We start from the raw sequence: 57,671 nt of genomic DNA on the forward strand, positions 1-57,671 counted from the left end.
ATGGCTTGAAAAAGCACTAAAATCCTCACTCCTTAAATAGGAAGTGAGGATTTTTTTTGTCTAATTTTCAGGGGCTACAGCGTTTTTATATCTAATTGACCAATCAAACTATAATGAAAAAGCACCTATTGTTTATAGAGGTAGAAGACGACTACCCCTTTATATAGTCAGCCATTCAAGCCCTAACGTCTAAGATTGTCTACATGCCTTAGAACCCGCAATCGAAGGATACAAGGTACACAGATCAAGGCACTCCTACCTTCATACAGTAAAGCAATGAATGTATCGATTTTCTGAAAACACCTCCGGCATGGTTATAGTCTATTTCGCTCTGCTAATGATAGGAGAGCTATTATTTGATAACTCTACATGGGTAAAAGCAACCCACATAGGGGGTTTGCTACATGCTGCTTATCAATTTGGGGTCACCCGCCAAATGGTATTAGAAAGGTCATCGGCAACGATGAGTGCCCCTTTTGGATCCACTGTCACGCCTACTGGTCGACCAAAGGTCTTACCATTTTCGCCCTGGAATCCAGTGACAAAGTTAACTGGGTCTCCGGCTGGCTTACCGTTGCTAAATGGGACGAACACTACGTCATAACCCGCTGGGTCTGAACGGTTCCAGCTGCCATGCTCACCGATGAATGCGCCTTCGCTGAACTTGCCGCCCATGGTTGTCGTTGAGAACGCTATGCCCAAAGGAGCTTTGTGCGACCCAAGGCTGTAGTCTGGAGCAATCGCGGCGGCTACCATATCAGGTTGCTCTGGCTTGACCCGCGGATCGACATTTTGTCCCCAATAGCTGTAGGGCCAACCATAAAACTTACCCTCTTGAACTGAGGTCAAGTAATCAGGTACCAGTCGTGGACCGAGCTCATCACGTTCGTTGATCACGGCCCATAACTGGCTAGTGCCAGGCAAGATAGCTAACGCCGTTGGATTGCGCAGACCGGTTGCATAAGGTCGGTGAGCACCGCTTTTGGCATCGATCTCCCAGACCATGGCGCGATCCGCCTCTACATCCAGTCCGTTTTCAGTAATATTGCTGTTGGAACCAATGCCCACGTACAGGAATTGCCCATCCGGACTGGCCGTCATCGCCTTGGTCCAGTGATGATTGACCATGCTAGGCAGGTCGGTGAGTTTGCGTGGCGGTCCACTAGCGGTGGTCTGTCCGGGCTGATAATCGAATTGCACTACCGCATCTTGATTGGCAACGTACAGTTGGTCTTCGATTAGTGCAAGACCATAAGGCGCATTCAGATTCTCGGCGAATACAGTACGTGTCTCGTAAGTGCCGTCGTCATTACTGTCGCGCAGAAGAGTCAGACGGTTACCTCCTTTGACGGATGTAGTACCTTTAGCCTTGAAATAAGTAGCAATAATGTCTTTAGGACGTAGCTTGGGTGCACCACCGCCCTTGCCCTCAGCAATCAGTATGTCACCATTAGGCAAGACTAGCGTCTGCCGTGGAATCTGAAGGTCAGTGGCAATAGCTGTGATTTCATAACCTGACGGCACTATAGGGCGGTTATCTCCCCAACCTGCTGGCTCAGCGATTTTCAAAGTGGGTAATAGGCCCCGTTGAGATTCGGGCAAGGTTGGATTGGCACCTAACTGTTCTGCATCGTTTACATTATTTTCGCCACATGCGCTTAAGAGAGCAGCGACTAAAAAAGATATCGATAAGATATTGAGTGATTTCATCTTGTACCTCCAATGCGCCAGCTTGTGAGGCCAATCCAGGTTGCAATGCAGGCCAGAATGACAGTGATAACAGATAGAATAAGCCCAGTCGGCATACTGGCCCAGACATCCTTTGCATGGATAAATGAGTTGAGGATACCTAGTACAAAAGTGACCAGTAGCAACAGAAAATAAGCCATTGGTGTACCCATGCGCTTATCAGCGCGAACTAGAGATAAAATTGAGCCTAGCATGGCCAAACCATTAAATACCAGCGCACCTATAAGCATCCAAGAAGCGAAGTTCTTCCATTGAAGCTCGTAGCTGGACCAATAGGCGTAATCGTTAAGTAAGACCCCGATAAACAGAGGCACCATTCCGGCCAAAAAAAACGCATGCAGCGGGTGCAGCGCGGTGCCGGAGTGTCGGGCAACAGCACTAGTCATGGCAGTTTCCTTGTTGATAGTAAATGAGGATTCGATCGACCGTACTAATTGTACTGGCCCGAACTACGCGTGATAGAATTTAAATTACATGAAATCAAAGCATGGCTTGAAACATACCAAAGCCAAGAGAGTTCTTCAATCTTTTTTTGGTTATTTAATGAACATAAGCTGGTTATTATTTCTTAAATGAGCATTAGCTACAGTCTTTTTTGAATCACAGAACCTGAAGTCCACAATTAGCGCACTCCATCGACAACCTCTAAATACTAACTTCACAATTAGGGTTTATATTTATAAACATAAGTAAACTTTACTGTTGCCGCTAAACTTCATAGCTAAAATATTCTAAGTTAACATCTAATAAATTGACAGCAGGGGTCAGGTTGTAATAGCATGAGGTATCCCCTTTATTAATCTTGCATATCAACTAGTAACATCATTCAGGAGAAATCTCATGCAGTGGACCAAACCAGCTTTTCAAGACATCCGTATCGGTTTTGAAGTTACTATGTATTTCGAAGCCCGTTAAAATTTACTAAACTTACATCCATTAAAAAGTCTTAGTGATCTAGGGCTTTTTAATGAATGTACTGATTTATTTATACTTATGTTTTGGATTCTTCTGCTGATATTATTTTTTCGTCCCAGAGTTGCAATTGCCATAACTATCACGGTATTCGGCTAGGAACCATACAGGAAAAGCCCTGCACCCAATCTTCAATAGCCATATCAGAAAATACCATAGATTCGATTTCATTCAATATAATAGCTGACATTAGTCAGTAATTATTCGAATTTAAGTCTTTAGCGCTAGCACGTCAATTGAGAAATGCTGACATCATCAATGTGGCCCTGATAGACAGTCAGCTTGACCATGTGGCGGGGTTATCAACTCTGTGTGAAGGTTGTTCGATTCTTGTTTGGCGCACTAACATGGTCTGTCAAGATCTAACGACAAGAGTCCCTTTCTTAATATGTTGAAGCACTGGAATGACGGTTTGCAAAACCTATTAGCCAAGTATGTCAATTACCTCAGCCAAAAATTCAATAGATAGCTTTATAAGGCACGCTAATCAATTTAGAATTTCTTTACAAAGATGAAGCTATATCACGCTTTTTGTACTTGATATGATAAATTAGCCCTTTGTTTTATGAGCTCTATCCATTTGGCTTCTCGTATTTTTTGATTTAATTGATGACAAGTCGTAATTAATATTAGAAGAATACATAGTACTATTAGAGTTGACTATCACTACAGTGCATTCTAATCAACGACATAGGTTGCGCAATATTTATATCGTTAGTATCATTTCAGTTTTGAAATGACTCAATTATAACTAGGAAAAACCTTATGGCAAAATTAGAATCAAACATCGAGTTAGAAGCGGCAGCATTCCGTCGTTTACTAGCTCATTTAGACGAGCGTAAAGATGTACAAAACATCGAGCTGATGAACCTTGCCGACTTTTGTCGTAACTGTTTATCCAAATGGTATAAGGCGGCTGGTGAAGAACGTGGGATTGAAATCGAATACGAGGATGCGCGCGAGCTTGTTTATGGTATGCCTTATGCCGAGTGGAAAGAGAAGTATCAACAGAAAGCAACGCCAGAGCAGTTAGCGCGCTTTAACGAGATTGAAGCTGCTAAGAATAAAATGGATTAAAACTGATAGTGATGGCTCAAATAAAATAAGCCATCTCTAGAGAGTAATATCAAAAAATCTAACATTGCCGCTAGATTAGCGGCTTTCTATAGATTTGAGTATGCTACTAAAACCTATAGTTCCTTGTTTCTGCATTTGACGGTCAAACAGGCGACCGACTAATGGCAGTGGTACAATCAATCGTCCCTCAGATACCCAAGTCACGTGTGTGGTGCCATCGCCCAAGTCTTTTAAATCAATGATACCTTTATCATGCTGCATTTTGATGGGTTTAGATTTTTCGATTTGGTATTGCATATGAGTAGGACGCTCAAACGCTGTAATCCGCTCCCAGAACTTAACGGGTCCCGTTTGAATGCTACGTAAAGCCCCAACGCCATTGCGCTCCTCATTACCTTCAGCTACTAATTTAGCAACCCCCACCGCTTTAAATGAGCCATAACTGGCATGGTCACTCAGTGCTTCAAATACCTCATCAATCGGTTTTTTGACAATGCGCTCTACTTTTATTTTAAACATAATATGATCTCGTTAAGACTAAAGTTATTTAGCTTACTGCTATTTTAGAAATAAATATAGCCGTCACATTGTGAAAAATTATTACCGTGAAGAGCCTCTTCCTTTTGAAGGACGCCTGCCATTGGTAGTAGGTTTGCCATTGCCTCCGGACTTACCATTACCCCCTGACGGCTTACCACGACCAGTAGGACGTCCATCCCTACCTTTAGAACCTGCTGGTTTTCTAGCATCATCCTTAGCGTATTTGTTACGCCCCTTTGCTGCACCTGCTGATTTTGTAGATGGTTTTGACTTTGACGAAGCATCAGCACGAGGTTTCTTTCGTGGTGTATTGCGAGATTTCTTGCTCGAATGATTGTCTTGCGAAGAGGAATCTTCTACAGATTTAAGTAACACAGACAGCTCTTTTGGGGTTAAGTCTCGCCAGTCACCAACGGGAAGACCCTTGAGACTTACATTCATAATCCGCGTACGTTCAAGCTTGACGACTTCGTAGCCAAAGTGCTCACACATACGGCGAATTTGACGATTCAAGCCTTGAACGAGCGTGATGTTAAATACATTAGGAGCTACTTTAGTCACTGGGCATTTTTTGGTCATCTTGCCAAGCATCGGTACACCGCCCGCCAAACCTTCGATAACACTATCCGTTAACAGCTTGTTTACTGTAACTAGATATTCTTTTTCATGGTTATTACCAGCACGTAGCACCTTATTGACCAAATCACCATTATTAGTCAAAAAGATCAAACCTTGAGAATCTTTGTCCAAACGGCCAATCGGAAAAATACGTAAACTATGTCGCACAAAATCGACAATATTATTTTTCTCAGAGCTTTCCGTGGTGCTCACAATGCCCACTGGCTTGTTCAACGCAATAAAAATAAAATCATCAGGCTCTCTTGGCTCAATAAGCTGCCCGTTGACTTTTACCGCATCTCCAGCAACCACTTGATCGCCTACCGACGCACGTTTGCCATTGATGTATACATTACCTTGTTCAATAAAGCGGTCAGCGTCTCGCCTAGAGCAAATACCACTTTCGCTGATGTATTTATTTAAACGAGTCGAGGAAGCGTTGAACATAAAGCACCGTTTTACCTGATAAGAAGCGTTTTTTGCTAAGAAAAAAGCCTAAATTGAATGAATCAACAATAACGAAATAGCTCACATTATATAGGAAATCGACTGACCCTTTGAGGGGAGATGGGTAAAAACCTAGAAATGTATAGCGTCATGTAATTTTGGATGATGTCTAAAGAACTTATTTATGAGGTTGTGAGTTTAAAAAGCCTCACCATTCATCATACGAGCAGTGAGGCTTTTTTCTAGTTTTTTATTTTCAAATCTATTCTTTTGACGTTAGATCACTTTATTAACTTATCTTTCACACTACTCAGCATCATCTAACAGTTTATTAAGCTCGTCTACCATTGGGTCGTCAATGATACTGCCTTCTACATAGCTGATTATCTCATCTACAGTCGTCAGATCCATTTCACGAATGCCTAAACTGGCTAGTTGCGCATTAATCGATTCTAAGCTGTCATTATCTTCAGCGTCATCTAATAAATCCTCTTCAAATCTACCTCTGACAAACCAATACATTTTTTCTAGTACGGTTTCTTTTTTGGTCAAAGTAGAATAACCGTCGCCATAAATGAATAGGTTGAAATGATAAGGTATTTCTACATCATTGATAAAAAATGTACGTTGGCACTCTAATGTATAGGCTTGAATCTCTTCACTCTCAGCGCTTTCATCACTTTTGTTGTCTTCATCATATTCAATCGCCTCTTCTATCAACTCACCTAATATTTGATAGTCGCCGACTTTGATTTTGTGATTATAAATGATAGCAGAGTCTGCGATTGCATCAAAAATAATGGCACTGACATCTAAGGTATGATTATCGATATCATAGAATGCTTTTAACGCTGGCAAAAACTCGGTCAGCTCTTCTTCTGGCACTTGAATGAGAAACTGCTGCTCGTATATTTTAATCATATCTTCAGGAGCATAGGTATTAGCAGTATTGGTCTCGTTTCTACCTGTTGGCTGCAAAGGTAAAAAATTATACGGGTTATGTTTGGTCATTCAGAACTGCCTTTTTGCTTAAGTTAAATTTATTAAATGTCTGTGTTGCTCGATCTCTAAGAGCCTTTGAACGTGCTACTATTGTTCAATACCGTAAGACTTTGGGATTTATGAGTGTATTGTCTCTTATTCAGGCAATTTTAGATAGACAGTTATAAATATACAAGTTCAATCACTCTGGTTTAGACAGGTAGTCAGAATAATACAGACTAAAAAGACGATACCAGCCAGCAGCGGCTTGGTATCGCCTTCAAATTTTCACTCTTCTTCAGAGCTACTTACATACCAATTATCAACTTACTTGTTGCCACCCTGACGTCGCATGATGTTCATCTTGATGTGCAAATAAAGGGTGAGCTTTGGCTTCATGTAAACTCAGTACAGGGGTCACACAGACATCTGTTGCTGAAAATACACGTTGCCAATACTCAAGCGTTTGACTGGCAAATTTTTCCGCGATTGTGTTGGTCGCGGCTTCACTCTCGGGTCTATTGGGCATGATACCAAGTTGCCAGTGTATTTCTTTAAGCGACGGTAGCTCCAATACCTCACATAGCCCTTGCCAAAATTTCAACTCCAATGCACCAACCGCCATATGCCGCTTATCAGCGGTTTGATACAATCGATAGCATGGTAATGCACCCCCCAAAAAGTCATGCTGCGGCAGTAGAGTATCGTTTAAGCCATTTCCTGAAAGGCTATTAATCAGTTTGCCTGTGACCTTTGGCATGACCATATGATTGTAAAGGCTATGCGTCATGCTAATAGCAATGTGTCGTCCCCTACCCGTACGCTGCGCGGCAAATACGGCAGCCAACAGTGCTATCACGGCTGTGTCACTACCACCTGCCAAATCCGCAAACTGGATATTGGGCATGGCCTGCTCACCCTGCGCTGTTTTTAGCTGATCAAGCACACCACTCATAGCCATAAAGTTGATATCATGACCGGCCTTATCAGACCAGTCATGATTCACTTGAGAGCTATCTTTTGACTCAGCACTTTCTAAGTAGACACCTTCTGTTGAGTGGCCATCTGCTAAGCCATAACCAGTAATAGATACCATTACTAGCTTTGGGTTGATGGTATGCAAGGTCTTAGCATCTAGTCCCATTTCCGCCAATACACCTGGGCGAAAGCTATCTAGCATCACATCAGCTTCTTCAAGATGTGCTTTTATAGCTTCAATCGCTTTGGGATCATGAAAGTCATGCTTTTCGGTCGTCTTACCGTGGTTTAGAGCTACGAAGAGCTCACCAAACACCCGAGCAGGATCACCTTGTTTGGGCTCGATTTTAAGGACGTCCGCACCCAAATCTGCAAGCAAACGCGTGGCAAAAGGCCCAGGTAGGTTACGAGTCAGATCGATCACTCGTAACCCTTGTAGACAGTCCGCCATTTGATCATGATTTGATACATGCATGTCAGTCATCGGAGAACGCCTCGCCTTTGGCTGCCATATCTAGCAAAATCTGAGCAGGCTCAAAACGTTCACCATATTTCGCAGCCAGCTCACGGCTACGCTCAACAAACGCACTCACGCCCATTCCATTGATAAACTGTAGCGTACCACCGTGCTGCGGTGCAAAACCCCAACCAAAGATAGACCCTATATTGGTATCGGCCACTGAGCGCACTACGTTTTCCTCATAGCATTTAGCAGATTCATTGGCTTGAATAAACATCAGGCGATCAACCAAATCTTGCTGCGAGGGTTGCTCTGATTTTGGCGGATATAAATTTACCAATTCAGGCCATAGATGCTTATCACCCTCTATTGGATAGTCGTAGAAGCCCTTGCCATTTTTCTTACCTTCGCGCCCATGCTCATTAACCAATGTTTTTAGTATGTCATAAGAAGGTCGCACTACAATTGGCTTACCTTCGGCTGCCATATCCGCTTGCTGCTGTTCGCTGACATGCAATGCGAGGCTCAACGACACTTCATCTTGCAATGCTAAGGGCGGCATTGGCATACCTGTTTTCATACCGGCAACTTCGATGCTACGCGGATGCACCCCCTCTCCTAGCATTGCGATACCCTCTGAAACATAAGTGCCAAATACCCGCGAGGTATAAAAGCCATGACTGTCATTGACGACGATAGGCGTTTTACCTATTTGCACAACATAGTCGAAAGCTTTGGCCAATGTTGCATCGTCGGTTTGCTCGCCCATGATAATCTCAACGAGCGGCATCTTGTCTACTGGGGAGAAAAAATGCAGACCAATAAACTGGTTTGGTCGCGTGCTGGCTTTTGCCAATCCTGTAATTGGTAGTGTTGAGGTGTTAGATGCATAGACGGCCGTGTTTGAAATCACCGCTTCACTTTGCTGGGTACACTTGGCTTTGATTTCTCGGTTTTCAAACACCGCTTCGATAACAAGATCGCAATCTGCCAAATCATCGTAAGAAACTGTTGGCGTGATGCGTTCTAAGAGAGTTTGTTTTTTCTCTTCGGTAGCACGCTGTCGGCTAATGGCTTTATCCAAAATACTAGCAGAATACGCTTTGCCTTTTTCTGCATTAGCAATCTCTGTGTCCAATAGCACGACCTCTATCCCTGCCTTGGCAGTGACATAAGCAATACCAGCGCCCATCATGCCAGCCCCTAAAATACCGACCTTTTTAATTTGGGTTCGCTCAAACCCTTGAGGGCGAGACTGACCTTTTTTGATACTATTCAGCTGCGTCCATAAGGTGTTAATCATGTTTTTAGATTCAGTGGACAGTACGCAAGCGGCAAAATAACGCGACTCAATTTCAAGCCCTGTATCAATATCCACTAGGCATCCTTCAAACACACAAGACATAATATGAGTGATCGCTGGATAGTTGCCATGTGATTTTTGATTGGCCATGGCTGGTGCGATAGAAAATATAGGCACTACCTTTGGATGCTTGCTATCGCCGCCAGGAATTTTAAAGCCTTTCTTATCCCATCGCTGCTGCGCACTTGGATTATTTTGGATCCAGTCTTTAGCTTGCTTCAGCATGTCTGCTCGATCAGTGGCTATTGCATCAATAAGTCCAATGTCTTTTGCGGCAGATGGTCGTAATTCTTTGCCTTGCGTCATCAGCTCCAGTGCCACTTGAATACCGACCAATCGCGGTAAACGCTGAGTACCTCCGCCACCAGGTAATAAGCCCAGTTTCACCTCAGGCAAACCAAGCTTGGTCTTGGGCGTGTCAATGGTAATACGATAATGACAGGCAAGTGCCAGCTCTAAACCACCACCCAGTGCGGTTCCTGTCATAGCAGCAACCACAGGTTTACCTGAAATCTCAAGCTTACGCAAACTACCTTTTAATTCTTCAGTCAGTGCAAATGCTTGCTCGGCTGTCTTTATCTGGTTCAATTGATCGATATCTGCGCCAACCACGAAGGTTTCTTTAGCCGATGTGATAATTAAGCCTGTAGCTGAATCATCATTGATAAAACTATCCACCATCGTGGCAAACGACTCCGTAAAGCCGTCACCGATGACATTCATTTTGCGTTTGCTTTGGTCAATCGTGACCGTGACGATACCATCGTTGTCATACTGGGCAGAGAAGTTTTCTAGTACATTAATGGCTGTTACGCTATCTGCTGTCTGGTTATTTGTTATCATTTTTATCCCTTAAATGATTCTTTATCTATTATTTCTTAATCTAATTGGTTTTCAGTCTATTTTAGAAAAAAATTAAACACGCTCGATAATAGTGGCAATTCCCATACCACCGCCTACACATAGCGTAATCATCGCGGTCTGTAGATCGCGTCGTTCTAGCTCATCAAGGACGGTCGTCATGAGCATCGCGCCAGTTGCTCCAAGCGGATGACCCATGGATATCGCACCACCGTTGACGTTGACGATATCAAACGAGATGCCAAAATCATCAGCAGTATTCATCGGCACAGCAGCGAAGGCTTCGTTGATTTCCCAAAGGTCTATGTCAGAGGCTTGCATGCCTGCTTTATCGAGGGCTTTTTGGCAAGCTGGCGTTGGACCTGTCAGCATAATGGCAGGCTCTGAGCCAATGACTGAGGCCATTGTGATCTTGGCGCGTGGTTTTAACCCTGCTTTTTGACCAGCCGCCGCGCTGCCAACCAAACAGATAGCTGCCCCATCAACGATGCCTGAAGAGTTACCCGCATGGTGTACGTGGTTTACGGTTTCAATCGTGGTATATCTGTCTAATATCACACTATCAAAGCCCATTTTGCCCGGCATAATAAAAGAAGGTTTTAGCCCAGCTAAGGTCTCGACATTGGTATTAGGACGGATAGTTTCATCTTTATCCAATAGCATCATGCCATTGATATCGGTGACAGGGACGACCGATTTATCATAATAGCCCTTCTCCCACGCCTGTGCAGCGCGGCGATGCGACTCGGTAGCAAAGGCATCGACATCACTACGACTAAAGCCTTTGAGCGTCGCGATGGTATCCGCGCCCACGCCTTGCGGTACGAAATGCGTGGCTTCATTGACCCGTGGATCCATGTACCAAGCACCACCATCAGATCCCATCGGCACACGGCTCATAGACTCCACACCGCCTGCCACTACCATGTCTTCCATACCTGACATGACTTTGGCAGCAGCTAAATTAATAGACTCTAGACCAGAGGCACAAAATCGAGATAAGGTAAGACCTGCCACACTTTGCGCCCAGCCAGCGTCAATAACGGCAATACGGGCAATATCAGAGCCTTGCTCACCCACTGGCGTCACACAGCCAAGTACCACATCATCGACCAAACTGGTATCCAAGTTGTGGCGCTGTTGCATTTCTTTTAGTAAAGTTCGCGTCAGCCAAATCGGTGATGCCTGATACAAAGAGCCATCTTTTTTGCCTTTGCCACGTGGCGTGCGAATGGCATCATAAATGTAAGCGGTCTCAGTCATAAAAAATCCTTTTTTTATTTTTTAAATAAACAATAGTTATTGTAGTCTTATAATATAAGCGTCTACATAAAGCGTGAAGCCAGCTCTTTCATAATCTCATTGGTGCCGCCATAGATTTTTTGCACGCGCGCATCGGCATATAAACGTGCGATAGGATACTCTGTCATATAGCCATAGCCACCAAACAGCTGCACGCATTCGTCGATGACTTCGCACTGTTTTTCGGTGACCCAATATTTGATTAATGAGGCATGCGGTACAGACAGTTTGCCATCTAACATCGCATCGACTGCTGCATCACACATGGTACTGGCAGCGAGATAATCGGCATAGCATTCCGCCATCTTAAAGCGCGTGTTTTGAAACTTCCAAATAGGTTTACCAAAGGCTTCACGGCCTTTTACGTAATCTAAAGTTAAATTGATCGCCAGCTTCATCGAGCCAACCCCAGATAATGCAATGATTAAGCGCTCACGCGGCAGCTCCTGCATCATCTGGATAAAACCCATACCTTCTACCGTGCCGAGCAGGTTAGTTTGTGGCACACGTACATTGCTAAAGAACAACTCTGAGGTATCCTGCGAGGTCAGACCAATCTTATCTAGGTTACGTCCACGCTCAAACCCTTCTACTTTGTCCGTTTCTACGATAATAAGTGAGACACCTTGCGCGCCTTTTTCACGGTCTGTTTTGCACGCTAATAGGATAAGATTGGCATGCTGACCATTAGTAATAAAGGTCTTAGAGCCATTGATAATATAATCATCACCGTCTTTTACTGCATAGGTTTTGATGTTTTGTAGGTCGGAGCCAGTGCCAGGCTCGGTCATGGCGATAGCGCCGATATATTCGCCCGTTGCCATTTTTGGTAGCCACGCTTGTTTTTGCTCTTCAGTACCGTGGTCTAAAATATAAGGCGCGACAATGCCCGAATGCACCATACCGCCAAATCCCGATTGATTGGCCTCAGTCTGTGCGTAGATGAGCGCCGCTTCGTGACCGAAATCGCCGCCGCCGCCGCCATATTCAGCTGGTATCGCTGCACACAAGAACCCCATCTCGCCCGCCTCTTCCCACGCAGCGCGATCAATCATGCCATTCTTGCGCCACTGCTCATCTTTAGGATCCCAAGATTGAAACATTTTTAAGGCGCTGTCGTGCACCATCTGATGCTCTTCGGTCATCCAGTTTGGGGTGAACTTTTCGATACTCATGATGTCTATCCTTGACAAGGTGGAGTGAATAACAACTATATAGTCAAGTCTATATAAATCCGCTACATCGTCATCCTCGCTCAGCATACTAATGTATAACTTGCACTCGGTTTCCTTGTATCGAAATTATATTGAACTGACTATATCTAAGCCATTTTGTAAATTATGGTAATTTATATTACCATTATATATATACGATAAATTCTTTGTATTTATTAATATATGAGTCTTATACTAGGCTACGAAAAACCACTTCGCAATCAATTAAATAAAAATGGTAATTTACATTACTTGTTAATTTAATCATGTTAAATTATCGAGTAAATTATTTAACTGGTAGGACGTATCAAATAGCCAATACTTTAAGAAGCGATAAATATGGAAACCTTTAATCAGTCAGATAGCCTCACGCAAACTCGATCTCTAGCGCCCCTATCCGATATGCGGCCCGCAACTTTGGATAAAATTGAACAGGCCGTTCGTAAAGTCTTTGCAGGATTTGACGCTAATGAGGTGACGATGGCGCAGATTGCAAAGTCTGCCAACGTCTCTTTGCAAACGCTCTACAAGTATTTCGGAGACAAGCAAACGCTGTTTTATACCATTATGGATATTGTGCTAGGCAGATTAGCCGCTCGAATTATGGATCATCTGCAAGGGATTGATAGCGTACAAGATCGTCTACGTAAGACGTTGTGGGTCTGCTTTGATTTTGTAGACTCGCATCCAGATGCGGTGATGGTGCTGTCTTCTGTCTCGGCCTCGCGTATACGTAATATCGCGATCTATGAAAACAAAGAGCTAATTGGCGCGTTTTTGGCGGTATTAGAAGATGGGCAAAATCGTGGGGTGCTTAATGACACCGTTCCACTGCACATACTGTTCGATGTGTTTATGGGGTTTATCAGTCGACTTGGTTTAATGCATACCATTCGCCAAACAGAAACACCGTTAAATGCAGAGTTTGATGCGCTATTTGTGATTTTATGGCGCGCCATCTCTAAACCTGAAGCTTAAAGCTTAAAGCTTAAAATGAATTTTATAAAACTGATATTTAGCAGTGTTTGATTCTTAAAAGATAACCTAACGTAAAAAACCCCACGATAAAGTGAGGCTTTTTTATATTTTTTTTCAGTCAATATGATTATTCAATCAATGTAATTAACAGCTCGTGCTGCTTATACACTCAAAGCTTTTTAGATACTGCTAGACTTTGGCAATCCATACTCTGCATGATCGACCACATGGTTGTTTTGTTCAATAGTCAGTCGATAGCCTTTGATAATACCGTCGTATGGCAAACTGCCCTCATACTGCTGATAATGCTCGCAAATGCTGTCTTGAATCACTGATTTACGTGCAGCATCGTCTAATTTGGCAAAACCGCTAGGCAGATGTACTTGCGCAAAACGTGAAGCCGCGCCACGAGACATCCAATTGTCAGCACTCGTAAATGTGAAATTTACTTCCGCTCGTAAGCTATATCTGGGTAACGTATCAGAATAATTTGCCAAGTCATATTTAATCTGCGCAATATCTTCTGCGAATGGCTGATACGGTATCTCAAGCACGGCAAACAGTTTTGCCAAAAACTCATCAGCGGTAAAGTGTTTGTCCATATAGCTACCATCAAGCCCAAGGAATTTGCTCGACAGTACATGGCGCAGGCGGTCATAGGCAGGTATGGTATGTTTAAGAGGATAGCCCATTTGCTTGACGATATCTTGCGGGCGCAGCTCAAGCGACTCTATTTGATTGATAATATATTGCGCTAGAGAATGGCGTGGGTGATAACGACGGGTATATTTAGATGGGTTAGCAATGTGGCTCATGATATTGAACACCTTAGACTCCTGTTACTCCGACGAAAAAGTATGATATACGCCCAAATAGGCAAAAAATCAGGCACAAATGAGGTTGTCGGAGTACAGGCTCATGCGCTTTACCAGAGTTGTTTTATATCGTGCTGGAAGTTGCAAGGTTTGTCACGCCGCCATGAGACTATTGTCATGGTCGGCGATAACAAAACTGTTAAACCCACGATAGTTCGTTCAACGATGATAGCACATCAGATGACAAAAAATAAATACCGATATTTGTGACCGTTTGTGAATAATTTTTTTTCACTTTGATCATTCAATCTTAGACGTTTCGATGTACCATTTATTCATGTGCTAACACGAGGTTCAACATCGAAATATTAAGGTTGAAGTATTAAAAGTTATGCTTGATAGCCTAACGATTGACATCAACGACTATTCGACCACGAACCTTGCCATCCAATAACTCGCTTGCTGTCGGAATGACTTCGCTTAGACCAATCTCTCTGGTGATTGCATCCAATTGCGTCATATCCAAACTTGTACTCAAACGCTGCCATGCTTCTACACGCTCATCATAAGGTCGTGTCACACTATTGATACCAAGCAAACTGACACCGCGTAAAATAAATGGCGCAACAGTAGCAGGGAAATCCATGCCTTGAGCCAGTCCACAAGTAGCGACTAAACCATCTTCATACGTACTGGCACAAACGTTGGCCAGCGTATGACTACCAACAGAATCAATTGCGGCAGCCCATTTCTCCTTACCAAGTGCACGTCCCGGACTATTCAACTCTGCTCGGTCAATGATCGTCGTTGCACCAAGGCTTTTTAAGTATTCTGCTTCCTCTAGGCGACCCGTAGAAGCCGTGACAGAGTAGCCTTGGTTTGCTAAAAGTGCGATGGCAAAGCTACCAACACCGCCATTAGCACCCGTCACCAATACTTCGCCACGCTCTGGTGTCAGTCCATTACGCTCTAACGCGATCAAGCAAAGCATCGCAGTATATCCTGCCGTACCTATTGCCATTGCTTGACGTTCAGTCATCGATTCAGGGAGCAGGATAAGCCAGTCACCGTTTAATCGCGCTTTTTGTGACAGACCGCCCCAATACTTCTCACCCACACTCCAACCATTTAACAACACCTTGTCGCCAGCTTTGTAGCGAGGATGGCTGCTTGTTTCGACAGTGCCCGCTAAATCAATCCCTGGAACCATGGGGAATGTGCGTACCACAGGACTACGACCCGTGATAGCCAGTCCATCTTTATAATTGAGCGTGCTATATGCCACACGAACTGTGACATCGCCTTCTGGCAATTGTGTATCCTGTATCTCTGTCAGATTAGACTGATAAACATCATCATTTTTTTCAATTAATATTGCATTGAACATAGTAGCTCCTATTTAGACCAATCGTCTATAAATGAGTAAAAAATAATTTAGACCAGTCGTCTAAAAATATAGATAAAAAATTACTTCTGTATTCCTGCTACAAAACCTCGGAAAAAAGTATCTAATGGACCGACATCTTGCACCAACTTAGCACGCAGAACCGCACCTTCCCAACCGATCCAAAAAAAAGCAGCCAGCTCATCACAATCACTATTAGGATGTATTTGTCCTTGTTGTATTGCAAGACGCAAGCAAGCCGCTAAACGCTTTTGCCAATCAAGCAGTATGTTTTCTAACTCACAACGAAAACTCTCAGGCAACACGACAATCTCTTGACCTAAGTTGCCTACTAAGCAGCCGCGTCGAAATTCATGCTTGATCATTCCCGACTTAGCATCTTCAACAAAGTCACTAATACGCTGCATGGGAGATACTTGCTCATTCAAAAAACAATGATCTAGCTTGCGAGCGAAATACAACGCGTATTGCCGCAATACCTCCTGTCCAAATGCTTCTTTGTTTTTGAAGTAATTATAGAAAGAACCCTTAGGCACATTGATACGTTTGAGTATGGCATCGATACCAGTGGTCGCAAAACCTTGCTCTGTCAGCATCTCCATCCCAGATCTCAAAAGAGCTTCACGGGTATCCGTAAACTCGCGTTCAACATTGGGTGGACGCCCTCGACGGGCTTTTGGCTTAGTAATCGTCATGCACAAATATTATGACCGATCGTCTTTAATGTCAATCAATTATTTTTAGCGGTCTATTTATCCATCAGTCGCGACAGTTTTTTGACTGCCCTTGCTATTAGTCTTCACCATGATATGTTGCCTCATCCATCCAAACGATGGGATCTTCGCACAGATGAGTTACGTGATACCAAATATCACTACTACGAGCGATACGGTGATGACCGCCTGCAAAATAATCGACGTCCCAGCTATCAGGTAGATTCACTAAGGTTCGTCTAGCCACTGCCACATCAAGACTTTCATCATCGACTTCTACCATCACCCGCACCATCTCGGTATTGGTCGTGGGAAAAGACAGCTTCATATCAGCCACTACTGGGATACGGTCAGCCAATACCTCATTTGGATAGATACAAGGCGCAATCAATAGCGCGTGCAAGTTATATTTATGGGCAAAATGATTGGCAAACCAGCCGCCAAGCGAATGCCCTGCCAACACCACACGCGGATACCGTGCGATTTTCTCACGAATCAAAGCATCATAAATCTCAAATATTTCTGCAAAACTCTCTCGATAATTGACCGTTTGGCAATATTTAGGCTCACGTGTGATACAGGTATATTTACTGGTCTCATTGCTTAAATCAAGGCCATGAAAAAACAATAAAAACGTATCTTTATTTTCGATAGGACACATCATAAGGTTCTCCTTTTTTAATCATTATTTAGGTTTACTCTTGGTAATTTAGTTTATAAATTAAACTGGTTTTTGGGTGGCAACCTGCGCTTGGTACAAGCTTAAAAGCTCCTCACAAGCCTGCATTGAGATATTTTTTGCAAAACCTTCGTTAAACCAAAAATCATAAACCGCTTGAACAACGGCTTTTACCGCTTTCGCATTTTCTGGCTTTTGTTCTATTAGTTTCATCGCAATGTCTTGTGCTTGTATATCCGACTCACTATAGGGCGCGCTCCAGCCCACGCCATAACGATAAAGCACATCATTGATTGCCAATATGAATATAGCATTGGACACCCCAAATGAACCGATAAGCCTGTCAAGCATTGCACAGCGCTCTTCATAAATACTGATCTCTATCGGCATATCAGCCCGCTCAGACAGACAATCACAACTCACCATGTGCGAGGGTTGACTAAAATCATCCCATAGCAATGGATAAGTTCCGCGAATCCCGCCTTTTTCCACTACATTAAATTGCCAGATCACATAATGAGTATCTGGCCCCTTATAAGGCACATGTACGAACCACTGCATCATCACATCACTGTCATACATGATATGAGTACTACCAATTCGCACACCCTGCTTAGGCAGTACATCCTGATATACGCTATTTATATCATCACTATAGAACTTTACTTTACGTAAGTTTTCATCACTGGTATCGCCTAACTTCGCTCGTGCTTCGTTTATATTTCGATAGGGTTTAAAGGGTGCTACCCATCTGAGCGGCTCATCCGTATTGTTCACAAAGTAAATATCATCTTCATAACTGTCTATAGAAACCGTTTCGAGGTAAAACAATGGCTGTTTTCGTATTCGGCCTTTCTCATCATTTGCCAGTGCCGTTATACCAGATAGCTTTGAGCCATCCGACCACTTAAAGTTATCTAACCGTTTTTGCTCAAACTGATACGTTAATGTCGTCATATTTATATCCTTATTATTTTGATTTCGGTTTGCATGTCGCTTTATTTTTATTGTCTGGTCTGAGTGCTGATTTCAAGCCAGCCGAGTCTATTCGCCATTGTTTAAATGACGTCATTATCTATAAAGTTGAGTAAATTAATCGACTTGGTAAGGTAGTAATTTTTAATTCTGATAGACTTTTTAGCCACAGTTTTTCGCTGTTACATTGCTAATATTTTTGCAACGCCAACGAGCTTTTTTCTGCTAGGTTTTTTATTTATTAATAAATATAATTTTTTGGGTTTGTACAGGCGTAGAAGTTTAGGACTAAACGTAAATAACACTACTAGAAAGACTTCGCTAAAATAGCGTTTCAAAAACTTAGTTAAGAAGTGAAGCGTTGCGCTCCGAGGGTTAACTGGTTTTTATCTCATGTCATTTTGCCTGACCTAATAACTATAGTATAAGCTCACATAAAAATAAAGCTGTTTAAAACCTTCTACGACAACTGGTGTCGCTTTTCTTTAAATGAATTGTAGTTTAGTCATTAGCAAGTATCCCAACGCATTAAATATGATTAACGATAGTTTCATATTACTCAAGTATCCTCAATAAACGTCCAATTAACAATCCTTATCAAAAAACACCTTTCACGATTGATGTTAGCTTGCTATCTTGCCTCGCAAACCTTGTATTCTAATTAAGCCTGCCCCACTTTGACCTATCACACGTAGTATTCGCATCTGTATTGGATTTTATGACACATAACCTTGAGGCCAGCTCAAACGCTCGCCGAACTCAGTATTTTCAAGTATTTTTGATGGGCGTTAGTGCCTTTATTATGAACACCACAGAATTTGTCCCTGTGGCCCTGTTGAGCGATATTGCCCAAGACTTCTCTATTACGGCGGCAGAGACTGGCTGGATGTTGACACTCTATGCTTGGATTGTCGCAGCAATGTCATTGCCACTAATGCTATTGACCAGTCGATTTGAGCGCAAGCGCTTGCTCTTGGGGCTTTTTGCCGTATTTATTGCCAGTCACGTACTTTCCGTATTTGCATGGAGCTTTGATGTGCTGCTCATTAGTCGAGTGGGGATTGCTTTATCGCATGCGATATTTTGGTCGATCACAGCTGCTATCGCGATACGCGTCGCACCTGAAGGCAAAAAAGCCATGGCGCTTAGCGTACTGGCGACGGGTACGTCGTTAGCAATGGTACTGGGTGTACCACTGGGCCGTTTAGTCGGACAATGGTTTGGTTGGCGGGCTACATTTGGCGGTATTGGCGTCATTGCCTTAATTGTATTTATTCTACAAGCGAGACTCTTACCAACGCTACCTAGTATGTTTGAAGGGTCTTTTAGAAAGATTCCAGAACTCCTCAAAAATCCCTTATTGGTCTGTCTGTACCTGCTTATCTTATTGGTCTTTACAGCGCACTATACGGCTTATTCTTATATAGAACCATTCATGCGCCAAGTCGGTAATATCAGTGAAAACGCTGCAACTTTTGTACTGTTATTATTCGGTGCAGCTGGAATTGTAGGCAGTGTTATTTTCAGTCGGTGGGGCGATCGGTTCAATACCAGATTGATGCTAATATCGACCATACTGATGCTCGTGTCTATGCTTGCGCTGTTGCTAGCAGTGACCTCTGTATGGGCGCTCAGCTTTATCGCCTTACTGTGGGGCGCGGCACTCATGCTACTTATTATCTCAATGCAGGCCAAAGTCATCATGGTCGATGTCAATGCGCAAGACATGCTGATGTCGATGTTCTCAGGTATTATTAATTTAGGAATTGGTACGGGTGCGCTATTTGGTGGTTATGCCGTCACGCACATTTCACTATCTAGCGTAGGGTACACAGGTGCGGCTATCGCAGTTGTGGCATTATTCTTAATGCTATTTATGATCAAACGTTTTCCTGAATTGAGTAAGCGACTTGGCTAGCTAATAAGCCTATATTGAAGGATAGCCAAAAAATAGCAGTCGGGAAGGAATCGTCAGAGAACAATAAGCAGAATGCCAGCCATATAAATGGGCTGGCATTTTCTTTATGCGTGAATACAACACTGTAGCCTATGAATCATAACGATGATTGCTTAGATACTCATTGAACGAACGTTCAGCTACAGTTATACTAATTTTATTGGACATAAGTATGCTTAGGCTATAAGTATATTTAATAAAGGACTGATAGGGATTAAGCACAAAAGGATGGGTGTGAAATGGATACTATTCAAAACAAGGAAGTCATTGCCTACGATTTAAATTTAGTGACGATATATATTGCGAATTTTCAACTTGTTGGAGATTCGTGATGCCTGATGGAATGACTCAACAAGACAGTCCAGATCAAAGAAATCATGATAACACTGCGCCTCTTAAGCTAGGCAGATTACATTACGCTTGGATCGTTGCTGCAACAGGCTCTGTAGCAATGTTCTGCGGACTAGGATTGGGACGATTCGCATTTGGCATGTTACTGCCATCCATGTCATCCTCTTTAGGATTAAATTATACTCAAAGCGGAATCTTGGGATTCACTAACCTAATAGGATATCTCGTTGCGGTGCTTTTAAGCCATTTTATGCTGCCTCGGTTGGGTACTCGAACGACTGCGACGGCAAGCCTTCTCTTGATTACAGTCTCTATGCTTGGTATGGCTTTTACCACCAGTTTTCCAATACTTTGCGCACTCTATGTGCTGACGGGTATTGGTAGCGGCGGCGTAGTCTTACCAATGATGAGCGTCATGTCGCATTGGTTTTTTCCTTCACACCGCGGGCTTGCTCTAGGACTGGTCATGGCTGGGCCTGGATTTGGTATCATTTTATCGGGCTTTGTCGTACCCAAACTCTTACCTATCTCTACTCTACTGTCTTGGCAGACAGGTTGGCTAATTTTTGCCGTGATTAATATTGCGGTGGCTTGGCTTACTTTCGCTTTGATTCGCAATCATCCAGACGATGTCAGCCAAAGCCCTTTTGGGCGCGCACCTACCTTACCTGTTAAAAATAAGAAAAAGCTAGAACGTAGCAATATTAAGCTGCTCGTACATTTAGGTGTCATCTTTGCTATTTATGGTGCTACTTATATGGTTTACGTTACCTTCATCGTGACCAGCATGGTTGGCTCGTATCAATTAAGTGAAGCAGCTGCTGGTAGTGTTTGGGCATGGATTGGACTGCTTAGCATGTTTTCAGGGATGTTATTTGGCTGGATTTCTGACCATATTGGTAGACGCCTTGGTCTGGCGCTGGCTTTTTTCTTTCTAGCCATCGCTTATCTGCTAGTCGGACTGACTGATTGGAGTTTGGGACTATATTTGTCCATTATCTTGTTTGGTTTAGTAGTGTGGAGTGTGCCTGTCATTATGGCAGCTTCTGCAGGCGATTATTTCGGTCCTGCGGCGGCGGCAAGTGCACTCGCAGCGCTGACTTTTGCTTTTTCAGGTGGACAGGCTCTCGGGCCAGTGGCAGCAGGCTATCTCGCAGAAGTCACTGGTGACTTTAGTATTAGTTATATGATATCTGGTATCGCAGCTTTTGTAGCGCTTGGACTTGCCTTATTATTGCGTCCACAAAAACAAGCTTAATTCCAGTCTCTATAGTATTGATACTCCTAACTATACTTTGCTCTTGCTGCCAGTGACATCTGTATACGCATTTGGCCTGATTATCTTATTATGGAGTGCTGAGTTTATACTATATATAATTGGGCAGTTACTTGGGTTAAACAAGCAATATCAATAGATAAGTCTTATACTTTTTAATAAAAACAACTTAATAAAAATCAGTTGCTTACAGCATAATTACATAGAAGGAAACAAAATATTATGTGAGCGAGACAGTATGATTTTTTAATACTTACTCTCCCTTTTTTATGCTCTAAAAACTTGTTTAAATAAGGCAATATTCTTGCAATTTTGCAATCAAAACGATTGCTAGCTTTCTAAAAAGTGGTTACACTCGATTGACAAACTATTACATTGATGACAAGGAAGTCGCTATGCCTCGTAATACCTCACGTTCTAAAATTAGCCATACCACTCTTAAAACTTTTACCAAAAGCATGCTTGCTATCAGCCTATCTATCGCTGGTATTTCTCACGCAAATGCTTATGACAGTGTCACCTTTTTCGGTGACAGCCTGACCGATGGGGGCTATTTTAGTCAAGTTGTACCAGGTCCTGCTCAGTTTACCACCAACCCTGACAACACCTGGGCAACCTCATTCGCTGAGCAGCTAGGTACCACAGCTGTTCCCGTTGTCTATCTTGGAAATCAAACTGGTAACAACTACGCTATCGGCGGTGCAAGAGCAGGCGAAGAAGCGCTTTTCCCTGGTGGTATTCCTATTGCTTCTGCCAATAGCCAAGTTGATAGTTATCTCGCTAATAACACAGTAGACCCTAACGGACTCTATGTCGTATGGGCAGGGGCAAATGACCTGCTTGCTGCAGGTGAAGCTGAAAATCCTGCTAGTGCCCAAGCGACCATACTAGGTGCAGTAGCTAGCCAAACCGAAACGATTAAAGCACTAAAGGACAATGGTGCCAAATATATCTTGGTACCTAATATCCCTGATGTCGGTCTAACCCCTAGATTCACTCCAGACCCTGGTCTTGAAGGTCAAGATCTTATAGATGCGTTGACAGCCCAAGCATCTGCAACTGGTGCAGCCAGTCTCTACAATCAGTTTATGCTTAGTGGCGTCGCAGGTACTGGGGCAAATATCATACCGCTCGATGTGTTTAGCTTATCAAAAGCGATAATTTCGTCACCTACTCAGTATGGTTTTACTAATGTCACCGATGAGGCTTGTGGAGATGCCAGCTCTCTCACTTGCGGCCGTGATACTCTTGTAGAAACAAATGCCAACGAAACCTACTTTTTCGCTGATGGCATTCACCCGACCGGTCAAGCGCATCAAATGATCGCCGACTATGCAAATGCTGTTGTCACTGCGCCTAGCTTAATCGGTGTACTGCCTCATATTGCAACGACAACCGGACTTGCAACCAATGAGCGCTTACAGTCACACATCAATCAAATTCAAAGCAGTGAGCAAAAACCTGCTCGTACACTATGGGCCGTCGGTGAAGTGGCCAATCAAGAAATTGCAGGGTTTGATGGTGATAATAATACTCAAGTATTGCTTGGTGTGGATTTTGCTCATCCTAACTCAGCAAATGCAGTGACAGGCTTATACGGCAACATCACTCAGAAAGACTTTGAAAACTCAGACGTTGGCACAGGTTTGAGTGATATTGATCTGGGAGAAGTTGGTTTTGGTGTCTATCACAGCAACAAATTTGGTGGTTTACAGATCAATGGTGCTGCAGGATTTGGCAACATGGATGTCGATGTCACACGTGCTGTGACACTAGGCAGTAACCAACAGCAGTTTAAGTCAAATGCTGATGGCAAGCGCTTTTATGCCAACTTGCAGGCAGGCTATCCGATGCAAGTGAGCAATATTGCTGTCACGCCTTATATCGGTGCAACAGCGAGCCGCGTAAAAATTGACGGACTCAAAGAAAAAGAGATGTCTGGCATTGCTATGCAGTTCGATGAGCAGAAATACTCTACGACATATGGCAAGCTTGGTCTCAAAGCCAATCATAGCTTGATGGAGAACCTTAACTTATTTGGTGATATTCATTACCAAAAGCAGCTGAGTGATAATCGCGAAGCAGTAACCGCACGTTTGAATACGCTACCAAATATCAGCTTTGAGACGCCTATGGTCGAAACTGATGATGATAACGTTGCTATGACACTTGGCCTATCTAGAAGCTTTGGTCTATTGAATGCCAACGCTGGTGTCACACATTCACAAGGTAATGACGATGACTCAACCAGCCTATTTGTTGGACTTAATGGTGCATTCTAAATAAGTATTTAATATAGAGTAATGGTATAGGTGATAATTAATCGCCTATACCATTCTAAATTCAAAAAAACCTCATAGCCTATTACAGCTTTTGCTCTATAAGTTTTCTACTGCACAACTTCTCAACGACAAAACCTAATATCAGAAACTCTCTAAAAATCCACTTTACCGCGCAAAGCCTTTGTCTTACCGCGCTGGGTCTTTTTATCCACCCGTTTACGTTTGGCATTTCTGCTTGGCTTGGTAGGCCTTCTCGTTTTATTCACGTGAGTGGCTTTGGCAATAAAACTTTGCAAACGTTCAAGCGCATCTATTTTATTGCGCTCTTGCGTTCGAAACTGCTGCGCCTTGATAATTAGCACGCCTTCCTTGGTTATTCGGCTATCTTTGCTATTTAGCAGTCGCTGCTTGTACTCATCGCTCAGACTTGAGTTGTTGATATTAAAACGCAGGTGAATGGCAGAAGATACTTTGTTGACATTCTGCCCACCTGCGCCTTGCGCTCGTATGGCGCTGATCTCTACCTCATTATCATTGAGGCTAATATTATTATTAATGAAAATCATAGTTTGCTTTTATCGAATATGAATAGATATGGTTTATGATAAAGCATTATATAGTCAATCCTATATAAATTAGGTACGGTGTCAGTCTCGCTTAGTATACTGCTTGTAATACTTCTACTCGGCTTTCTAGGGCGTGTCCTCGTTTTAAAAATGGTGATAAAAATGAGATAAATCGCAGTCAAACAAGGAAAATAGCGCAGATAATATCGAGATATTAGTCAGCTATTTGACGCCATTTGGCAAGATTTAGCCATTTTTAACCCATTTAGATAACTATCGATTGAATTGAGGACACGCCCTAGTATCCAAATTATATTGAACCGACTGCTTATATTTAACTGAATATGGATTGGTCTGCTACTTTGCCAACAGTTGACGACTGCGCTCAATCACTGGCGCATCTACCATCTCGCCATCTATTTTGAATACTGCCTGCCCGCTCCGCTTATATTCTTCAATCACACGCTGTGCAAATAACAAGGCCTCATCTGTTGGTTGCAATGTTTGTTGGACAACTGCCACTTGCTTGGGATGGATACATAGCATTCCTGACATCCCCATTTGTGACCATAGCTGTACTCGCTCGCTCAGTCCAACTTCATTGTTGAAGTCAGGATAAATGGTATCGATGGGTGGCGATAATTGGTGCACTTTTGACGTCAGGATTAGTTGATAGCGAATTTGATTGGCGATGATATCTGCGGCAGGCGTTCCTACTTGTACTTGCAAATCATTGCACAGATCTAAAAATCCATAACTAAACGCGGCTAGCCCGACTGCTTTTGCCATACTATCGATTTGATATAATCCAATCGCACTCTCAATCAGTGCAATCACAGGTAAATTGGTAAGCTGATGCACGCTTTCTATATCATCTATTTGCTCGGCTTTAGCCAATAACACGCCAGCCAAATTAGGCATCTTCTGACAAAGCACGATGTCTTTGAAAAATTCTTCGCTACCTGCCTTATTAATACGCACCCAAATTGGCTGATAATCTGCACTATCATAATATTGTTGTAATGCTTCGCGTGCGGATGCTTTATCCTCTGGCGCAACGGCATCCTCTAAATCCACAATAACCGCATCTGCACCACTAGCAAAGGCTTTCGCTACTCTATCGATGCGAGTCGCTGGCACAAACAGCCATGTTTTATTTTGAGAAATCGTATTTATTTTATTGTGGATAATTGAATCCATGCGTGACTCCATCATATTGTCCAAGTAGCTATTAGCATATTTATTATGCCACTATACAGCTGATGCTCATTTAAAATTAGCAATTTATTCGATAGTGCAAAACCAAGATTACTTAGACACTCCATCAAAAACCCAAATCAAAAAAACCGCATGAAATAATTATTCATGCGGTTCTTGAGTCTCATGCAGTTTTAAACAATTACTTTCTTATCTAACCTATGTCTTATAGTCGATTCAATTTAAAAGTAGTACAAGGCAACCGAGTGTAGATGTATATGTAATACTTCAAGCGAGGTTAACGCTGTAATACTTTTTATAGTGGAATGACTATATAGATTATCTAATTAAGCTAGCATGCCACCATCGACAACGATAGTCGCGCCTGTGGTATAGCTTGAGGCATCCGACACTAGATACAATACCGTACCAGCCATTTCATCAGGTTCAGCCACACGTCCTAGCGGAATTGAGTGTAGCGCCATTTTTAAGACTTTATCATTGGTCGTCAATGCAGAGGCAAACTTAGTATCCGTCAAACCTGGCAATAGCGCATTAACACGGATGTTAAGTGGGCCACATTCTTTAGCAAATGCTTTGGTCATGCTAATGACTGCCGCTTTGGTAATTGAGTAGATACCTTGCTTATCGCCTGCTACTAAGCCGTTAACCGATGCGGTATTCAAGATGACACCGCCACCCTGCTCTTTCATCATTTTGCCAGCGGCCGTCGACATAAAGAAGTAACCACGGATATTAACTTCAACCGTTTTATCAAAGGCGGCTAAATCCGTATCCAAGATATGGCCATAGTAAGGGTTGGCTGCAGCGTTATTGACTAAGATATCGATTTGACCAAACTCACTTTTGATATGCTCAAAAATTGCGTCAATTTGCTCCATGTCTCCTACGTGACAAGCAAAAGCACTAGCCTTATGACCGTCAGCTTTGATGCTATCAGCGACTGCTTGGCAAGCATCGATTTTGCGGCTAGATACGATAACGTGTGCGCCTCTTGATGCCAATAGACGGGCAATAGACTCACCAATACCACGGCTAGCACCAGTTACTAGAGCAACCTTACCGGTTAAATCAAATAAATCTTTCATCATTATTCCTTATATTTTTATAAACTTTATATTTTCGATAATTTTTGAGCGCTAAATTCATGTATCTAAAATCAGATAACTGAACGCAGATAATCGCTGTCATAACTAACAGCGATTATCGAGCACTAATGAACTGAACAAAGAGCGCTCAACTATTACGGTTACGCTAGCATACCACCATCTAAGGTGAAGGCATGACCATTCATAAAGCTGCTTTCATCACTGGCAAGCCACGCAATAGCACTAGAGATTTCACTGACGTTTCCTAGGCGGCGCAGTGGACTGGCCTTTATCGTTGCTTGCTGCGTACGCTCATCCATGGTTGCCATAGTATTGCGAACCATTGGCGTATCAATGAAGCTTGGGCATACAGCGTTAAAACGAATATTGGCGCGAGCATACTCATGGGCGGCAGACTTGGTCAGACCCATGACCCCATGTTTAGCCGCACTATAGGCTGAAATCATAGGCGCTGAACGCAAACCTGCAATAGAGGCGACGTTGATCACATGACCACCGCCATTAGGTATCATACAATTTACCGCAGCACGCATACAGTGCCAAACGCCTTTTAAATTCACGGCGATATTACGATCAAAGTCGTCATCGCTTAGCTCGTGCATTGGCGAAGGCTTGTGATCGATACCAGCATTGTTTACCACAACATCTAGGCCACCAAGCGTTTCTACTGCAAAATCAAACAACGCACGCACTTCATCACCACTGGTCACGTCCACTTTTTTGAAGACGATACTGTTGCCAGCATCTTGACCTTGTTTGGCAACCGCTTCGCCCATTTCTTCTGCCATATCACCAATGACGACTTTTGCGCCGCGACTGGCTAGCAACAACGCACTTGCTGCACCGATGCCTGATGCACCGCCCGTGATCAAAATTCGTTTGCCAGCTACATCTGATGCAATTCCATTTGTATTCAGTGTCATGATCTATCCCTCTACCTTAAGTACTAGTTTGCCGAAATTTTCACCGTTAAAGAGCATCATCAAAGTATCAGGGAACGTCTCGATACCTTCAACGATATGGTCTTTTACTTTCATATCACCTGACTGAATCCAGCCAGCAATCTCTTTCATAGCGATTGGATATTCTTTGATATTATCGAATACTACGATGCCTTCCATGCGAGCACGATTGACCAATAATGATAAATAGTTCGATGGGCCTTTTACTGCTGTGGTGTTGTTATATTGGCTGATAGCCCCGCAAATAACGATACGCGCATGTAGATTAATCTGGGTAAGCACGTCATTTAAGATATCACCGCCTACGTTGTCAAAGTACACATCGACGCCGTCTGGACAGGTTTTCTTTAGGGCTTTTTTCACATCTTCGTTTTTGTAATCAATCGTCGCATCAAACCCAAGCTCATCGACCAAGAACTTGCATTTCTCAGCACCGCCCGCGATACCAACGACACGGCAGCCTTTAATTTTGGCAATCTGACCAACCAAGCTACCAACCGCACCAGCAGCTCCTGATACCACTACCGTTTCGCCTGCTTTTGGCTGACCCGTTTTTAGGAGACCGAAATACCCTGTCATCCCTGGCATACCGAGTACGCCTAAGTAATAAGACAGCGGCGCTAGATTTGGATCAACTTTATGTAGACCTGTGCCATCACTGACGGCATAGGATTGCACGCCATCGTGACCTGCGACATAGTCACCTACTGCAAATTTCTCATGCTTACTTTCAATCACTTCACCCACAGTACCGGCGCGCATAACTTCACCAATTTGTACTGGCGCGATATAAGATTTGGCATCGTTCAACCAACCACGCATCGCCGGATCGATAGAGATGTATTCAACCTTAATCAGTAGCTGACCATCGGTAATCGTCGGTATTTCTGTCTCGGTATAATCCCAAGTTTCAGCGCTTGGCTCGCCTACTGGTCTTGCTTTTAGGCGCCATTGTTTGTTTATCGTTGTCATGTCTCTTTCCTTAGAGTTGTCCTTAGAACCAGTCCGCTTGCATATCAGTGCAAACCGAGTTGGTGTTGGTTAATAATTCGATGTCGCGTTTAACTAATGGTAGTTCCCAATCGATGAAGTATTTGGCCGCTTGTATCTTGCCTTTGTAGAAGTTCTGCTGCTCGACATCTTGCGTCGTACTTAGTAGCTGCTCGGCTTTACTGGCTTGGCGAATCCAAATCCAGCTCAGTACAATTGAGGCAAAAATATTCATTAGTGCTTGAGCATTACCAGTCAATGTCAGCGCTTCTTCTGTCTGCAGTACTTTGCCCAAATGCACGAGCACTTCATGCAACTGACCCATATAAGGCATCAGCTTGCCTGCAAGTTGTGCGCTCTCGGGCGTAGTGATTCTTTCTAAATCTTGTGTAATTTCACGTTTTAGGATTTGAATGCCTAACCCACCTTTTTGCCATAACTTGCGGAATGACAAATCTAGCGCCTGCACACCATTTGTGCCTTCATGGATAGGATTGAGACGATTGTCACGCCAAAACTGCTCAGCCTGATATTCACGCGTATAGCCTGCGCCGCCTAGAACTTGAATACCTAAGTCATTGGCTTTTGGGCCATATTCAGATGGCCATGCTTTTAGCACTGGGGTTAGCAAATCTAATAGTTCGGTTAGCTCGTTTTTTAATGTTTCGTCTTCACAAGTATTGATACGGTCAATTAGGTTTGAGCCGTATAAGCACAATGAGATGCCACCTTCAGAATAGGCTTTTTGTGCCAATAGCATGCGCTTTACGTCACCATGCTGAATAATAGCCGTTGCATCATCTTCAGGCTTATTATTTGGCGCAATGCGACCTTGTGTACGGTCTTTGGCATAATCTAGCGAATACTGATAGCCGCGATAACCAATCATAGAAGCACCAAAACCAACTGCGATACGTGCCTCATTCATCATCTTGAACATATAACGCAAGCCAAAATGCTCTTCGCCGATCAAATAACCATGACAATCGCCTTCATCGCCGAAGCTCAATGCCGTAGAAGTCGCACCTCTATAACCAAGCTTATGAATCAGTCCAGTCAGATGTACATCATTACGCTCGCCTACAGACATATCATCGTTCAAGCGATACTTAGGTACGGCAAATAAAGAGATACCTTTGACGCCACCTGGGCCACCTGGCACTTTGGCCAATACCAAATGCACGATATTGTCAGACAGCTCATGATCACCTGCTGAGATATAAATCTTGCTGCCTTTGACACGGTACGAGCCGTCATCTTGTTTTACAGCAATAGTTTTGATATCAGCAAGCGATGAACCTGCATGCGGCTCAGTCAGTGCCATGGTGCCAGTAAATTCACCTGTCAGCATGCGCGGCATAAAGGCTGCTTTGATATCGTCACTAGCAAAATGCGAGATGACGTTGATTGCCGCAGTGGTCAAAAATGGATAGGCAGTCGTTGATGGATTGGCTGCCATAAAGTAGCCTGCCACAGCAGTCATAACCGTCTCAGGTAACTGCATGCCGCCGTCTTCAAAACTATAACGACCTGCGATAAAGCCAGACTCACGGAACGCATCAAAAGCGACTTTCACATCGTTTATCATGCTGACTTTTTTACCATCGAACTGCGGCTCGTTCTTATCTGCAATATGGTTGTGTGGTAAAAATAAATCTGTCGCAATCTTATTTGCCGTCTCTAATACAGCATCAAATGTCTCGCGGCTATGTTCTGAGAACTTTGCGTGCTCGGTGAGTGATTCTGTGCCTAGTACATCATACAATTGAAAAGGTAATTCAAAATCGTTTAGGAGGGTATCTGCGGCCATAGTATTCTCATTAACTGATTAAATGTGGTTATCAATTGATATTAGTCTAATTTGATACTTGTCCGTATTGTCATTTATGACATAATTATGGTCAAATAAGACACAAACAGAGTATCTAACTGGTTAAAATCAACCAAGTAATGGCTATTTTGGTCAGTACAGCAAAGGAAACGTGTGACTTATGCCCTATTTCAAACCTTTTAAAATGATTATTCTTGGCTTCGATGGTGTGCTCGGTAGTGTACTATCTGGCGCATTGGACTTGTTTTCATTCACGGGGGTCAGTTGGCAGCGCTTTTCAAATGAGTCTGTAGAGCCACGATTCAATGTGCAAATCGCAAGCTTGGGTGGCGGTGATATCAGGTGCAGTAATCGGTTAATCATGCAAGCCCACTGTGATATTCGAGATGTGACAGAGTGCGATTTATTGCTTGTGCCAACCATTGGCGACTCTATTGATAAGGTATTGACGCAAAACAGTGAGCTGCTGCCACACTTAGTACGGCTTGCAAATACCAAGGCCGATATAGCAAGCAACTGTAGCGGTGCATTTTTTTTGGCAAAGGCAGGATTATTGGATCATAAGATAGCCACCACGCACTGGGGCTATGCCAATAAGTTTAAGGCAGATTTTCCATTGGTGGACCTACAAGAGAATCAGTTTGTGACCCATTCAAGAAGCGAGTCAACAAACCAGTCAGGCAATATATTTTGTGCAGCTGGTGGCAGCGCCTTTTATGATTTGGGGCTATTATTGATTGAGCGATACTGCGGACGAGAGATCTCTACACAAGTGGCAAAAACCCAAATTATTGATAGCAAAAGAGGCAGTCAGAATAGCTATACCAATGTGACCTTGCACAAGCCGCATTCTGATCATTTGATTAAACAAGTCCAAGAGTATATCGAAGAGAACTTTCAACATTCTTTGCAGGTCAGCAGTTTAGCCGCTATGGTAAATATTACCCCGCGCACTTTAAATAGGCGCTTTCAGTCCTGTGTGGCAATGCGACCGATTGAGTATATTCAGGCCGTTAGAATTGAACAAGCCAAACGCTTACTTGAGTTGGGCGATGTATCAATAAAGTCGCTTGCCGATCAAGTAGGTTATGATGATATCTCCTCCTTCACGCGTCTATTTAAACGTGCGACTGAACTGACACCAAAAGAGTATCAAGATAAGTTTTCGCGGTTGGCTATTTAAAAAGGACAGTGATTAACGTTTAAGCAGTCTGCCACAAGCCTTCTACTTGGATAGCATCAGCTTCAATAGTTGGGTAATCGTTAAATACCAACTGATAGCCGCCATTTGTATTAGGTATGAGCTGGCAAGTTGCTCCCAGCGGAAAACTGTATTTTTTGCCGATATGACCAAAAGGCATACCACTATATATCGGTAATCCTGTTAGTTCATGTAGTTGGCGAATGACTGTGGCGACATCATAACGTTTGTCATAGCTATCCTCACCTGCACCAGACAATGCCCCAAATACAATCGCTTGCTGATTTTTAAAGACACCTGCGAGATATAAGTCATATAACATGCGCTCAATACGATACGCCTGCTCGCCAACATCTTCTAAAAACACAATGCCACCATCGATACGCGGTAAATACTCACTACCTGCCAGCGCCGATACGACACTTAAGTTACCACCCCAAATCGTACCAGTTATATTTTTCGGTTCAGCACTTGTCAAAATGCTAGGGAGTTGCTGACTGGTTAAGGTAGCATCCTGTATGCTGATAGTTAGATTGGGATTGGTCAGCACTTCAACAAACTGCTGACAGCTGACTTTATCAGGCGCAGTTTTACCAAACTCGCTATAGAGCATTGGCGCGGCAAGCGAGCTCATTGACCCTTTTGCCAATAGCGCGCACTGAATAGCCGTCACATCACTGAATCCTGCGAGTATCGTGCCGCGCTCCTTCATAATGCGTCCTAGCGTCGCCCAATCCACCATAGGCAATATGCGCATGGCACCGTAACCACCGCGCACACCTAGCAGTAGTTTTGGCGCGGCTATTGCCCCAGTGGCAAGGTTTTGAAAATCGCTAGCACGCTGTGAGTCCGTTCCCGCAAAGCGTAAATACTGACGATTGGTAATCGCAGGATTCTCTACTTTAAACCCAGCACAAGCCACACGATCCAATGCCAACTGATTACGCTCATCACTACCACCAACGTTGGAGCTGGCAAAAAGTCGCGTCTCAATCGTAGGCGTGATACAACCTGTCTGCGTCAGTGATTCCTGTGACGTTTGTGATGATGAGCTATCATTCAACAACGAAGTTGGCAGATCATCCTTGGTCAGCTGCGTACTATGACCAGACTCGATAGGGCTGGCTGCCAGCGCTTGAGAAATACCTTGGCTCGCTAATACCGCTGTGCCTGCACTCACACCGATTCGACATAGAAACTGCCGACGGTTTAGCCCAGATGTTGTTTCAGTTGCACGATTATTTTTATCATCTGTCCATGCCTGACGCTTAATCCCCATATCTTACTGCTACCTTATCGCTTTTATTTTTATGACTTGTGTTTTTAGACCTTGTGGCAGCATATTGTAGACGCTTTTCTGACACTGATGGTTGCCTAATCTTTACCGATATTTACTTTTTCGCTACTGAGACACACAATATAGGTCGATTAGATTTGTTACTGTAAATACAAATTCATCGCAAAAAACAAAAGGCAATAATTATGTTTAATAAAAAAACCGATAAAAACAAGTCACTTGACTCTAATTTAGAATATTTGCTAGGCAAAGAAGATAAGCTGAAAGAAAAGTTAGAGGACAGCGGCTACCTTGAGCCGTTTAGTGATGATTTAATGCTATTTATGAGTCTTGTCAAAGACTATTATAAAGGTGACTACCGTAAAATTCCTTTTAAGACAATTTCAGCTGGCGTTATCGGTGCGCTCTATGTGCTAAATCCAATTGACCTCATTCCTGACTCTATTCCGTTTATCGGCCATATCGATGATGCGCTAGTACTTAAATTTTGTTTGAAGCAGGCCAGAAAAGATCTGCAAAAATACAAAGAATGGAAGCAGGAACAATCAGCTACTAAGGATAAGTTAGAATCTAACAATGATACGGATAAGACTGATAACGACAAGACTAGTACTGATGAGAAAGACAGCGACGAGACTGGTACTAATCTGAAGAAAGCCTCATAAATATTAGTACTTTCAGCTATTAAAAAACTGCACTATCGAAAAAGCCACGACCTTGAATTAATACTTCGGTCGTGGCTTTTGTTATTTATAGTTTATTTAATACTATATTTTAATCAGGCACTTCATAATTAGCTTTTTCTGGATTAAGACCAAACGAGTAGACGAAGGTCGCAACGAGACTATTGATAATAATGAAAGGCAAATCAATGGCAGCATGACCAAGTGCATAGCGACCAAGCAGCCACGAGACGATCAACATGATAATAAAGAATGCACCCAAATATGCCAAAATCGCAGGATGTTTTAAATTATAAGGCTGTTCAGGCGTCGGTTGTTTGTCTAGTACATACGTCCTTACCGCCCAACCAGCTGCATAAGAGAACCCGCCTAACACCACGTAACTAAAAAAATTCATATCGCTTAACTCTAATGGTATGACTGTTTATAACAAAATACTGTCTATGCAAATATCATCGACCAACAATGGTATTTATAGTCGATACTTATCTAAGTACTATCGTCAACGCTTATTTAAATACTGTCGTCGACATTATCGATAACAAGATTAGCATGTGGATTGGCTAGAATATCAGTATTCACCTCATCGCACTCCACACGGTAGATCGTATTCGCACCTCGGTAAATATACGACAAGTACTCACTATCTAAGAGCGGATCAATATTTGCGTAAGCTGGTTTGACGTGCGCCAGTACAAGCACTCGATCAGGACGACCAATGACTGCATCGACATTGTCTGGATCAATAGAGAAAAACTGCGGTATGTCGCTATTGTCTATTATTTCTAACGGCTCTGGAGTATCCCAGATGCGCTTAGCAGTGACGGGTTCTTTCATCTGCATCACCCAAGTGTCATCTTGCTGGCTGACCTTTATCTGAGCAGGCTCATCTTGACTCACCGTATAACAACCCTCAAAGACAGACAGATCTGCCGCAACTTCGGTATCCGCTTGAGGGCTATTATCGTTACAAGCACTCAGAAAAATCGCGCTGCTAGCAGTCACACTGAGCATCAGATACGTCAGTCTCTTATTAAATAAATTCGAGCGTAAGGACATAATGGGGTTATCCTGCAATCATGCATTAAAAACTTTTATTAAGTGTACTATTATCAAAATGTCACTAGATAGCTGTATAAAAAAAATGCGCTTGGGCATCTTTGTAGTAACGACAGCTCTGTTATTAAAAACCAGTGGCTTTCAGCGAGCTTCGCTATTTTAACAGAAAACTAGGACGTTACTATTATGTTATAAGTTACCGTAAGGGTTTTCTGACTTTGTGCGTCACGACTGCCCATATTTATGATAGATTTGCTATACTCACAACGTCATCATCATCGTTCGAATAACATAAACGAGATGCTCTAGTACTACCCTATGCTTACCACTTATCAGGTCCATACTCTTTTATGTCAGACAACCGTAATTCAATGCCAAACACTCATAAAGACAACGCAATTGATCCATTGGCTGCTAAAACAAATACCACTGTGGCCTATACTGATGGTGCTTGCAAAGGTAATCCTGGCGCTGGCGGCTGGGGCGCACACCTTATATTTAGTGATGGCAGCACGCAAGATTTGTACGGCGGTGACAAAGAAACCACCAATAACCGTATGGAGCTAATGGGTGCGATACAAGCCCTGACCCATAGCCCGCATGAGCATACTCTTGAGATTTGGACTGACTCCAGTTATGTCAAAAAAGGCATCACTGAATGGATTGAGGGTTGGAAGAAAAAGGGCTGGAAAACTGCCAGTAAGAAGCCCGTCGCCAATCAAGACCTATGGCAACAATTGGATAAGCTCTGCCAACAGCGTGATGTTAGCTGGCATTGGGTCAAGGGTCACGCTGGACATGCCGGTAATGAAAAAGCAGATGAGCTAGCAAACTTAGGTGTCACCTCAAACAGCGGGCATTCAGCTATGCTTAATGAAGCAGATACGGCTAAAAAAAAAGACCCAATAGCGACTGATATTGATACTGATACTGACGCTAACACTGATACCTTGCAAAAATCGTCTAGCGCTGACTGGCTAAGTTTCGATCCATTGGGTCTAGATATGATAGAAGATGAGTTTGATGAAGAGCTCTTAGAACCTGAGCCGCTAAGAGAAGATACTCAGAGCACATCTGACAACCTTCAAACAAATGAAAACATTGCTGTAGAATCTAACAGCCATCAAGACAATACATACAACCCGACGAGTACCAAAGCTATGCCCGATATTCAAACGCACCTAGATGATACCGTCGACAATGATATGTTGCCAAGTGTAGAATCTGATGTCCCTAAGTTCGATGGGGATACTAGCCGTGCCAACCCATATTTCAAGCCGCTACTACCAAAGCCGATACACCGCCATGAAGCAGATCGTCAGCTTATTATGGATACAGAAACCACAGGGCTTGATGCGCTAAAAGGCGATCGTATTATCGAGGTCGGTATTGTGGAGCTGGTCGGACGTAAGTTTACTGGTGAAAAGCTGCACGTTTATATCAATCCACAGCGTGGCATGGATGACGAAGTCATTCGTATTCATGGTATCTCTGAAGCATTTTTGACCGACAAGCCGACCTTTGATCAAGTGGCTCAGTCTTTGTACGACTTTATGGATGGCGCTGAAATTATCGCTCATAACGCTACTTTTGATATGAACTTCTTAAATATGGAGTTTGCAAAAGTTGGTCTGAATGACTTTGCTAATCGAGTGCAGGTAACCGATTCACTGGCGATGGCTAAGCAGCAATACCCTGGGCAAAAAAACACGCTAGATGCCCTCGTGCGTCGCCTAGATGTTGGCAAGCAAGACCGTACTTTTCACGGAGCATTACTTGACTCAGAGATTTTAGCCGAAGTTTATTTGGCGATGACTGGTGGACAGGTCACGCTTGCTATCGAAGAAGATACAGATACCGATGGCGGACAAACCGCTCATGCAAGTTTCGCCAATTTAGCGAATTTATTACTGGCTTCAACATCGGATGAAACTACTGACCAAAGCTGGTATGCTGCTTTGGCAGAAGATTATCCTGCCCTAAAAGCTAGCATATAATCGTCGTTCGAATTTTTATTGAACCGACATTTGTATAATTTATTCTTGATTATTATGATAGAAAGCGTTAAAACATCACTAGCCAATACTTTCTGAATCAAATTTATAATATTGCTATCCTCATCAGTACATTATGGAAAAATACTTATGGACCAGTCTGCGCAAATGAAGCTAACCGCCCCAACGCTTAGTGTTACTGATTTTAACCTGCCATCACTCCATTTACTGCATGATGAGGTTATAGCCACGCTTAAAGACACTGAGATTCATCTAGGTGAGTTCAATGATGATAGTAGCCAAGCTCCTTTGTTGTCAGACTCTATCGAAGTACTAAAGCAGCTGTCTTGTATTTTTAAACTGATTTCTTTGGTCGGTGCAGAAGCATTGAATGATGCCATTGTTGGTGGTCTACAGAGACTTTATGATAATGGTGATAACAATGATACTGATTTGATCATGGATCTATCAGAAGCTATCATGACTTTGGATCGCTATGTCGAGTTTGTCCTCTTGACTGAATCGGTAGAGCCTACTCTACTCATACCTGTAATCAACAAGCTTAATGCGCATAGTCAAGAAGTTCCTATTACAGCAGACTATTTTTCTGCATTTGGTAGCAGTAGCGTCATCATTGCCAATCCTGAACAAAACTTTGAATCTCTAAGCACGCTCAATTTAGACACAGAGCTGCTGACCAACGCGTATCGTAGTGGCCTTGGCATTGCACTACTCAATCAAGATGGCAAAATTAACTCAGCAGATCAGCAAAAGCTTGATGCTATGAGTGCAGCTTGTGCATTAATTGCCTCAAATACTGATAGCTTATTTTGGCAAGCGGCGACTGCTGCCGTGACTGATATCGCAGCAGTATTACCATTAAATCTGAGTCAAAAACACACACTTATTTATTTAGAGCAGCAATTTCAAAGCTATTTGCCAGTAATGGATACCCGTTTTGCAGATTTAGTGAGCTTTGCCTGTCAACGTGATAACGAGCAAGCGCAGCAATTACGTGAACAGTATGCAAGCAATCATTTAGAAGGTGCTCAGTTAGAACAAATGAAGCGCTTTTTATTCGGTCCTAACCGCGAACTTACTGATACGTTAAACACAATTATTCAAAATCAGATCAATAACATTAAAGAACACGTCGATAGTTATGCACGTGGCGATTCAATCAACCCTGTTGACATGCAGACAGCGCAGATTATTAAAGAGCTGACTGAACTGAGTTCGGCATTACGTTTATTAGGTCTGTCCAACGCGGCCAATAGTCTTAGCGAAGCAGCAGAAGCTGTGAGCCATTGGCAAGCACCTTCTCCTGAAGATTTCGATCATTTGCTACTAGCGCTAATGCATGCAGAGAACGCCACCATTGCTATGGCAGAGATGCATACACCAGGGGCAATCTATCTACCACTGAATAATCCGCATATCTCATTGCATCAGCTTAATACGGCCAATGATACCTTGATACAAGAAAGCCGAACTGCTATTGCTAGTGCTGAGCAAGCCATCAATGATTATTTGGCGGAGCCTGAGCGCGACATGCTCAATATCCAAAATATACCTGGGATGATGCGTCAAGTAGCAGGCGCGGTACGTTTCTTACAGTTGGCCACACCTGCCAGCATGCTGAGTCAGCTAGCCAACTACATTGAAAAGCGTATCGAAGGCGGACGACGTATCGAAGACAGTACGTTAGCCTGCATCGCTGATGTTATCATGGCGGTTGATCATCACTTAGATGGTTTTGAGAATAATCGCCCTGTCAGCAAGCAAGCGCTTGATGTTGGTCAACAGAGCTTAAGCCATCTACTTGCTGCCTAACTTTTCTCATTGTTATGTCATGGTCATTACCTCTTAACCATGACATCTCATTTACGTATAGATAATTCAAGATAATGTAGGTACGAGTCAGGTACGTGAAAGCGCTACAGTCATTAGACTGAACTAGCCTGGTCATTAGACTGAACTAGCCTGGTCATTAAGCTGAACCAGCCTGACAACATATATGGATATCTGTTTTATATAGAATTGATGATACTTTACTCTAAAACAGTCTGTGTCTACATCGATGCGGACTTACTTTATAATGTTTGGAATTTTATATGGCTCATGCTTTTGTATTAAGTGATGACAGTATCTTATGCCGTCAAATGCCAGATGGTTGGTGGCCTTTACAAGTTCAGCTATCGCCTGATAGTAATGACTTAAGCAAGCAAGCTTATCAGGTTGGTCACGTAACGCTGCACGAGAGTCTAGCACCAAATCATTGGTTATTAGACGGCAGCCCTGACAAAGATGCAGATCGTACGGTTGATGCCAATATGGCTCATAGCTTTACTGCCCAAGCGACGAGCGCCATGACTTATGACTATGCAGTTGCTCATAACGTAACGCTACCAATTATCGCTGAGAGTAGTGGTAACACTTTTGTTCCTTATCGAAAACTGATGACTCATTTGCCAGTCGCCTTGTTAGATCAGATTAGCCAAGCGATACAGCTATTAAGTTGGCAAGCAGATACGCAGTTTTGTGGTCGCTGTGCTAGCCCTACCGTACATGCTGACCAAGGCGAACGTGCCATGGTTTGTCCAGTATGTCGATTGCGCCAATATCCTCGCGTACAACCGTGCGTCATTACCGCTATTACTCGGCCAAATCCAGTGACGGATGAAATGCAAATCTTATTGGCTCACCATCATCGTCATGGACAGCAAAACCTACCGCCAATGTATGGTTTGATCGCAGGGTTTGTAGAAGTTGGAGAGAGTCTGGAGCATGCCGTAGTACGTGAAGTCGCAGAAGAGGTCAATATCAGCGTATCAGATATCCGCTACGTGAGTAGTCAGCCATGGCCATTTCCCTCTAATTTAATGCTTGGCTTTCGTGCATCGTATGCTAGTGGCGATATTATCTTGCAAGAAGATGAGCTAGCTCATGCTGATTTCTTTGATCTCTCAAACCTACCCAGAATCCCGCCAAAGGGTAGTATCGCTCGCGATTTGATTGACCAAGTGGCTAAAGAACAAAATATAGATTTATAATCAGTCCTTATCTATAAACACCACATTACGCTATAGCATTGTATTTTCAATCTCATCTCTTTAAAATCGCTGCTCCTGTGATAAGCGTGTTACTTCGAACTTCATTTTTTAATAAGTAACACGCTAACATGAGTAGTGAAACACTAACAGAGCCAATGCTCTTATAAATACTGTTTTACAAAGACCGCTTTCTCAACCTTTTATCTCTATTTATACTAATACCTATTCTTACGACTGGTATTAAGGTCCTTAATTAAATGCAAAGTAGCACCAATATACGCTTAGTTAATCTACCTATCTTATTCGATGCATTACACATTGATACTTTGCCCGCTGACATACAGGCAAAAATTGAACGCGTGGATGCTTGTTTGCCACAGACGCAGTGCGGACTATGTGAGCACCCAGATGGTTGCCTGCCATATGCCGCTGCGATTGTATTAGATGGCGAGCCGTATAATAAATGTGTGCCTGGTGGTCAGCCTGTCACCAATGCGATTGCTCAGACTCTCGATATAGATACTCCTAACACTACGCTGACGGCAGTGCCTTCACAGTGGCCAATAGATGCCACCTCTGAACGTCCGACCGAGGTTCGTGCAGTTATCCGTGAAGATGACTGTATCGGCTGCACCAAATGCATTCCTGCTTGCCCAGTCGATGCTATCGTTGGTACTGGCAAACATATGCATACGATTTTTACAGATTTGTGCACGGGCTGTGAGCTATGTATCGCGCCCTGCCCTGTTGATTGCATTGACTTAGTTACGATTGAGCGAGAAATATCTGAGCCTGAGCGAATAGCAGAGCAAGAAGATCTGAGACAACGCTATCATACCCATTTGAAACGTGTCACAGAACAGCTTGCCGATACGAGCAATAGTAGACCTGTCGTTAGTATGGTAGAGGCCAAGCTCAATAATGCAGCAAGTCAGTCTCTAAACATCAGTGAATCGCAAGCGAAAAACACCATCGCAGCTGCCAAGCTCCGTACCAAAATCAAAAAACTGGAAAAGCAATTGAGTGTTCGTGCAAACGATAAGAAACAAGCAGAGCTTGAATCCTTACAAGCCGAGCTTGAGTCATTGCAAGTAGCGTTATAACGGTAATAGCTGATTACGCAATTAATGCGTTAATAAATTGATACTTTAATCATTAACATGAATGTTAGCGCTAGCATATAATTTGGCACCACCATTCATCAAAATAATAGTCAAAATGCCATGAGTAAAACGGTCAAACATAAAACAGCTGACACGCCGCCCTCTAGACGAATGCCCAATCGTAACGTGCGTCCATTCTTTGAAAAACTGGCAGCGACTATTGATGAGCCGGTTACCGAACTCAATTATGACAGTAATTTTGAGTTACTTATCGCGGTAATTTTGTCCGCACAAGCGACTGATGTCAGTGTCAATATTGCTACCAAGCAATTGTACCCTGTGGCCAATACACCTGAGTCAATACTGGCACTAGGCGAAGACGGTCTAAAAACCTATATCAAAAACATTGGTCTATATAATGCCAAAGCAAAAAACGTCATCAAAACTTGCCGTGATTTGATTGAGAAATTTGATAGCACCGTTCCTGATAACCGCAAAGATTTAGAGTCACTGGCAGGTGTCGGCCGTAAAACTGCCAACGTCGTGTTAAATACGGCCTTTGGCCAGCCTACCATGGCCGTTGACACGCATATCTTCCGCGTGGGCAATCGTACTGGGCTTGCCACTGGCAAAACCGTACTCATCGTCGAAAAAAAGCTGGTCGAGCGCATCCCAGAAGATTTCATTGTAGACGCTCATCATTATCTTATCTTACACGGCCGCTATACCTGTCAGGCTCGTACACCCAAATGCGGCGCTTGCCCTGTCTATGAAGAATGCATGTTCAAAGATAAAGCTGCATTTTTAGAGTTGTAACGTATTGTTCATTTTAAGCAGATGCTACTACAGCTAATTGCTCAGCTAGCTAAACCGCTATCCAGTAACCACCTTTGATTGCAGTGAACTGCTTGTTGAGCATTTCTTATAGTAGAGCAAGTGTTGCTCACTAGAGTTTTATAACGTTTCAAGGTAGAATAACCCTATTTTGCGTTAAGAGATTTTGGCCATTACCCTGCTTCTGATAAGGCAATCTGCACATTAGCGTTGTCTATTAGGGCAAGTACTGACCCAACTCGTTACCGCCAAGACCATATTAGAGCGAGGCAGTATCATTTTATATATTGATTAAATGATAGTCAGCTCACCCTTTGGTCATATTTATTAGCAAAGATTTTAGTCGAAACCGATTTTAAATTGAGAAATACCGATTGTCTGCCGCGTAAATGCGTGGTCAAAATTAATTAGAGCAACACCCAGATGTGCTGCTTTTCCTACCCTTATTGATTCAATTAAGCGATCCCATTATGCGTGAATACAACTTATTTACCTCAGAATCTGTGAGCGAAGGCCATCCTGACAAAATGGCTGACCAAATATCAGACGCTATCCTTGACGCTATCTTACGTGAAGATCTGCACGCACGTGTGGCATGCGAAACCTTAGTAAAAACAGGCGCAGTCATACTTGCAGGTGAAATCACTACAACCGCAAATATCGATTTAGAGCGTCTGGTTCGTGACACCGTAAATGGTATTGGCTATCACCATTCAGACCTAGGCTTTGATGGCGAGACTTGTGCAGTCATCAACATGCTAGGCAAGCAATCTCCTGAAATCGCGCAAGGTGTCGATCGTAGCGATCCTGAAGAGCAAGGTGCAGGCGACCAAGGCTTAATGTTTGGTTATGCTAGTAATGAGACAGAAGTATTGATGCCAGCGCCTATCGAGTATGCCCATCGTTTGATGGAGCGTCAGTCGGAGCTGCGCCGCGCAGGCGAGCTACCTTGGTTACGTCCAGATGCCAAAGCTCAGGTAACTTTGAAGTATGATGGCAATCGTCCTGTCGCCATCGATGCTGTTGTATTATCAACACAGCATGATCCAAGCATCTCGCAGTCAGATCTACAAGAAGCCGTGATGGAATCTATCATCAAGCAAGTGCTACCAGCTGACCTATTGCACGCTGGCACACGCTATCATATCAACCCAACTGGTAAGTTTGTGATTGGCGGCCCTGTCGGTGATGCTGGTTTGACTGGTCGTAAAATTATTGTTGATACTTACGGCGGCATGGCACGTCATGGTGGCGGTGCGTTCAGTGGTAAAGATCCTTCAAAAGTAGATCGTAGTGCTGCTTACGCGGTACGTTATGTTGCCAAAAACATCGTAGCAGCAGGCCTTGCTGAGCGCTGTGAAGTACAAGTCAGCTACGCGATTGGTGTCGCTGAGCCGACTTCTATCTCTGTTAATACCTTTGGTACTAGCAAAATCAGCAACGATGAAATCATCCGCTTGATTCGTACGCACTTTGACCTACGTCCTTACGGCATTACCCGTATGTTGAACTTACTACAGCCAATGTATCAGCAGACTGCTACCTTTGGACACTTTGGTCGTCCAGGTTCAGAGACTGCCTTTACGTGGGAAAAAACAGACAAAGCTGATATCTTAAAAGCAGACGCTGGTTTATAAGAGTCACTACTTTAAAACGTTTACCAACCATTTTTATATACTAAAAACTACTGACACTTATTATTAGGAGTTGCTTATGTCTCAAGACAATATTCAAGACCAAAACACTGATGCTAACATCGAAATTACCCCTGAAATGCAGGCATTCTATCAACGTGCTGACGCTATCATCGGTATCGCAAACAGCCAACTAGGTCCTGAAGCACATTCAGGTCAAGTAGGTGCTTCTTTATTGTATGCTGCAGCACGTTATAGCGCGTCAGTTGCCTCTATCGGCTTCGTCAAAGGCGATGATTTCGCCAAAGAAAAAGATGATATCGTCGAGTTTTATGTCAAACAGTATCGCCAAATGCTAAGCGACAACTTGACTGATTACGCTCAAAACTTTGACAAGTACGTGCAGCTAAATCAAGACGACAAACCGGCTGAATAAGCGAATCTCGTCAGTCTAGATGTCTTTGATTTAGACATACTGTCATAAAATTAGTATTTGATGGCAGAAAATAAACCCCCAAGCTTACTTGAGCTTGGGGGTTTTTATATGGTGTTTAAGTAGATAGCTACTGACAAATGAGCTACCATAAATGCTTAAGCGTTTAGCCTCAATAGGCAAATCCATCAGCGATAACAGGACGCTATCGAATATTATGAATAAGGACATTTGTTATGAAACAAGCTCTATCCAATCGTCGATTTTCCACAATTAATCAATCTCCGTTCAAACCATCATCACTTATATTGATATTAGTTCTAGCTTTAACGGGCTGTAGCTCTATGTCTGATGTAGGCACGTCTGGTCAAACACCTACCCCATCCAGTCCTGATATCAGTCAGCAATTTGAAGGGGCTCTTACTCAGTGCCCACCCGCTAACCCTGCTAATAATATCTGTACGGCACAATATGAACCTGTCTGTGTAAAGACGAAAGTTGGATCAGTTGTTAGCTACCGAACGGCTAGTAATGCTTGCTCAGCCTGTAATATCCCTGAAGCCGTTGGTTATACAAAAGGCGAATGCAATTAATCCATAAAGCAGTTTTATCGAGATCGGCTGTACTGAAAGCTGATGTATTGAAAGCTTTTCTATTAAAAGTATTGAGCATCCATAAAATACCCAGCCTATATAAGCTGGGTATTTTTGTAGCTAGAAAATAAAATCTAGAGCTTAAGCATCTTTCTCAAGTGCTGGTGGGCCTTTTAGCAACTCTTCATCACGGAATTCATTGGCCGAGTTATGCTCTGCTGACTCTTCTGTGGTGAACCATTGCTGATTACGATAGAGTATCAAACGATCTCGACTGAGACCGCGCAAGAGAGAATACATCATCACGACGATCACGATAGCAAAAGGAAAGCCTGAGACAATCGATGCCGCTTGTAATGCACTTAAGCCACCTGCTGCTAGCAATACAGCAGCGATAACGCCTTCAGAACCTGCCCAAAATAAGCGCTGGATCTTTGGCGGATTGGTATCACCACCTGATGTCAGCATATCGATGACAAAACTGGCTGAATCCGATGAGGTAACAAACCATAGGACAATCATCACCACGATGAGCAAGTTGACCGCACCCGTTAATGGATAAGACTCCATCAATTTGAAGATAGCGCTACCCGTATCGGCTTTGACCGCTTCGATCAGACCTGGGCTAACTATGTTAGGGTCTGCTGCTGCCACTAGCTCCATATTTACCGCAGAACCACCAAAAGCAGTAAACCATAAGAACAATATCGTGATAGGAATTAACAGTACGCCTAGTATAAACTCACGGATGGTACGGCCACGAGAGATACGTGCAACGAATACCCCAACGAATGGTGACCAACTGATCCACCATGCCCAATAGAAAATCGTCCAAGAAGCTTGCCAGTTTTCTTCGCCTCTATAAGACTCTGTCCACAAACCTAATGGTACGATTTGATGCAAATAGTTGCCGATGTTTTCTACGAAGCTGTTAAAGATAAACTGCGTAGGCCCAAAGATAATCACAAAACTTAGCAATATCACAGTGAACAATATATTGGTATCACTTAGACGCTTGATGCCTTTATCCAATCCCATAAACAGAGATAACCCTGCTAGCATGGTGATAAGGCCAATCAAAATAATCTGCACCGTAATATTATTGGGTATGCCAAATAAAGTCTCAAGGCCTGAGTTAATTTGCAAAACGCCAAGACCTAACGTGGTCACTACCCCAAACATCGTACCAAATACGGCGAGCGTATCTACCGTATGCCCCCAACCGCCGTAGATCTTTTTACCCAATATCGGATAAAGTGTCGAACGGATAGCCAGTGGTAAACCTACTCGATAATGAAAATATGCGAGCGATAGCGCGACCATGCCGTATAGCGCCCATACATGTAGGCCATAATGTAGGAACGAGATATTCATCGCTTGCTTGGCAGCGGCAACTGTTTCCGCCTCGCCTAATGGTGGTGCCATGAAGTGATACAACGGCTCAGCGGTGCCCCAATAAAGCAGCCCAATACCGATACCGGCTGAAAACAACATGCCAATCCAAGAAACCATATTGTACTCTGGTCTTTCATTCTGATGACCGAGTCTGATATCGCCGTAGCGGCTAAATATCATATAAATACTCATGACCAATGTTAAATTGACCACGACAATAAAGAACCAGCCAAAGCGCAAAGAGACAAATGCTTTTGCTTGGTTAAATACTACTTCTGCTTGTTCATTGAATAAAGCGCCAAAAATAATGAACGCCAGTATCAAGATTGCTGAAGTCAAAAATACAGGTTTACTTACCCGCGGAAAAGGGCCTAATCGGCCAACTTTTACATGATCCATAGGTATATCCCCAAAAAAGTGCGTAACCATACCAAGGTATGAACGAATTATCAAATATAACACCTTGTAAATACTACCGAATGTATATAAATGGTAGTAACATTTCAGTAATAATTTTCAACAAACCGAATTTGTCCTGAATAAATTTAAGTATCTTCACCCAATAAAGAAGCCCCAACTTAAAAATAAATTGGGGCTTCTTCTATCAAAAGCTTAAATAGCAGTCTTACTTTTACCTGCTTTTAGTCACCTTTTACAATCTTAGGTGGCCCTTTTAGTAGATGCTCATCAGCAAATTCATCTGCCGAGTTGTGATCTGCTGATTCTTCAGTAATATAATGCTGCTGCGCTCTATATAGTATTAGTCGATCGCGACTCAAGCCACGCAGTAGCGCATACATCATGGCAAATATAACTAAAGCAAATGGCAATCCTGCTACGATAGCGGCTGCTTGTAACGCGCTCAATCCACCAGCAGCCAACAAAACAGCAGCAATGACGCCTTCAGTGCTTGCCCAAAATAAACGTTGAATCTTTGGCGGATTGGTATCACCACCTGCGGTCAGCATATCAATGACAAAACTCGCTGAATCTGATGAGGTCACGAACCACAATACAATCATAATCACAATCATGAATGTGATGGGTTGAGCCAAGGGATAGTACTCAACCAATTTGAAAATGGCACTACCAAAATCTGTTTGTACCGCCTCGACCAGTCCAGGACTAACCAACGCTGGATCAATAGCAGCGAGCAGCTCCATATGAATAGCAACGCCGCCGAAAGTTGAAAACCAAAAGAACAATATGGTCATTGGGATAAGTAATACCCCAAGTACAAACTCTCTAATCGTACGACCACGGCTGATACGAGCAATAAACACGCCGACAAATGGCGCCCAACTTACCCACCATGCCCAATAAAATATCGTCCATGCTGACTGCCAGTTTGCTTCACCTTCATAAGACTCTCCCCACAGACCTAATGGCACAACCACTGAAAGATAGTTGCCGATATTTTCTAGGAAGCTATCAAAAATGAAAAGCGTCGGCCCTAAGACGACCATAAAACCAAGCAGAATAGCCGTTAGACCGATGTTCACATCGCTTAGACGTTTGATACCCTTATCCAAGCCCATCATGACAGAACAGGCGGCTAAAGCAGTAACAAAGGCAATCAGAGCGATTTGTATTGTGAGGTTATTAGGAATACCAAATAATTTCTCAAGCCCTGAGTTAATTTGCATAACGCCAAGACCTAGTGACGTCACCACACCAAACATCGTACCGAATACGGCTAAGATATCAACGGCATGACCCCACGAGCCATATATCTTTTTACCCAATATAGGATAAAGGGTTGAGCGAATCGATAGTGGTAAGCCACGGCGAAAATGGAAATAGGCTAAAGATAGCGCTACAATCGCGTACAATGCCCAAGCATGTAAGCCCCAATGTAAAAAGGTAATATTCATCGCCTGCTTGGCGGCTTCTATCGTTTCCTTTTCACCGAGTGGTGGTGCCATAAAGTGATATAAGGGCTCTGCTGTACCCCAGTAGACAAGTCCAATACCGATACCAGCAGAGAACAGCATACCGATCCACGAGAATAGACTGTACTGTGGTGTCTCAGTTTGAGCACCAAGACGAATATCGCCATAACGGCTCATAGATAAATAAACACAAAGTCCTAAGGCCACATTAACGAGAATAATGAAAAACCAACCAAATTTATCGGTAATAAAGCCTTGTAAAAAACTGAACAACGTACCGGCAGATTCAGTAAAAAAAACGCCAAGAATAATAAATGTAATAATAAGTAATGCTGAAGTTAAAAAGACAGGTTTACTTACCCGCGGGAAAGGGCCTAACCTGCCAACTTTTACATGATCCATAGGTATATCCCCAAAAAAGAGCGTAACCATACTAAGGTATGAACGAATCACTAAATATAACACCATGTAAATACTGCCGAATGTATAGAAATCGTAGTAACATTGCAGCAATAATATTTCAACAATCTGAATTTTTCCTGAATAAATATAAATACCTTTACTCAATAAAAAGCCCCAATTTAAAAATAAATTGGGGCTTCTTCTATCAAAAGCTTAAGTAGCTGTCTTGACGCTATCTACTTCTTAGTCACCTTTAACAATCTTAGGTGGCCCTTTTAGAAGATGCTCGTCAACGAATTCATTCGCTGAGTTATGATCTGCTGATTCATCTGTAATAAAGCCTTGCTGCGCTCTGTATAGAATCAGACGATCGCGACTCAAACCACGCAGTAGCGCATACATCATGACAAAGACAACCAAGGCAAACGGTAGTCCTGCTACGATCGCTGCCGCCTGTAGAGCAGACAGTCCACCAGCCGCTAGTAAGATAGCGGCGATAACGCCTTCTGTCGTTGCCCAAAATAAGCGCTGGATTTTCGGTGGGTTGGTATCGCCACCAGCAGTCAACATATCGATGACAAAGCTAGCAGAATCTGACGAGGTCACAAACCATAGCATAATCATGACGACAATCAGTAGCGTAATCGGTTTTGCCAATGGGTAGTACTCAACCAACTTAAAGATGGCACTACCAGAATCCGCTTGTACTGCTTCTACCAATCCTGGGCTAACACCTGACACAGCAGAAGCAAGCTCCATATGAACAGCAACGCCGCCAAAAGTCGTAAACCAGAAGAACAAAATCAGCATTGGGATCAGTAGTACACCAAGCGTAAATTCACGGATAGTACGGCCACGAGAGATACGAGCGATAAAGATACCAACGAATGGTGCCCAGCTTACCCACCATGCCCAGTAAAATATCGTCCAACTACTTTGCCAATCTGTACCGCTATAAGACTCACCCCATGTACCTAGAGGTACAATCACAGTCAGATAGTTGCCGATGTTTTCGATAAAACTATCAAAGATAAATAGCGTTGGTCCTAAGATGACCATAAACGCTAATAAGACGATAGTGAAACCAATATTGATATCACTTAAACGCTTAATACCTTTATCCAAACCCATCAAGACTGAAGCTGCCGCTAGCGCTGTGATGAAAGCGATCAAGCCGAACTGTACGGTAAGACTGTTAGGCGTACCAAACAGCTTTTCGAGTCCAGAATTGATCTGCATAACCCCAAGTCCAAGCGAGGTAACCACACCAAACATCGTACCAAACACAGCCAAGATATCGACCGTGTGTCCCCAACGACCATAGATCTTTTTACCAAGTAAAGGATACAAAGTAGATCGAATCGATAATGGCAGGCCGCGGCGGAAATGGAAGTACGCTAAAGACAGCGCTACAATCGTATAAATCGCCCAAGCGTGTAGACCCCAATGCATAAATGAGATATTCATCGCTTGCTTGGCGGCTTCTACTGTCTCTGCATCGCCCATTGGTGGTGCCATAAAGTGATACAACGGTTCTGCTGTACCCCAATAAACTAGACCAATACCAATACCTGCAGAAAATAGCATACCAATCCAAGAGAACAGATTGTACTGCGGTCGTTCTGTTTGGTTGCCTAGTCGAATGTCACCATAGCGACTCATTGCCAAGTAAATACAAAGCGCGAGCGCGGTATTAACTAGAATAATGAATAGCCAACCAAACTTATCGGTAATAAAATTTTGTAAAAAACTAAAAACAGCCCCTGCTGTTTCGGTGAAAAACGCACCGAAAATAATAAAGCCAACAATCAGCAGTGATGATGTAATAAACACAGGTTTACTTACCCGCGGAAAAGGTCCTAATCTGCCTACTTTTACTTCTTCCATGTGCAAGTCTCAAATTTCAAGGAACGTTACCTTAACAAAATAGGTCTTAACTATCAATCTATTACAAAATAAAACTTGATAAAACTATTAATTTACTCTAAAAGAATTTGATAGTTTTATTAAAATAATTAAATATACAGGCAGGTAAATACGTCGTTAATTCGATGTTATTTCAATATTGTTTCGATGTTATTTGGGCAATAATCTGAGTAATTGTGCATCATTACCGTCTTCAAGTGTCCACACTTGCCCGTCTACTGCTAACACACTGCGTACACGCTCACCCATGTCATAGCGATAACGCTCAGCGGCGGTATTGTCTTCGCTTATACCCACTACGATAAGCGCTTTAGACGATAAGCCACTGATAAGCGCGTTGCCCTGCCAGCTAGGAAAGTCATTATGAGTACCAGCCGCATAGATACTCATAGCAGATGGTGATATGACAGGTGTCCAAGTAATTTTGGGTGCTGCAAACTCTGGCTTAGTATCATGGTCAGGAATATCTAGACCTGAATAGTTGCGGCCATTGGATACCACTGGCCAGCCATAATTGTTACCCTTCTCAATAATATTAAATTCATCCCCGCCCTTTGGTCCCATCTCGTGCGCCCAAAGCTGTCCACTATCGTCAAATGCCATACCAAGCACATTGCGATGTCCGATGGTCCAAAACTGTTTGGCCAACTCGTTATCAGTAAACGGATTGTCTGTCGGGGTGTTACCATCAGGACTTAACCGTATTATCTTACCCAGATTGCCATTCATGTCTTGTGCTGGGTCTTTGTCTTGACGCTCGCCTGAGCTGATATATAGATAGCGTCCATCGGGAGAAAACAGCAAACGATGACTATAATGTCCCTGCCCTGTGACTTTCGGAGACTGTTGCCAGATAGGCGTGATATCTTGCAACGTAGGTGTGGCTGTCTCTAATCCTGAGAGTGTCGCCTTGATGACTTTAGCACCGAATTTATTGCTATCACTTCCTGTTCCTGCTTCTGCGTAGCTAAGATACACGGTATTGGACGTCGCAAAATCTGGAGCCGCGATGATGTCTCCTAAGCCGCCTTGACCACCGTAAGCGACTGTAGGAACGCCTTCGATTTTGGTCTTATTACCCGTCGCGGTATCTACGATAAGTAGCTCACCTGTTTTTTGTGTTACTAGCAATTTTGGCGCTTTGCTATCTGCAATGGGTAACGCTGTCATAGCCCAAGGCTCATCAAAGGTAGCGATTGCTTTGGTAGTAAAGTCAGGCTTGCTAGTATTTGTTTGTGTGGCGGTTTGAACCTCGCTATCTGAAGTTGAAACTTCTTTAGACTCTGTTGCGGTACTTTTGTTGTTGCTGGGACTTACTGTAGAAGGGTTGGAGCACGCGGCAGTGCTAAACAGCAATGCTGCAATAATTAGCGGCGAAGTTAAAGGTATATTTATACGTTCAATATGGGCTGTCATCGTTCTGTTTCTCCATTCAATTAATACTTATATTATTAGTCTGTGATTTAGTTATAGCATAGTCCTGAGACTTAAGAGATATCGAAATGGTAAAAAAACAGTAACGTAAAACGTGCCTTATAAATAAAACCCCCTTACCTACGATTGTAGATAAGGGGGTTATTTTAAGCGTACAGTTGGGTTATAAAGACGTCAAAGCCAATAGGATTAGCTCATTCTAAGCTTATCAAAAGTTAGCTTGTCATCGGCACCTACATCGACTTTGATAATATCACCAGCGACAAAATCACCTGCTAATAGTTTCAATGACAATGGGTTTTCGATCTCTTGTTGAATGGCACGCTTCAAAGGACGAGCACCATAAACAGGGTCATAACCCACGGCAACCAATTTATTCATCGCATCTACTGATAGCTCAATATCCATCTCACGCTCTTGGATACGCTGACGTAATCGATCCAATTGAATATCCGCAATACCTGCCATCTGCGACATACCAAGCGGATGGAAAACTACGATTTCGTCAATACGGTTGACGAACTCTGGACGGAAATGCTGCCCAACAGAATCCATTACTTCCGCTTTGATATCCTCGTAGCTTTCACCAACCATCTCTTGAATCTTGTGCGAACCCAAGTTGCTGGTCATGATAATCACGGTATTTTTGAAATCTATTACACGACCTTGCGAATCGGTTAAGCGACCATCATCCAATACTTGCAACAAGATGTTAAACACATCAGGATGCGCCTTCTCTACTTCATCGAACAATATGACACTATATGGCTTACGGCGTACCGCTTCTGTCAATGTACCGCCTTCTTCATAACCGACATAGCCTGGAGGCGCGCCAACTAGGCGGCTGACACTATGTTTTTCCATATACTCACTCATATCGATACGTACAATCGCATCTTCAGAGTCAAATAAGAAGTTTGCTAGTGATTTGGTCAGCTCAGTTTTACCAACACCAGTAGGTCCCAAGAATAAAAACGAACCAGATGGACGGTTGGGATCAGACAGACCTGCACGACTACGACGTACCGCATTGGCCACCGATTCGACCGCTTCGTTTTGACCAATGACACGCTCATGGAGCTTTTCTTCCATTGCGATCATCTTATCACGCTCACCTTGCATCATTTTGCTGACTGGAATACCAGTTGCGGCTGCAACGACTTCGGCGATTTCGTTGTCTGTCACCTTATTACGCAGCAATTTCACACCGCTACCTTCACCTGTCTGCTCTTTTTGCTCAGCCAAGTCAGACTCATGAATACGTCGTTCTAACTGCGGAATGGTTTCGTATTGCAGCTTACTCATGGTCTCATAGTCGCCTTCGCGGCTAGCTTTGTCATACGCAATACGGGCTTTATCCAACTCGTCTTTTAGCTGTTGACTGCCTTTGACCAGTGCTTTTTCTGCCTGCCAAACCTCGTTGAGATCAGCATACTCCTTTTCCAATTCCGCTATTTGCGCATCGAGCACTTTACGCTCGGCTTGCGCGCCAGCATCTTCTTCATTTTTGAGTACTTCGCGCTGCATTTTTAGTTGAATCAAGCGACTATCGAGCTTACCTAATGATTCAGGCTTGCTATCCATCTCCATTCGCAAACGACTGGCCGCTTCATCAATTAAATCAATCGCTTTATCTGGTAACTTACGATCAGTGATATAGCGATGGCTCATGCGCGCAGCAGCGATAATAGCACTGTCTTGAATATCGACGCCGTGATGCAGCTCGTAACGCTCTTTTAGACCCCGTAATATCGCAATGGTATCTTCGACCGTTGGCTCATCGACCAGCACTTTTTGGAAACGACGCTCAAGCGCTGCATCTTTTTCGATGTACTTGCGGTATTCATCAAGCGTCGTCGCTCCGACACAATGCAACTCACCGCGTGCCAATGCAGGTTTTAGCATATTACCAGCATCCATCGCACCTTCAGACTTACCCGCACCAACCATTGTATGCAGCTCATCGATGAACAAGATAACGTTGCCTTCTTGTTTGGCCAAATCGCTCAATACGCTTTTGAGGCGCTCTTCGAACTCACCGCGAAATTTTGCCCCGGCGATTAGCGCACCTAAATCCAACGACAGTACTTCTTTACGGCGTAGCCCTTCTGGCACGTCACCATTGATGATTTTTTGTGCCAAGCCTTCGACGATAGCTGTTTTACCAACGCCCGGCTCACCGATGAGCACAGGGTTATTTTTGGTACGGCGTGATAGCACCTGAATAGTACGGCGAATCTCTTCGTCACGGCCAATGACTGGGTCTAACTTGCCAAGCTCTGCTTGTTCAGTCAGGTTAATCGTGTACTTGTTGAGCGCATCGCGCTGATCTTCTGCGTTTTGGTTATTCACTGTATCATCACCGCGCAATTGCTCAATTACCGCTTTTAGTTTGCTTGCCGTCACGCCAGCACTTTCAAATATCTTTTTGGTTTCGCCCTGCTCAGCGAGTGCTAACATCACCCATTCCGTCGCGATAAAATCATCGCCTTCTTTTTGCGCCTGACGATCTGCCAAGTTCAAGATTTTGACTGAGTTTGGGTTTAGATTGACGTCACCTGTCGGCTCCGAAATGGTCGCCTGGTTATCTAGAGCTTTAGCAACGCCATTTTTTAGCGCTGGAATAGAAGCACCTGCTTGTTGGCATATCGATAAATTAGACTCATCTTGTAACAACACGGCAAGCAAATGCACAGGATCAATGCCTGTATGATCGCGACCTAATGCTAGGCTCTGTGCTTCTTGAATGGCGGACTGCAATTTTTGAGTAAACTTCTCAAATCTCATGTCTATATCCTTTTATAATTGGTATTCTCAGTAGCACCTCTAAGGGTTATCTTAGTTTACTGCCTACTGGTATCTGTCACTTATATAAGGTATATATACACCTATTTCAAGACGATTACCAAATAAAACCTTACTTAAAACAATGATATTTATTATTAATAATAATTAAATGGGTTATTAACATCATTTAAAGGTCATGAAAAGATAAAGACGCCACTTTATCAATGCAAATAAAACATAAATCTCCATTAAATACGGTAATGAATAATGCATCTATTTAGTATAGATTAGATAATAATCCGACTATTCTACTCTACGATTTCGATAGGAGTACCAAGTGTCACCGCATCCATAATTTCATCCATCTCGTCATTGGTAACCGCGATACAACCATCGGTCCAATCACGTCGTTGATTAAACAATGCCAAATACCCAAAGCCATTCATTTGCCCATGAATCATGATATCACCACCCGGATTGACCCCTAATGACTGCGCTCGCGCCTTGTCCTCATCATTGGGATAGCTAATATGGATAGAGCGATGGGCAATAGAGTTCTCGTTTTTATAATCTAAGGTATAAACCCCAACTGGCGTACGCTGGTCGCCTTCTTGTTGCTTATGACCTGATGGACTGCCCCCTAGCGCAATACGATACGACCTAATAGCTTTACCATCGCTCATCAATTTTAAGATACGGTCTGATTTATCGACTAAGACTCTATCGATGACTATGGAAGGAGGAATGGGGTTTTCGGGTTTTGAGGTGCTTTTGACATAAGCAATAGCGCTTGTGCTGACAATGGCAGCAAGACTAAGGCCAATGATAATGGGCAGCCAAGGCGTCCGCTGCTCATTTGATGAGTAAGATTTTTTATAAAAAAATGGCATAGACTCTGTTTCCCATAATTAATTTTTCGTCATTAATCATATGTATCAAAGCACTATGCCAGATTCTGTAAATACGTTTTGTGCAAAAGTGATGAATCACTCACTAGACTGTTACACCATGCGAATTGCACCATCTAAGCGAATGACTTCACCATTTAGGTAAGCATTATCGATGATATGAGTGACCAATTTGGCAAACTCATTGGGAGCGCCTAAGCGTTTAGGATATGGCACACCTGCCTCTAGCTGCTCACGTGCTTTCTCTGGGATAGAGTCCATCATCGGCGTAGCAAAGACACCTGGTGCGATAGTCATCACGCGAATACCATGACGTGACAGCTCGCGAGCAAGTGGCAAGGTCAGACCAACCACACCTGCTTTAGACGATGAATAACTGGCTTGACCTACTTGACCGTCAAAGGCTGCGATAGAGGCTGTATTAATGATAATGCCTTGATCTGCATTCTTTTCTACATGGCCGCCTGCACTACCACCACTCGCTATGCGCTTGGCAATGCTAGCAGCGACCAAACGGGCGACGTTAAATGAACCAACCAGATTGATATTGACCCCGCGGCTAAATGCCTCAAGATCTGCTGGATTGTTATCGCGATCTAGCAGTTTTTGTACCACTACAATACCCGCACAGTTGATTGAACCTTGTAGGCCGCCGAAAGCTGACTCTGCCATTTCAACCGCTAATTGCACTTCATCACCGTTAGTGATATCACAGCGTACAAAGCGCGCACTATCGCCTAACTCAGCGACCAGTGCTTGCCCAGCAGATTCATTTAAATCAGCGATAACGACGTTACCACCTTGACCCACAATCGCCCGAGCCACTGATTCACCCAAACCTGATGCCCCGCCTGTGACCAAAAAGCTGTTTTCTTTAACTTGCATGATTATTCCTTTAAGTTTTTGCTTCTTATTAGATATTTTTCTATTAAATTTATAAATGCTTTACCAATTCACTTATGCAGCAGATAGACTACGCAGCAAAAAGCGTTGAATCTTACCACTTGGCGTTTTTGGCAGTTCTGTCACAAACTCTACCTCACGTGGATAAGCATGAGTAGATAGGCGTTTACGTACCAGCTCTTGGATTTCTTTAGCAATTTGCTCACTGCCTTCGATACCATCTTTTAGTACCACATAAGACTTAATAGTATGACCACGTACTTCATCTGGCACGCCTACCGCCGCAGACTCTGCGACTGCTTCGTGCTCTAATACGGTATTTTCGACATCAGTGGGCCCTACGCGGTAACCTGCGGTAATAATGATGTCATCATCACGTCCTGAAAACCAGTAACTACCGTCACTATGACGCTCGACCACATCGCCTGTCAGATAGTAATCATCTACAAAGGCTTGTTTTTCGTTCCAGCTATAACCACGGAAATAAAACGCAGGTGACTGACTGACCACAACTGCTAGCTGCCCTTGCTCACCATCTGGCAGTACCTTCATATCATCATCTAGTACGACTAGCGTATGACCTGGGAGCGCCATACCCATCGAGCCAACTGGACATTCATGCGCCAGTGCGTGATGTGCACAGCAAGTCATGCCAGTTTCTGTTTGCCCATATTGGTCTTTGACTTGGCATGCCAGATAGGTCTCGACCCAGTTGACCACTTCGGTATTCAGTGTCTCCCCTGCTGAGTTGGCACAGCGTAAAGACAGCTTGGCCTTGGCATCATTATGAGCGCCTTCATCAACATTGTCGAAAATGCCGCTAGATTTCATCATTCGAAACGCAGTTGGTGAAGAGGCCAAATTAGTAATCTTATGACGTACCATAAATTCACGGGTATGGGTCGCATCGAATCCTGCTTCATTAAAATAAGTGGTGATGCCCAGTAGCAATGGCCCTGTGATGGCATAGTACAAGCCATATGCCCAGCCTGGATCTGCCATGTTCCAATATTGATCATCTTCGCGTAGGTCGATGGCATAACGCATATATAGGTAAAAAGCAGGTAATGCGGCCAATGGAACACTGACACCTTTTGATTTACCAACCGTACCTGAGGTAAACATTTGCAAGAATGGCGCATCCGTATCGAGCATCACGGGTTCGAGCGCTTGCGACTGTGCTTCCATAGACTGGCTATAGTGATCGTCACCCCATGTCTGAGCATCCTCAGCACTGCCGACCAATACCATTTTGGTTTGCTCAGCCAAATCTTCAAACTTGCTGCGATTTTCTAAGTTAGTAAAAACGACTTTGGTATCGGCTTTCTCCATCCGATACTTGATTGAGTCATAGCCAAAAGCAGTAAATAGCGGCTGATATACCGCTCCGATGCGCCATGTTGCCAACACAACGGTAAGAAGCTCTGGCGTACGCGGTAGCATCGTCGCTACTTTGTCTCCCGCTTTTACC

The 57,671-nt window shown here is 43.3% G+C and carries 47 protein-coding genes (1 of these 47 only partly in view); 16 read left to right on the forward strand and 31 right to left on the reverse strand.

Features of this window, described 5'->3' with window-relative positions:
* Nucleotides 1-414: 414 nt before the first annotated feature.
* Together IEE84_RS08130 and IEE84_RS08135 are read right to left on the reverse strand one after the other, a co-directional pair.
* Nucleotides 415-1,710 carry a PQQ-dependent sugar dehydrogenase gene (locus IEE84_RS08130; RefSeq protein ID WP_191113808.1) on the reverse strand — a complete coding sequence of 432 codons (1,296 nt, stop codon included), beginning with the start codon at nt 1,708-1,710 and terminating at the stop codon, nt 415-417.
* The gene (locus tag IEE84_RS08135) at nt 1,707-2,135 is read right to left on the reverse strand and encodes a DUF2231 domain-containing protein (RefSeq protein WP_191113809.1); all 429 of its coding nucleotides are present in this window, start codon (nt 2,133-2,135) and stop codon (nt 1,707-1,709) included. The genes IEE84_RS08130 and IEE84_RS08135 overlap by 4 nt, the downstream gene beginning before the upstream one ends.
* A 454-nt stretch (nt 2,136-2,589) precedes the next feature.
* On the opposite strand from IEE84_RS08135, the gene pqqA reads away from it, so the two are divergent.
* Nucleotides 2,590-2,664, forward strand: a complete 75-nt coding sequence (gene pqqA / locus IEE84_RS08140) for a pyrroloquinoline quinone precursor peptide PqqA (RefSeq protein WP_082894360.1) — start codon at nt 2,590-2,592, stop codon at nt 2,662-2,664.
* Nucleotides 2,665-3,486: 822 nt separating this feature from the next.
* Nucleotides 3,487-3,798 carry a DUF1244 domain-containing protein gene (locus tag IEE84_RS08145; RefSeq protein WP_191113810.1) on the forward strand — a complete coding sequence of 104 codons (312 nt, stop codon included), beginning with the start codon at nt 3,487-3,489 and terminating at the stop codon, nt 3,796-3,798.
* A 75-nt stretch (nt 3,799-3,873) separates the two neighbouring features.
* Here IEE84_RS08145 and IEE84_RS08150 read toward each other — a convergent pair whose 3' ends face one another.
* The 7 genes from IEE84_RS08150 to IEE84_RS08180 all read right to left on the reverse strand — a co-directional run bounded on the left by IEE84_RS08150 (nt 3,874) and on the right by IEE84_RS08180 (nt 12,523).
* Entirely contained in the window at nt 3,874-4,317 is a 444-nt protein-coding gene (locus IEE84_RS08150; protein WP_191113811.1) for an SRPBCC family protein, read from the reverse strand.
* A gap of 81 nt (nt 4,318-4,398) precedes the next feature.
* Nucleotides 4,399-5,403, reverse strand: a complete 1,005-nt coding sequence (gene rluF / locus IEE84_RS08155; RefSeq protein ID WP_191113812.1) for a 23S rRNA pseudouridine(2604) synthase RluF — start codon at nt 5,401-5,403, stop codon at nt 4,399-4,401.
* Nucleotides 5,404-5,709: 306 nt separating this feature from the next.
* On the reverse strand, nt 5,710-6,414 hold the full coding sequence (locus tag IEE84_RS08160; RefSeq protein WP_191113813.1) for a hypothetical protein: 705 nt from the start codon (nt 6,412-6,414) through the stop codon (nt 5,710-5,712).
* A gap of 292 nt (nt 6,415-6,706) precedes the next feature.
* Entirely contained in the window at nt 6,707-7,846 is a 1,140-nt protein-coding gene (locus IEE84_RS08165; RefSeq protein WP_224737712.1) for a CaiB/BaiF CoA transferase family protein, read from the reverse strand.
* Complete coding sequence (locus IEE84_RS08170; RefSeq protein WP_191113814.1) at nt 7,839-10,028, reverse strand: 3-hydroxyacyl-CoA dehydrogenase NAD-binding domain-containing protein; 2,190 nt, start codon at nt 10,026-10,028, stop codon at nt 7,839-7,841. The genes IEE84_RS08165 and IEE84_RS08170 overlap by 8 nt, the downstream gene beginning before the upstream one ends.
* A gap of 72 nt (nt 10,029-10,100) precedes the next feature.
* Entirely contained in the window at nt 10,101-11,309 is a 1,209-nt protein-coding gene (locus IEE84_RS08175) for an acetyl-CoA C-acetyltransferase (protein ID WP_191113815.1), read from the reverse strand.
* Between the two features lie 62 nt (nt 11,310-11,371).
* Complete coding sequence (locus IEE84_RS08180; protein WP_191113816.1) at nt 11,372-12,523, reverse strand: acyl-CoA dehydrogenase family protein; 1,152 nt, start codon at nt 12,521-12,523, stop codon at nt 11,372-11,374.
* Nucleotides 12,524-12,901: 378 nt separating this feature from the next.
* On the opposite strand from IEE84_RS08180, the gene IEE84_RS08185 reads away from it, so the two are divergent.
* Nucleotides 12,902-13,540 carry a TetR/AcrR family transcriptional regulator gene (locus IEE84_RS08185; RefSeq protein WP_191113817.1) on the forward strand — a complete coding sequence of 213 codons (639 nt, stop codon included), beginning with the start codon at nt 12,902-12,904 and terminating at the stop codon, nt 13,538-13,540.
* Between the two features lie 179 nt (nt 13,541-13,719).
* Here IEE84_RS08185 and IEE84_RS08190 read toward each other — a convergent pair whose 3' ends face one another.
* The 5 genes from IEE84_RS08190 to IEE84_RS08210 form a co-directional block, all read right to left on the reverse strand.
* Complete coding sequence (locus IEE84_RS08190; protein ID WP_191113818.1) at nt 13,720-14,355, reverse strand: hypothetical protein; 636 nt, start codon at nt 14,353-14,355, stop codon at nt 13,720-13,722.
* A 403-nt stretch (nt 14,356-14,758) separates the two neighbouring features.
* Nucleotides 14,759-15,742, reverse strand: coding sequence for an acrylyl-CoA reductase (NADPH) (gene acuI, locus IEE84_RS08195; RefSeq protein ID WP_191113819.1), 984 nt, complete (start codon nt 15,740-15,742; stop codon nt 14,759-14,761).
* 80 nt (nt 15,743-15,822) lie between these two features.
* Nucleotides 15,823-16,455, reverse strand: a complete 633-nt coding sequence (gene acuR, locus IEE84_RS08200) for an acrylate utilization transcriptional regulator AcuR (protein WP_191113820.1) — start codon at nt 16,453-16,455, stop codon at nt 15,823-15,825.
* A gap of 97 nt (nt 16,456-16,552) precedes the next feature.
* Nucleotides 16,553-17,137 (reverse strand): alpha/beta hydrolase, encoded by a 585-nt coding sequence (locus IEE84_RS08205; protein WP_191113821.1) that lies wholly within the window; start codon nt 17,135-17,137, stop codon nt 16,553-16,555.
* A 57-nt stretch (nt 17,138-17,194) separates the two neighbouring features.
* A complete protein-coding gene (locus tag IEE84_RS08210) occupies nt 17,195-18,109 on the reverse strand; it encodes a hypothetical protein (protein ID WP_191113822.1) in 915 nt (304 codons plus the stop codon).
* Nucleotides 18,110-18,845: 736 nt separating this feature from the next.
* Here IEE84_RS08210 and IEE84_RS08215 point away from each other — a divergent pair.
* The 3 genes from IEE84_RS08215 to IEE84_RS08225 all read left to right on the forward strand — a co-directional run bounded on the left by IEE84_RS08215 (nt 18,846) and on the right by IEE84_RS08225 (nt 23,993).
* Complete coding sequence (locus IEE84_RS08215) at nt 18,846-20,045, forward strand: sugar transporter (RefSeq protein ID WP_191113823.1); 1,200 nt, start codon at nt 18,846-18,848, stop codon at nt 20,043-20,045.
* A gap of 370 nt (nt 20,046-20,415) precedes the next feature.
* Entirely contained in the window at nt 20,416-21,693 is a 1,278-nt protein-coding gene (locus IEE84_RS08220; RefSeq protein WP_191113824.1) for a YbfB/YjiJ family MFS transporter, read from the forward strand.
* Nucleotides 21,694-22,106: 413 nt separating this feature from the next.
* Nucleotides 22,107-23,993, forward strand: coding sequence for an autotransporter domain-containing protein (locus IEE84_RS08225; RefSeq protein WP_191113825.1), 1,887 nt, complete (start codon nt 22,107-22,109; stop codon nt 23,991-23,993).
* A 152-nt stretch (nt 23,994-24,145) separates the two neighbouring features.
* Here the strand turns inward: IEE84_RS08225 and arfB are convergent, their stop codons facing one another.
* The 6 genes from arfB to IEE84_RS08255 form a co-directional block, all read right to left on the reverse strand.
* The gene (gene arfB, locus IEE84_RS08230) at nt 24,146-24,559 is read right to left on the reverse strand and encodes an alternative ribosome rescue aminoacyl-tRNA hydrolase ArfB (RefSeq protein WP_191113826.1); all 414 of its coding nucleotides are present in this window, start codon (nt 24,557-24,559) and stop codon (nt 24,146-24,148) included.
* 357 nt (nt 24,560-24,916) lie between these two features.
* Entirely contained in the window at nt 24,917-25,759 is an 843-nt protein-coding gene (locus IEE84_RS08235) for an HpcH/HpaI aldolase/citrate lyase family protein (protein ID WP_191113827.1), read from the reverse strand.
* A 344-nt stretch (nt 25,760-26,103) separates the two neighbouring features.
* Complete coding sequence (locus IEE84_RS08240; protein ID WP_197707707.1) at nt 26,104-26,868, reverse strand: SDR family oxidoreductase; 765 nt, start codon at nt 26,866-26,868, stop codon at nt 26,104-26,106.
* 158 nt (nt 26,869-27,026) lie between these two features.
* Nucleotides 27,027-27,809 (reverse strand): SDR family NAD(P)-dependent oxidoreductase, encoded by a 783-nt coding sequence (locus tag IEE84_RS08245; protein WP_102078818.1) that lies wholly within the window; start codon nt 27,807-27,809, stop codon nt 27,027-27,029.
* Between the two features lie 3 nt (nt 27,810-27,812).
* Nucleotides 27,813-28,820, reverse strand: a complete 1,008-nt coding sequence (locus IEE84_RS08250) for an NADP-dependent oxidoreductase (protein ID WP_191113828.1) — start codon at nt 28,818-28,820, stop codon at nt 27,813-27,815.
* A gap of 22 nt (nt 28,821-28,842) precedes the next feature.
* On the reverse strand, nt 28,843-30,648 hold the full coding sequence (locus IEE84_RS08255; RefSeq protein WP_191113829.1) for an acyl-CoA dehydrogenase family protein: 1,806 nt from the start codon (nt 30,646-30,648) through the stop codon (nt 28,843-28,845).
* Nucleotides 30,649-30,829: 181 nt separating this feature from the next.
* On the opposite strand from IEE84_RS08255, the gene IEE84_RS08260 reads away from it, so the two are divergent.
* Complete coding sequence (locus IEE84_RS08260; protein ID WP_114700239.1) at nt 30,830-31,852, forward strand: GlxA family transcriptional regulator; 1,023 nt, start codon at nt 30,830-30,832, stop codon at nt 31,850-31,852.
* 19 nt (nt 31,853-31,871) lie between these two features.
* On the opposite strand, the gene IEE84_RS08265 is transcribed toward IEE84_RS08260, so the two are convergent.
* Nucleotides 31,872-33,149: an LD-carboxypeptidase gene (locus IEE84_RS08265; protein ID WP_191113830.1), complete on the reverse strand. Its 1,278-nt coding sequence runs from the start codon at nt 33,147-33,149 to the stop codon at nt 31,872-31,874.
* A 203-nt stretch (nt 33,150-33,352) separates the two neighbouring features.
* On the opposite strand from IEE84_RS08265, the gene IEE84_RS08270 reads away from it, so the two are divergent.
* Nucleotides 33,353-33,832 (forward strand): YkvA family protein, encoded by a 480-nt coding sequence (locus tag IEE84_RS08270; protein ID WP_165597862.1) that lies wholly within the window; start codon nt 33,353-33,355, stop codon nt 33,830-33,832.
* Nucleotides 33,833-33,941: 109 nt separating this feature from the next.
* Here the strand turns inward: IEE84_RS08270 and IEE84_RS08275 are convergent, their stop codons facing one another.
* Together IEE84_RS08275 and IEE84_RS08280 are read right to left on the reverse strand one after the other, a co-directional pair.
* The gene (locus IEE84_RS08275; RefSeq protein WP_114700242.1) at nt 33,942-34,247 is read right to left on the reverse strand and encodes a hypothetical protein; all 306 of its coding nucleotides are present in this window, start codon (nt 34,245-34,247) and stop codon (nt 33,942-33,944) included.
* A gap of 116 nt (nt 34,248-34,363) precedes the next feature.
* A complete protein-coding gene (locus IEE84_RS08280; protein ID WP_224737714.1) occupies nt 34,364-34,909 on the reverse strand; it encodes a hypothetical protein in 546 nt (181 codons plus the stop codon).
* Nucleotides 34,910-35,259: 350 nt separating this feature from the next.
* On the opposite strand from IEE84_RS08280, the gene dnaQ reads away from it, so the two are divergent.
* From dnaQ to IEE84_RS08320, 8 genes are all read left to right on the forward strand, one after another.
* Complete coding sequence (gene dnaQ / locus IEE84_RS08285; RefSeq protein ID WP_191113831.1) at nt 35,260-36,906, forward strand: DNA polymerase III subunit epsilon; 1,647 nt, start codon at nt 35,260-35,262, stop codon at nt 36,904-36,906.
* 147 nt (nt 36,907-37,053) lie between these two features.
* Nucleotides 37,054-38,736, forward strand: coding sequence for a hypothetical protein (locus IEE84_RS08290; protein ID WP_191113832.1), 1,683 nt, complete (start codon nt 37,054-37,056; stop codon nt 38,734-38,736).
* 281 nt (nt 38,737-39,017) lie between these two features.
* On the forward strand, nt 39,018-39,956 hold the full coding sequence (gene nudC / locus IEE84_RS08295) for an NAD(+) diphosphatase (protein ID WP_191113833.1): 939 nt from the start codon (nt 39,018-39,020) through the stop codon (nt 39,954-39,956).
* A gap of 257 nt (nt 39,957-40,213) precedes the next feature.
* Entirely contained in the window at nt 40,214-41,059 is an 846-nt protein-coding gene (locus IEE84_RS08300) for an RnfABCDGE type electron transport complex subunit B (protein WP_191113834.1), read from the forward strand.
* Between the two features lie 120 nt (nt 41,060-41,179).
* Complete coding sequence (gene nth / locus IEE84_RS08305; RefSeq protein ID WP_191113835.1) at nt 41,180-41,875, forward strand: endonuclease III; 696 nt, start codon at nt 41,180-41,182, stop codon at nt 41,873-41,875.
* A gap of 488 nt (nt 41,876-42,363) precedes the next feature.
* Nucleotides 42,364-43,530: a methionine adenosyltransferase gene (gene metK / locus IEE84_RS08310; protein ID WP_057760687.1), complete on the forward strand. Its 1,167-nt coding sequence runs from the start codon at nt 42,364-42,366 to the stop codon at nt 43,528-43,530.
* Nucleotides 43,531-43,606: 76 nt separating this feature from the next.
* Entirely contained in the window at nt 43,607-43,963 is a 357-nt protein-coding gene (locus tag IEE84_RS08315) for a DUF3144 domain-containing protein (protein WP_191113836.1), read from the forward strand.
* A gap of 341 nt (nt 43,964-44,304) precedes the next feature.
* The gene (locus IEE84_RS08320) at nt 44,305-44,553 is read left to right on the forward strand and encodes a hypothetical protein (protein ID WP_191113837.1); all 249 of its coding nucleotides are present in this window, start codon (nt 44,305-44,307) and stop codon (nt 44,551-44,553) included.
* A gap of 141 nt (nt 44,554-44,694) precedes the next feature.
* Here the strand turns inward: IEE84_RS08320 and IEE84_RS08325 are convergent, their stop codons facing one another.
* The 8 genes from IEE84_RS08325 to IEE84_RS08360 form a co-directional block, all read right to left on the reverse strand.
* On the reverse strand, nt 44,695-46,347 hold the full coding sequence (locus IEE84_RS08325) for a BCCT family transporter (protein ID WP_057760694.1): 1,653 nt from the start codon (nt 46,345-46,347) through the stop codon (nt 44,695-44,697).
* 242 nt (nt 46,348-46,589) lie between these two features.
* Nucleotides 46,590-48,242 carry a BCCT family transporter gene (locus IEE84_RS08330; protein ID WP_191113838.1) on the reverse strand — a complete coding sequence of 551 codons (1,653 nt, stop codon included), beginning with the start codon at nt 48,240-48,242 and terminating at the stop codon, nt 46,590-46,592.
* A 243-nt stretch (nt 48,243-48,485) separates the two neighbouring features.
* Nucleotides 48,486-50,129 carry a BCCT family transporter gene (locus IEE84_RS08335; protein ID WP_191113839.1) on the reverse strand — a complete coding sequence of 548 codons (1,644 nt, stop codon included), beginning with the start codon at nt 50,127-50,129 and terminating at the stop codon, nt 48,486-48,488.
* Nucleotides 50,130-50,318: 189 nt separating this feature from the next.
* Nucleotides 50,319-51,584, reverse strand: coding sequence for a PQQ-dependent sugar dehydrogenase (locus IEE84_RS08340; protein ID WP_191113840.1), 1,266 nt, complete (start codon nt 51,582-51,584; stop codon nt 50,319-50,321).
* Nucleotides 51,585-51,791: 207 nt separating this feature from the next.
* Nucleotides 51,792-54,389: an ATP-dependent chaperone ClpB gene (clpB, locus tag IEE84_RS08345; RefSeq protein WP_191113841.1), complete on the reverse strand. Its 2,598-nt coding sequence runs from the start codon at nt 54,387-54,389 to the stop codon at nt 51,792-51,794.
* 308 nt (nt 54,390-54,697) lie between these two features.
* A complete protein-coding gene (locus IEE84_RS08350; protein ID WP_191113842.1) occupies nt 54,698-55,279 on the reverse strand; it encodes a L,D-transpeptidase family protein in 582 nt (193 codons plus the stop codon).
* Between the two features lie 111 nt (nt 55,280-55,390).
* Complete coding sequence (locus IEE84_RS08355) at nt 55,391-56,182, reverse strand: SDR family NAD(P)-dependent oxidoreductase (protein ID WP_191113843.1); 792 nt, start codon at nt 56,180-56,182, stop codon at nt 55,391-55,393.
* 72 nt (nt 56,183-56,254) lie between these two features.
* Nucleotides 56,255-57,671, reverse strand: the 3' portion of a protein-coding gene (locus IEE84_RS08360; protein ID WP_191113844.1) for an AMP-binding protein. Its footprint extends 299 nt past the window's final position; only the last 1,417 of its 1,716 coding nucleotides appear in the window; the start codon falls outside the window, past its right edge; the stop codon is at nt 56,255-56,257.

Source organism: Psychrobacter sp. 28M-43, from assembly GCF_014770435.1.
In the GTDB taxonomy this organism is placed as follows: Bacteria; Pseudomonadota; Gammaproteobacteria; order Pseudomonadales; family Moraxellaceae; genus Psychrobacter.

Bases quoted from the DNA above. Each gene is read 5' to 3' on its own strand.
- acuR (WP_191113820.1), bottom strand. From the start codon at position 16,455: ATGACGATTACTAAGCCAAAAGCCCGTCGAGGGCGTCCACCCAATGTT.
- IEE84_RS08170 (WP_191113814.1), bottom strand. From the start codon at position 10,028: ATGATAACAAATAACCAGACAGCAGATAGCGTAACAGCCATTAATGTA.
- IEE84_RS08225 (WP_191113825.1), top strand. From the start codon at position 22,107: ATGCCTCGTAATACCTCACGTTCTAAAATTAGCCATACCACTCTTAAA.
- IEE84_RS08255 (WP_191113829.1), bottom strand. From the start codon at position 30,648: ATGGCCGCAGATACCCTCCTAAACGATTTTGAATTACCTTTTCAATTG.
- IEE84_RS08260 (WP_114700239.1), top strand. From the start codon at position 30,830: ATGCCCTATTTCAAACCTTTTAAAATGATTATTCTTGGCTTCGATGGT.
- IEE84_RS08330 (WP_191113838.1), bottom strand. From the start codon at position 48,242: ATGGATCATGTAAAAGTTGGCAGGTTAGGCCCTTTCCCGCGGGTAAGT.
- IEE84_RS08275 (WP_114700242.1), bottom strand. From the start codon at position 34,247: ATGAATTTTTTTAGTTACGTGGTGTTAGGCGGGTTCTCTTATGCAGCT.
- IEE84_RS08245 (WP_102078818.1), bottom strand. From the start codon at position 27,809: ATGACACTGAATACAAATGGAATTGCATCAGATGTAGCTGGCAAACGA.
- nudC (WP_191113833.1), top strand. From the start codon at position 39,018: ATGGCTCATGCTTTTGTATTAAGTGATGACAGTATCTTATGCCGTCAA.
- IEE84_RS08145 (WP_191113810.1), top strand. From the start codon at position 3,487: ATGGCAAAATTAGAATCAAACATCGAGTTAGAAGCGGCAGCATTCCGT.
- IEE84_RS08190 (WP_191113818.1), bottom strand. From the start codon at position 14,355: ATGAGCCACATTGCTAACCCATCTAAATATACCCGTCGTTATCACCCA.
- IEE84_RS08270 (WP_165597862.1), top strand. From the start codon at position 33,353: ATGTTTAATAAAAAAACCGATAAAAACAAGTCACTTGACTCTAATTTA.
- IEE84_RS08205 (WP_191113821.1), bottom strand. From the start codon at position 17,137: ATGATGTGTCCTATCGAAAATAAAGATACGTTTTTATTGTTTTTTCAT.
- clpB (WP_191113841.1), bottom strand. From the start codon at position 54,389: ATGAGATTTGAGAAGTTTACTCAAAAATTGCAGTCCGCCATTCAAGAA.
- IEE84_RS08130 (WP_191113808.1), bottom strand. From the start codon at position 1,710: ATGAAATCACTCAATATCTTATCGATATCTTTTTTAGTCGCTGCTCTC.
- IEE84_RS08235 (WP_191113827.1), bottom strand. From the start codon at position 25,759: ATGGATTCAATTATCCACAATAAAATAAATACGATTTCTCAAAATAAA.
- IEE84_RS08340 (WP_191113840.1), bottom strand. From the start codon at position 51,584: ATGACAGCCCATATTGAACGTATAAATATACCTTTAACTTCGCCGCTA.
- dnaQ (WP_191113831.1), top strand. From the start codon at position 35,260: ATGTCAGACAACCGTAATTCAATGCCAAACACTCATAAAGACAACGCA.
- IEE84_RS08280 (WP_224737714.1), bottom strand. From the start codon at position 34,909: ATGTCCTTACGCTCGAATTTATTTAATAAGAGACTGACGTATCTGATG.
- IEE84_RS08240 (WP_197707707.1), bottom strand. From the start codon at position 26,868: ATGATGAAAGATTTATTTGATTTAACCGGTAAGGTTGCTCTAGTAACT.
- nth (WP_191113835.1), top strand. From the start codon at position 41,180: ATGAGTAAAACGGTCAAACATAAAACAGCTGACACGCCGCCCTCTAGA.
- IEE84_RS08335 (WP_191113839.1), bottom strand. From the start codon at position 50,129: ATGGAAGAAGTAAAAGTAGGCAGATTAGGACCTTTTCCGCGGGTAAGT.
- IEE84_RS08135 (WP_191113809.1), bottom strand. From the start codon at position 2,135: ATGACTAGTGCTGTTGCCCGACACTCCGGCACCGCGCTGCACCCGCTG.
- IEE84_RS08300 (WP_191113834.1), top strand. From the start codon at position 40,214: ATGCAAAGTAGCACCAATATACGCTTAGTTAATCTACCTATCTTATTC.
- rluF (WP_191113812.1), bottom strand. From the start codon at position 5,403: ATGTTCAACGCTTCCTCGACTCGTTTAAATAAATACATCAGCGAAAGT.
- IEE84_RS08290 (WP_191113832.1), top strand. From the start codon at position 37,054: ATGGACCAGTCTGCGCAAATGAAGCTAACCGCCCCAACGCTTAGTGTT.
- IEE84_RS08175 (WP_191113815.1), bottom strand. From the start codon at position 11,309: ATGACTGAGACCGCTTACATTTATGATGCCATTCGCACGCCACGTGGC.
- arfB (WP_191113826.1), bottom strand. From the start codon at position 24,559: ATGATTTTCATTAATAATAATATTAGCCTCAATGATAATGAGGTAGAG.
- IEE84_RS08265 (WP_191113830.1), bottom strand. From the start codon at position 33,149: ATGGGGATTAAGCGTCAGGCATGGACAGATGATAAAAATAATCGTGCA.
- metK (WP_057760687.1), top strand. From the start codon at position 42,364: ATGCGTGAATACAACTTATTTACCTCAGAATCTGTGAGCGAAGGCCAT.
- IEE84_RS08215 (WP_191113823.1), top strand. From the start codon at position 18,846: ATGACACATAACCTTGAGGCCAGCTCAAACGCTCGCCGAACTCAGTAT.
- IEE84_RS08210 (WP_191113822.1), bottom strand. From the start codon at position 18,109: ATGACGACATTAACGTATCAGTTTGAGCAAAAACGGTTAGATAACTTT.
- IEE84_RS08325 (WP_057760694.1), bottom strand. From the start codon at position 46,347: ATGGATCATGTAAAAGTTGGCCGATTAGGCCCTTTTCCGCGGGTAAGT.
- acuI (WP_191113819.1), bottom strand. From the start codon at position 15,742: ATGTTCAATGCAATATTAATTGAAAAAAATGATGATGTTTATCAGTCT.
- IEE84_RS08355 (WP_191113843.1), bottom strand. From the start codon at position 56,182: ATGCAAGTTAAAGAAAACAGCTTTTTGGTCACAGGCGGGGCATCAGGT.
- IEE84_RS08185 (WP_191113817.1), top strand. From the start codon at position 12,902: ATGGAAACCTTTAATCAGTCAGATAGCCTCACGCAAACTCGATCTCTA.
- IEE84_RS08315 (WP_191113836.1), top strand. From the start codon at position 43,607: ATGTCTCAAGACAATATTCAAGACCAAAACACTGATGCTAACATCGAA.
- IEE84_RS08250 (WP_191113828.1), bottom strand. From the start codon at position 28,820: ATGACAACGATAAACAAACAATGGCGCCTAAAAGCAAGACCAGTAGGC.
- IEE84_RS08180 (WP_191113816.1), bottom strand. From the start codon at position 12,523: ATGAGTATCGAAAAGTTCACCCCAAACTGGATGACCGAAGAGCATCAG.
- IEE84_RS08160 (WP_191113813.1), bottom strand. From the start codon at position 6,414: ATGACCAAACATAACCCGTATAATTTTTTACCTTTGCAGCCAACAGGT.
- IEE84_RS08220 (WP_191113824.1), top strand. From the start codon at position 20,416: ATGCCTGATGGAATGACTCAACAAGACAGTCCAGATCAAAGAAATCAT.
- IEE84_RS08320 (WP_191113837.1), top strand. From the start codon at position 44,305: ATGTCTGATGTAGGCACGTCTGGTCAAACACCTACCCCATCCAGTCCT.
- IEE84_RS08350 (WP_191113842.1), bottom strand. From the start codon at position 55,279: ATGCCATTTTTTTATAAAAAATCTTACTCATCAAATGAGCAGCGGACG.
- IEE84_RS08165 (WP_224737712.1), bottom strand. From the start codon at position 7,846: ATGACTGACATGCATGTATCAAATCATGATCAAATGGCGGACTGTCTA.
- IEE84_RS08150 (WP_191113811.1), bottom strand. From the start codon at position 4,317: ATGTTTAAAATAAAAGTAGAGCGCATTGTCAAAAAACCGATTGATGAG.